58 protein-coding genes (2 of these 58 running past the window's edge) are annotated in these 55,499 nt (G+C 66.8%); 19 read left to right on the top strand and 39 right to left on the bottom strand.

From position 1 onward, the window contains the following. On the top strand, window positions 1–1,298 hold the 3' portion of the coding sequence (locus C8J43_RS06695; protein ID WP_133030253.1) for a S8 family peptidase. 1,024 nt of this gene lie to the left of the window's left edge; 1,298 of the gene's 2,322 nt are visible here — the last part of the coding sequence; its start codon lies off the left edge, out of view; it ends in the stop codon at window positions 1,296–1,298. Window positions 1,299–1,454: 156 nt separating this feature from the next. Then, the gene (locus C8J43_RS06690) at window positions 1,455–2,453 is read left to right on the top strand and encodes an LLM class flavin-dependent oxidoreductase (RefSeq protein WP_133030252.1); all 999 of its coding nucleotides are present in this window, start codon (window positions 1,455–1,457) and stop codon (window positions 2,451–2,453) included. Window positions 2,454–2,606: 153 nt separating this feature from the next. Here the strand turns inward: C8J43_RS06690 and nudC are convergent, their stop codons facing one another. Genes nudC through C8J43_RS06675 form a run of 3 tightly spaced genes read right to left on the bottom strand, consistent with a single transcriptional unit; the run spans window position 2,607 to window position 5,856 of the window. Continuing rightward, on the bottom strand, window positions 2,607–3,485 hold the full coding sequence (gene nudC / locus C8J43_RS06685) for an NAD(+) diphosphatase (protein ID WP_133030787.1): 879 nt from the start codon (window positions 3,483–3,485) through the stop codon (window positions 2,607–2,609). Window positions 3,486–3,490: 5 nt separating this feature from the next. Beyond that, window positions 3,491–4,843 (bottom strand): serine hydrolase domain-containing protein, encoded by a 1,353-nt coding sequence (locus C8J43_RS06680; RefSeq protein ID WP_133030251.1) that lies wholly within the window; start codon window positions 4,841–4,843, stop codon window positions 3,491–3,493. Next, window positions 4,840–5,856, bottom strand: a complete 1,017-nt coding sequence (locus C8J43_RS06675; RefSeq protein ID WP_133030786.1) for an A/G-specific adenine glycosylase — start codon at window positions 5,854–5,856, stop codon at window positions 4,840–4,842. Before C8J43_RS06675 ends, C8J43_RS06680 begins: the two co-directional genes overlap by 4 nt. A 59-nt stretch (window positions 5,857–5,915) precedes the next feature. On the opposite strand from C8J43_RS06675, the gene C8J43_RS06670 reads away from it, so the two are divergent. The 7 genes from C8J43_RS06670 (at window position 5,916) to C8J43_RS06645 (ending at window position 14,761) form a co-directional block, all read left to right on the top strand. Then, complete coding sequence (locus C8J43_RS06670; protein WP_133030250.1) at window positions 5,916–6,479, top strand: DciA family protein; 564 nt, start codon at window positions 5,916–5,918, stop codon at window positions 6,477–6,479. Further along, window positions 6,479–7,144, top strand: a complete 666-nt coding sequence (locus C8J43_RS06665; protein WP_133030249.1) for a thioredoxin domain-containing protein — start codon at window positions 6,479–6,481, stop codon at window positions 7,142–7,144. The genes C8J43_RS06670 and C8J43_RS06665 overlap by 1 nt, the downstream gene beginning before the upstream one ends. A 26-nt stretch (window positions 7,145–7,170) precedes the next feature. Next, window positions 7,171–7,911 carry a thioredoxin domain-containing protein gene (locus C8J43_RS06660; RefSeq protein WP_056051660.1) on the top strand — a complete coding sequence of 247 codons (741 nt, stop codon included), beginning with the start codon at window positions 7,171–7,173 and terminating at the stop codon, window positions 7,909–7,911. 260 nt (window positions 7,912–8,171) lie between these two features. Further along, window positions 8,172–11,558 carry an AAA family ATPase gene (locus C8J43_RS06655; protein WP_133030248.1) on the top strand — a complete coding sequence of 1,129 codons (3,387 nt, stop codon included), beginning with the start codon at window positions 8,172–8,174 and terminating at the stop codon, window positions 11,556–11,558. A gap of 33 nt (window positions 11,559–11,591) precedes the next feature. Next, entirely contained in the window at window positions 11,592–11,768 is a 177-nt protein-coding gene (locus tag C8J43_RS21830; RefSeq protein WP_165899560.1) for a hypothetical protein, read from the top strand. Between the two features lie 220 nt (window positions 11,769–11,988). Beyond that, the gene (locus C8J43_RS06650; RefSeq protein ID WP_133030247.1) at window positions 11,989–13,233 is read left to right on the top strand and encodes a putative DNA modification/repair radical SAM protein; all 1,245 of its coding nucleotides are present in this window, start codon (window positions 11,989–11,991) and stop codon (window positions 13,231–13,233) included. A gap of 142 nt (window positions 13,234–13,375) precedes the next feature. Continuing rightward, on the top strand, window positions 13,376–14,761 hold the full coding sequence (locus tag C8J43_RS06645; protein ID WP_133030246.1) for a UdgX family uracil-DNA binding protein: 1,386 nt from the start codon (window positions 13,376–13,378) through the stop codon (window positions 14,759–14,761). A gap of 124 nt (window positions 14,762–14,885) precedes the next feature. Here the strand turns inward: C8J43_RS06645 and C8J43_RS06640 are convergent, their stop codons facing one another. After that, window positions 14,886–15,683 (bottom strand): aldo/keto reductase, encoded by a 798-nt coding sequence (locus tag C8J43_RS06640; RefSeq protein ID WP_133030245.1) that lies wholly within the window; start codon window positions 15,681–15,683, stop codon window positions 14,886–14,888. A gap of 80 nt (window positions 15,684–15,763) precedes the next feature. Between C8J43_RS06640 and C8J43_RS06635 the strand changes: the two genes are divergently transcribed. Further along, window positions 15,764–16,396 (top strand): DedA family protein, encoded by a 633-nt coding sequence (locus C8J43_RS06635; protein ID WP_133030244.1) that lies wholly within the window; start codon window positions 15,764–15,766, stop codon window positions 16,394–16,396. Here C8J43_RS06635 and C8J43_RS06630 read toward each other — a convergent pair. From C8J43_RS06630 to C8J43_RS06515, 24 genes are all read right to left on the bottom strand, one after another. Further along, window positions 16,393–17,094: a DJ-1/PfpI family protein gene (locus C8J43_RS06630; RefSeq protein ID WP_133030243.1), complete on the bottom strand. Its 702-nt coding sequence runs from the start codon at window positions 17,092–17,094 to the stop codon at window positions 16,393–16,395. The two genes, C8J43_RS06635 and C8J43_RS06630, sit on opposite strands and share 4 nt — an antisense overlap. Window positions 17,095–17,375: 281 nt before the next feature. Next, complete coding sequence (locus tag C8J43_RS06625) at window positions 17,376–17,885, bottom strand: DUF2306 domain-containing protein (protein WP_133030242.1); 510 nt, start codon at window positions 17,883–17,885, stop codon at window positions 17,376–17,378. A gap of 235 nt (window positions 17,886–18,120) precedes the next feature. Next, on the bottom strand, window positions 18,121–18,636 hold the full coding sequence (locus tag C8J43_RS06620) for a hypothetical protein (RefSeq protein ID WP_060526525.1): 516 nt from the start codon (window positions 18,634–18,636) through the stop codon (window positions 18,121–18,123). A gap of 45 nt (window positions 18,637–18,681) precedes the next feature. After that, complete coding sequence (locus tag C8J43_RS06615) at window positions 18,682–19,218, bottom strand: demethoxyubiquinone hydroxylase family protein (protein ID WP_056051676.1); 537 nt, start codon at window positions 19,216–19,218, stop codon at window positions 18,682–18,684. Continuing rightward, window positions 19,215–19,697 carry a disulfide bond formation protein B gene (locus tag C8J43_RS06610; RefSeq protein WP_056051678.1) on the bottom strand — a complete coding sequence of 161 codons (483 nt, stop codon included), beginning with the start codon at window positions 19,695–19,697 and terminating at the stop codon, window positions 19,215–19,217. The genes C8J43_RS06615 and C8J43_RS06610 overlap by 4 nt, the downstream gene beginning before the upstream one ends. A 20-nt stretch (window positions 19,698–19,717) precedes the next feature. Next, complete coding sequence (locus C8J43_RS06605) at window positions 19,718–21,103, bottom strand: S41 family peptidase (protein WP_133030241.1); 1,386 nt, start codon at window positions 21,101–21,103, stop codon at window positions 19,718–19,720. A 304-nt stretch (window positions 21,104–21,407) separates the two neighbouring features. Beyond that, entirely contained in the window at window positions 21,408–22,580 is a 1,173-nt protein-coding gene (locus C8J43_RS06600) for a peptidoglycan DD-metalloendopeptidase family protein (RefSeq protein WP_133030240.1), read from the bottom strand. Window positions 22,581–22,583: 3 nt separating this feature from the next. Continuing rightward, the gene (locus C8J43_RS06595) at window positions 22,584–23,006 is read right to left on the bottom strand and encodes a 23S rRNA (pseudouridine(1915)-N(3))-methyltransferase RlmH (RefSeq protein ID WP_060526522.1); all 423 of its coding nucleotides are present in this window, start codon (window positions 23,004–23,006) and stop codon (window positions 22,584–22,586) included. Window positions 23,007–23,024: 18 nt separating this feature from the next. Continuing rightward, on the bottom strand, window positions 23,025–23,432 hold the full coding sequence (rsfS, locus tag C8J43_RS06590; protein ID WP_133030239.1) for a ribosome silencing factor: 408 nt from the start codon (window positions 23,430–23,432) through the stop codon (window positions 23,025–23,027). 1 nt (window position 23,433) lies between these two features. Continuing rightward, the gene (locus tag C8J43_RS06585) at window positions 23,434–24,048 is read right to left on the bottom strand and encodes a nicotinate-nucleotide adenylyltransferase (protein WP_133030238.1); all 615 of its coding nucleotides are present in this window, start codon (window positions 24,046–24,048) and stop codon (window positions 23,434–23,436) included. Between the two features lie 106 nt (window positions 24,049–24,154). Further along, window positions 24,155–24,541 (bottom strand): hypothetical protein, encoded by a 387-nt coding sequence (locus tag C8J43_RS06580; protein WP_243645453.1) that lies wholly within the window; start codon window positions 24,539–24,541, stop codon window positions 24,155–24,157. A gap of 77 nt (window positions 24,542–24,618) precedes the next feature. Beyond that, complete coding sequence (gene ftsH, locus C8J43_RS06575) at window positions 24,619–26,526, bottom strand: ATP-dependent zinc metalloprotease FtsH (RefSeq protein ID WP_243645500.1); 1,908 nt, start codon at window positions 26,524–26,526, stop codon at window positions 24,619–24,621. 237 nt (window positions 26,527–26,763) lie between these two features. Further along, window positions 26,764–27,732: a tRNA lysidine(34) synthetase TilS gene (gene tilS / locus C8J43_RS06570; RefSeq protein WP_133030236.1), complete on the bottom strand. Its 969-nt coding sequence runs from the start codon at window positions 27,730–27,732 to the stop codon at window positions 26,764–26,766. A 193-nt stretch (window positions 27,733–27,925) separates the two neighbouring features. Then, window positions 27,926–28,846, bottom strand: coding sequence for a tetratricopeptide repeat protein (locus C8J43_RS06565; protein ID WP_121884277.1), 921 nt, complete (start codon window positions 28,844–28,846; stop codon window positions 27,926–27,928). A gap of 96 nt (window positions 28,847–28,942) precedes the next feature. Further along, window positions 28,943–29,887 carry a helix-turn-helix domain-containing protein gene (locus C8J43_RS06560; protein WP_133030235.1) on the bottom strand — a complete coding sequence of 315 codons (945 nt, stop codon included), beginning with the start codon at window positions 29,885–29,887 and terminating at the stop codon, window positions 28,943–28,945. Between the two features lie 101 nt (window positions 29,888–29,988). Further along, a complete protein-coding gene (gene ptsP / locus C8J43_RS06555; RefSeq protein WP_121884275.1) occupies window positions 29,989–32,262 on the bottom strand; it encodes a phosphoenolpyruvate--protein phosphotransferase in 2,274 nt (757 codons plus the stop codon). A 144-nt stretch (window positions 32,263–32,406) separates the two neighbouring features. Beyond that, window positions 32,407–33,429, bottom strand: a complete 1,023-nt coding sequence (gene ruvB / locus C8J43_RS06550; protein ID WP_060526516.1) for a Holliday junction branch migration DNA helicase RuvB — start codon at window positions 33,427–33,429, stop codon at window positions 32,407–32,409. Then, window positions 33,426–33,731, bottom strand: a complete 306-nt coding sequence (locus C8J43_RS06545; RefSeq protein WP_133030234.1) for a hypothetical protein — start codon at window positions 33,729–33,731, stop codon at window positions 33,426–33,428. Before C8J43_RS06545 ends, ruvB begins: the two co-directional genes overlap by 4 nt. A gap of 122 nt (window positions 33,732–33,853) precedes the next feature. Further along, window positions 33,854–34,012 carry a type II toxin-antitoxin system HicB family antitoxin gene (locus tag C8J43_RS06540; protein ID WP_133030233.1) on the bottom strand — a complete coding sequence of 53 codons (159 nt, stop codon included), beginning with the start codon at window positions 34,010–34,012 and terminating at the stop codon, window positions 33,854–33,856. 28 nt (window positions 34,013–34,040) lie between these two features. Beyond that, window positions 34,041–34,637: a Holliday junction branch migration protein RuvA gene (ruvA, locus tag C8J43_RS06535; RefSeq protein WP_056051705.1), complete on the bottom strand. Its 597-nt coding sequence runs from the start codon at window positions 34,635–34,637 to the stop codon at window positions 34,041–34,043. A gap of 76 nt (window positions 34,638–34,713) precedes the next feature. After that, window positions 34,714–35,706, bottom strand: coding sequence for a hypothetical protein (locus C8J43_RS06530; RefSeq protein WP_133030232.1), 993 nt, complete (start codon window positions 35,704–35,706; stop codon window positions 34,714–34,716). Between the two features lie 249 nt (window positions 35,707–35,955). After that, window positions 35,956–36,462: a crossover junction endodeoxyribonuclease RuvC gene (gene ruvC / locus C8J43_RS06525; protein WP_060526511.1), complete on the bottom strand. Its 507-nt coding sequence runs from the start codon at window positions 36,460–36,462 to the stop codon at window positions 35,956–35,958. A 195-nt stretch (window positions 36,463–36,657) separates the two neighbouring features. After that, window positions 36,658–37,401 carry a YebC/PmpR family DNA-binding transcriptional regulator gene (locus tag C8J43_RS06520; RefSeq protein WP_056051712.1) on the bottom strand — a complete coding sequence of 248 codons (744 nt, stop codon included), beginning with the start codon at window positions 37,399–37,401 and terminating at the stop codon, window positions 36,658–36,660. Window positions 37,402–37,431: 30 nt separating this feature from the next. Beyond that, complete coding sequence (locus C8J43_RS06515) at window positions 37,432–37,977, bottom strand: DUF1003 domain-containing protein (RefSeq protein WP_133030231.1); 546 nt, start codon at window positions 37,975–37,977, stop codon at window positions 37,432–37,434. Between the two features lie 111 nt (window positions 37,978–38,088). Between C8J43_RS06515 and C8J43_RS06510 the strand changes: the two genes are divergently transcribed. Further along, window positions 38,089–39,552: an ATP-binding protein gene (locus C8J43_RS06510; protein WP_121904341.1), complete on the top strand. Its 1,464-nt coding sequence runs from the start codon at window positions 38,089–38,091 to the stop codon at window positions 39,550–39,552. On the opposite strand, the gene C8J43_RS06505 is transcribed toward C8J43_RS06510, so the two are convergent. The 4 genes from C8J43_RS06505 to C8J43_RS06490 all read right to left on the bottom strand — a co-directional run bounded on the left by C8J43_RS06505 (window position 39,549) and on the right by C8J43_RS06490 (window position 41,184). Further along, window positions 39,549–39,986 (bottom strand): nuclear transport factor 2 family protein, encoded by a 438-nt coding sequence (locus C8J43_RS06505; RefSeq protein ID WP_133030230.1) that lies wholly within the window; start codon window positions 39,984–39,986, stop codon window positions 39,549–39,551. The genes C8J43_RS06510 and C8J43_RS06505 overlap by 4 nt on opposite strands. A gap of 79 nt (window positions 39,987–40,065) precedes the next feature. Next, window positions 40,066–40,350, bottom strand: coding sequence for a DUF1294 domain-containing protein (locus C8J43_RS06500; protein WP_133030229.1), 285 nt, complete (start codon window positions 40,348–40,350; stop codon window positions 40,066–40,068). Window positions 40,351–40,439: 89 nt separating this feature from the next. Next, window positions 40,440–40,682 (bottom strand): DUF2312 domain-containing protein, encoded by a 243-nt coding sequence (locus C8J43_RS06495; RefSeq protein WP_197942503.1) that lies wholly within the window; start codon window positions 40,680–40,682, stop codon window positions 40,440–40,442. Between the two features lie 181 nt (window positions 40,683–40,863). Then, entirely contained in the window at window positions 40,864–41,184 is a 321-nt protein-coding gene (locus C8J43_RS06490; protein ID WP_133030228.1) for a DUF1244 domain-containing protein, read from the bottom strand. A gap of 92 nt (window positions 41,185–41,276) precedes the next feature. Here C8J43_RS06490 and pyk point away from each other — a divergent pair, with 92 nt between their 5' ends. From pyk to C8J43_RS06470, 4 genes are all read left to right on the top strand, one after another. After that, complete coding sequence (pyk, locus tag C8J43_RS06485) at window positions 41,277–42,740, top strand: pyruvate kinase (protein WP_133030227.1); 1,464 nt, start codon at window positions 41,277–41,279, stop codon at window positions 42,738–42,740. A 537-nt stretch (window positions 42,741–43,277) separates the two neighbouring features. Beyond that, on the top strand, window positions 43,278–45,332 hold the full coding sequence (locus C8J43_RS06480; protein WP_133030226.1) for a carbon starvation CstA family protein: 2,055 nt from the start codon (window positions 43,278–43,280) through the stop codon (window positions 45,330–45,332). Beyond that, entirely contained in the window at window positions 45,329–45,517 is a 189-nt protein-coding gene (locus C8J43_RS06475; RefSeq protein ID WP_207893343.1) for a YbdD/YjiX family protein, read from the top strand. Before C8J43_RS06480 ends, C8J43_RS06475 begins: the two co-directional genes overlap by 4 nt. Next, complete coding sequence (locus tag C8J43_RS06470; RefSeq protein ID WP_133030225.1) at window positions 45,514–46,032, top strand: biliverdin-producing heme oxygenase; 519 nt, start codon at window positions 45,514–45,516, stop codon at window positions 46,030–46,032. Before C8J43_RS06475 ends, C8J43_RS06470 begins: the two co-directional genes overlap by 4 nt. Before the next feature lie 11 nt (window positions 46,033–46,043). Here the strand turns inward: C8J43_RS06470 and C8J43_RS06465 are convergent, their stop codons facing one another. Beyond that, complete coding sequence (locus C8J43_RS06465; protein WP_056051730.1) at window positions 46,044–46,346, bottom strand: polyhydroxyalkanoic acid system family protein; 303 nt, start codon at window positions 46,344–46,346, stop codon at window positions 46,044–46,046. 9 nt (window positions 46,347–46,355) lie between these two features. Continuing rightward, on the bottom strand, window positions 46,356–46,775 hold the full coding sequence (locus C8J43_RS06460) for a VOC family protein (RefSeq protein ID WP_133030224.1): 420 nt from the start codon (window positions 46,773–46,775) through the stop codon (window positions 46,356–46,358). A 378-nt stretch (window positions 46,776–47,153) separates the two neighbouring features. On the opposite strand from C8J43_RS06460, the gene lnt reads away from it, so the two are divergent. Both lnt and metK read left to right on the top strand, forming a co-directional pair. Further along, a complete protein-coding gene (gene lnt, locus C8J43_RS06455) occupies window positions 47,154–48,686 on the top strand; it encodes an apolipoprotein N-acyltransferase (protein ID WP_133030223.1) in 1,533 nt (510 codons plus the stop codon). Window positions 48,687–48,757: 71 nt separating this feature from the next. Continuing rightward, the gene (metK, locus tag C8J43_RS06450; protein ID WP_133030222.1) at window positions 48,758–49,975 is read left to right on the top strand and encodes a methionine adenosyltransferase; all 1,218 of its coding nucleotides are present in this window, start codon (window positions 48,758–48,760) and stop codon (window positions 49,973–49,975) included. 390 nt (window positions 49,976–50,365) lie between these two features. Here metK and C8J43_RS06445 read toward each other — a convergent pair whose 3' ends face one another. The 4 genes from C8J43_RS06445 to C8J43_RS06430 form a co-directional block, all read right to left on the bottom strand. Continuing rightward, window positions 50,366–51,445 (bottom strand): AI-2E family transporter, encoded by a 1,080-nt coding sequence (locus C8J43_RS06445; RefSeq protein ID WP_133030221.1) that lies wholly within the window; start codon window positions 51,443–51,445, stop codon window positions 50,366–50,368. Between the two features lie 117 nt (window positions 51,446–51,562). Continuing rightward, window positions 51,563–51,847 (bottom strand): hypothetical protein, encoded by a 285-nt coding sequence (locus C8J43_RS06440; RefSeq protein ID WP_133030220.1) that lies wholly within the window; start codon window positions 51,845–51,847, stop codon window positions 51,563–51,565. A gap of 94 nt (window positions 51,848–51,941) precedes the next feature. Continuing rightward, entirely contained in the window at window positions 51,942–52,571 is a 630-nt protein-coding gene (locus C8J43_RS06435; protein WP_133030219.1) for a phosphatase PAP2 family protein, read from the bottom strand. Further along, on the bottom strand, window positions 52,571–53,395 hold the full coding sequence (locus C8J43_RS06430) for a formate/nitrite transporter family protein (protein WP_133030218.1): 825 nt from the start codon (window positions 53,393–53,395) through the stop codon (window positions 52,571–52,573). The genes C8J43_RS06435 and C8J43_RS06430 overlap by 1 nt, the downstream gene beginning before the upstream one ends. A gap of 65 nt (window positions 53,396–53,460) precedes the next feature. Here C8J43_RS06430 and C8J43_RS06425 point away from each other — a divergent pair, with 65 nt between their 5' ends. Next, window positions 53,461–54,141, top strand: coding sequence for a tRNA (guanine(46)-N(7))-methyltransferase TrmB (locus C8J43_RS06425; RefSeq protein WP_133030217.1), 681 nt, complete (start codon window positions 53,461–53,463; stop codon window positions 54,139–54,141). Here C8J43_RS06425 and C8J43_RS06420 read toward each other — a convergent pair. Next, window positions 54,126–55,223 (bottom strand): GNAT family N-acetyltransferase, encoded by a 1,098-nt coding sequence (locus C8J43_RS06420; protein ID WP_133030216.1) that lies wholly within the window; start codon window positions 55,221–55,223, stop codon window positions 54,126–54,128. The genes C8J43_RS06425 and C8J43_RS06420 overlap by 16 nt on opposite strands. A 91-nt stretch (window positions 55,224–55,314) precedes the next feature. Between C8J43_RS06420 and C8J43_RS06415 the strand changes: the two genes are divergently transcribed. Beyond that, a protein-coding gene (locus C8J43_RS06415; protein ID WP_093398747.1) for a DUF2721 domain-containing protein crosses the window boundary here: on the top strand, window positions 55,315–55,499 show its 5' portion. 274 nt of this gene lie beyond the right edge of the window; 185 of the gene's 459 nt are visible here — the first part of the coding sequence; it begins with the start codon at window positions 55,315–55,317; its stop codon lies beyond the right edge, outside the window.

The following is a 55,499-nucleotide window of genomic DNA, read 5'->3' as shown; positions in this document are numbered from 1 at the left end:
TCAAGAGCGCGCGCGATGCCGGCGCACCGGGCGTCGATGCGGTCTACGGCAATGGCGTCCTCGACCTGACGCGCGCGTTCCAGCCGCTCGGCGCGATGTCGGTCGCCGGCTCGAAGGCAGTCGTCTCGACGACCGGCAACGCCACCCTGTCCGCGCCGATGGGTGACGCCGCGCAGGGCGAACTCGGCGCGGTGATCCTCGACGGCTACAGCCGCGCGTTCGCAATCGACCTCGCCAAGACGATCGCCCGCCGCAGCCCCGACCGCTCGCTCGGCGGCGCACTCCAGTCGCGATTCCGCACCGTCGCGCTGGCGCAAGGCGGCATGACCGTCTCTATGACGCTCGCCCCGCGCGCCAACGGCGACGTCGCGCTCGATCGCACTTCGTTGTCGAGCGCCGACGCGACCAGCGCACGCGCGATCGCCGGAATGGTGACGCAGAAACTCGGCAGCACGCTGTCGTTCGGGTTCGGCTTCGCGCAAGGCTCGGGCGCGCTCAGCGCACAGCTTTCTGGCCAGTCCGAACCCGCCTTCCTGATCGCCAACACCGGCGGCCTGGGCTTCGACAGCAATACGCGAGCATCGAGCGCGGTTCGGCAAAGTTTCGGCGGATTCGGCTTCACCGCTGGAATCGAGAACGGCGATGTCCTGACGCAGCGCGACGGCGACCTTCGCCTGCGCGACCGCTGGCAGCGCTCGGGCTACAACCGCGCCTCGTTGACCGTCGACCGCCGCTTCGGCGCGCTGTCGACGATGGTGGCCGCGACGCGGATGGACGAGCGCGATACCGTCCTCGGCGCGCGCTTCGACGCGGCGCTCGGCGCGACCCGCGCGGCCACGTGGTTCGTGGATACCAAGGCGCGGTTCGATGCGGGGAGCGGCTGGAGCATCGGCGGATCTATGCGCCAGGGCTGGACCCGCGCGGCGGTGCGCGGCGGTCTCAGCGGCGACGGTCTCGTCCGCACCAACGCCTTCGCCGCCGACATCGGCAAGGACGGCGTGTTCGGCCACGACAGCCTCGGCCTCCGCATCGCGCAACCGTTGCGGGTGGCGCGCGGCGGGATCGACCTCGGACTCCCGACCTATTTCGACTACGCCAGCAACACCGTCACCGACTGGACCACGCAACGCCTCAACCTCGCCCCGCAAGGTCGCGAACTCGATGTCGAGATGCGCTACGGCGTGCCCGCGTTCGGCGGCGGCCTCGACACCAACCTGTTCTTCCGCCGCGACCCCGGCAACTTCGCGGCACTCCCGAACGACTATGGCATGGCGATGCGCTACAGTCTGGGCTTCTGAAACCCACGTCCCCCAATTCGTCATCCTGACGAAAGTCAGGATACAGAGTAACGGGCGCTGCCGTATTTGGCTCTGGATCCTGACTTTCGTCAGGATGACGGACGTGAGAGACCGGCGGGGCTGGATAAGCTACCGCTCGGTACCTATCTCTGCCGCATGACACGCTATTCCCTGCTCGATCTGGTCCCCGTCATCGAAGGCGGCACCGTCTCCCAATCGCTCGCCAACGCGGCCGACCTCGCGCGGCACGCCGAGAGCGTCGGGTTCCAGCGCTACTGGGTCGCCGAGCACCACGGCATGACCGGCATCGCGTCGGCCGCAACCGCCGTCGTGATCGCGCACATCGCCGCCGCCACCAAGACCATCCGCGTCGGCTCGGGCGGCATCATGCTTCCTAACCACGCGCCGCTGACGATCGCCGAGCAGTTCGGCACGCTCGACGCGCTGTTCCCCGGCCGCATCGATCTCGGTCTCGGCCGCGCCCCGGGCTCCGACCAGCGCGTCGCGCGCGCGATGCGCCGCACGCTGGAAACCGACGCCAACGCCTTCCCGCAGGACGTGATGGAGCTCCAGAGCTACTTCGCCAACGACGGCCAGACCGGCATCGTCGCGACCCCAGGCGCAGGCGCCGACGTAGAGATGTGGATCCTCGGCTCAAGCACGTTCGGCGCGCAATTAGCGGCGGCACTTGGGCTCCCCTACGCATTCGCCTCGCACTTCGCACCCGACGCGCTCGATGCCGCGCTCGCGATCTACCGCCGCGACTTCCGCCCCTCGGTACGCCTCGCCAAGCCGCACGTCATGGCCGGCTTCAACGTGTTCGCAGCCGAGACCGACGCGGAAGCCGAACTGCTCGCCACCTCGCAGCAACAGTCGTTCGTAGCGTTGCGCACCGGCAACCCAGGCCAGATGAAGCCGCCCCTCGCCGGCTATCGCGAGTCGCTCGGCGCGCAGGGCAACCAGATCCTCGACCACGTCCTGCAATGCTCGGCAGTCGGCAGCCCGGCCAAGGTCGCGCGCGGCATTGCCGCGTTCGTCGAGCGGACCGGCGTCGACGAGGTCATGGTGACCAGCGCGATCTACGATCACGAGGCCCGCAAGCGGAGCCTGTCGATCACCGCAGACGTGATGCAGGAATTGAAGATCGCTGCGTAGGTAGGCGCCACCGCTCCCGCTTAAGACACCACCCGGGCGGAGGCCGGGGCCCAATTGGGGGACGGTGGTAACGGAGGGCGGCGCATCGTTACTGCGACCTCTCCAATTGGACCCCGGCCTCCGCCGGGGTGGTGCACGCGGGAGGCTCGCGACCTATTCCCCCGCCCACTCCTTGAGCAGCGTATACGCAATCGCATAAGGCGGCGGCGCCACGAACGGCCCCTCCTCCCCGCGCAACACCGCCCGCACCATCTCGCGCGGCACCCACATCGCATCCTCGAGCTCATTCACATCGAGCGTGATCGCATCGTCCTCCGCCTCCGCGACGCATGCCATCATCAGCGAAGACGGAAACGGCCAGGGCTGGCTCGCGACATAGCGCACCTTGCCGACCCGAACGCCCGACTCCTCAAGGATCTCGCGCGCAACCGCTTCCTCGATCGATTCGGCTGGCTCGACGAAACCGGCGAGCGCGGAATACCGCCCCGGCGGCCATCCCTTGCCACGGCCGAGCAGCGCACGCCCGTCATGCTCGGCGATCATGATCACCACCGGATCGACCCGCGGGAAATGCTCGGTCCCGCAGTTCGGACATTTCCGCGCCCACCCCGCCCGGAACGGCTCGGTCGGCGATCCGCACTTCGCGCAGAAGCCATGACGCACATGCCAGTCGATGACACTGCGAGCCCCCGCATACGTCGCCGCCTCACCGGGCGCGAGCGCGGCCAGCACCGCCATCAGCGCAGGCGACCGCATCGCCGGCGCATTGTCGACGCGCATGCCCGCCAGCAGCGCCGCGAAATGCGGCCGCCCGCTCTCGTCGAGCCCAAGCAGGATAGGCTCGGCATCGTCCGGCATATCCGCCATCGACGTCCAGGCGAGATGCCCGTCGTCGGTCGTGCCCGGCAACAGCCCATCGAGCACCAGCAACCGTGCACGCCAGTCGCGCTGCGCCGCCGCCAGCCCTTCGGGATCGTGCCGCAAAGCATCCGACCGGTCGAGCATCCCGCCGGTAAACCCAGGTGCCTCCATCACGCTCATCGGCGCAACCTCGACGCATCCTGGAGCAACGCCGCGACCACCTGCTGGCGGAGCGGTATCCGGTCCGCCGGGAAGTAATTGACCATCACGTTGCCGCGCGAATGCTTCGACGGATCGACCCATGCGATCGTGCCCGCCGCACCACCCCAGGCATAGGTGCCCTTGCCCGGCCCGTTCGGCGTATCCGCGAGCACGACGGAACCGCCCGCGCCGAAGCCCATGTTGCTCCCCTGCGTTCCCCCGGTGCCGCCACCGACTCCGCCGAACACGACGCCCGCCGGCAACAGGTTCGACGTCGCCAGCGCGATCGTCTCGGGCTTCATCACGCGCACGCCATCGAGCATGCCGCCGTCCTGGATCATGTGCAGGAACCGGTCGTAGTCGCGCGCCGACATCACGAGGCCGGCACCGCCATACGGGAAGCTCGGCTTCTGCAAGAACACCGAGTTCGCTGCCGGATCGAGCGGCGTCCGCGTGTCGCCGACGAACGCATAGTTGGTCGCCAGCCGCCCGACCTCACTCTGCGGCACCTGCCAGAAGCTCGATTTCATCTTCAGCGGATCGAACAGCCGCGTCTGCACAAACCGCTCGAAGCTCATACCGCTCGCGACCTCGATCACGCGGCCCATCACGTCGAGCCCGATCGAATAGCTCCACTTGGTGCCGGGGTCCGCGATCAGCGGCAGCGTCGCGACGCGGTTCGCGAACTCCTCGAGCGACTTCGGCCGCACGGGCCGCATCTTCTCTTCCATCGCCGCGCTGACCGACAGCGGCAGGATCCCGAGCCGCTCATATTCCTTGAGCAGCGGCCCCTTGGTGACGATCGTGTAGCCGAGCCCGGCGGTGTGCGTCAGCAAATTGCGGATCGTGATCGGCCGCGTCGCCGGGCGCGTGGCGAGCGACGTGTCGGGGCTGGTTGCGACCTTCATGTCCTTGAACGCCGGGATATATTTGCTGACCGGATCGTCGAGGTTGAGCTTGCCGTCCTCGACCAGCATCATCGCCGACATGCCGGTGATCGGCTTTGACATCGAATACACGCGCCACAGCGAATCGGGGCCGGCGGCGGGTGCGTTCGGGTCGTCGCTGATCTTGCCCGCCGACGGGAACAGCGTGGGACCATCGCCAGCACCAAACGCGCCAACGATCCCCGGCATCTTGTTCTGCGCGACGAGGCTGTCGAACAACGCGGACGTGGCAGGCAGCAGCGCGTTGACCGGGATCGTCATCCGCGGCGTCGGCCGAGCCTGAGGGCTCATTTGCGGACGCGGTTGCGCCTGTTGGGCATAAGCCGTGGCGGCTGCCAGCGCGGCAAGTCCGCCCGTCGAAATCCAGTGCACCAATTTCATGCAGCTCTCCGTATGGTCTTGCCGGCCTTGGCGAAAACGGTCGGGAGGCCGGCGGTATCCAGCTCGTCGATCGGCCACCATTCGCTTGCCGTTGGAACGCGCGGTTGATGCGCCTCGACCGTCGCCACCGCAAGCGTCAGTTGCAGATCGAAATGCGTAAATCCGTGTGCGACGGTGTCGTCCAGCATCCGCCAATCCGCCTGCGCCGGCGCCTCCTCGAAACCGGGGGGAACATCACCCCAAGGCCCGGTCGGAAACGCGCGCATCCCGCCCAGCAAACCCTTGTCCGGCCGCCGCACCAGCAACACCTGCCCGTCGCGCTCCAGCCAGAAGATCGTCCCGTACCGCTGAGGCTTGGCCGCCTTCTTCGCCTTCAACGGCAACCGTTCGGGCGCGCCCTGCTTGAAGCCCTCGCAAAACGCGCGGATCGGACACAGCAGGCATTTCGGCGCGCGCGACGTGCAGATCCCCGACCCCAGATCCATCATCGCCTGCGCGAAATCGCCCGCCCGAGCGTCCGGCGTAATCGAATCCGCAGCGACCCGAATCGCCGGTCGCGCCGCCGGCGAAGGCGTCTGAATCGCGAACAGCCGCGCGACCACCCGCTCGACATTCGCATCGACCACCACCGCCCGCTCGCCGAACGCGATCGCCGCCACCGCCGCCGCGGTATACGCGCCCAGCCCCGGCAGCGCGCGCAGCTCCACCTCGGTCCCCGGAAACACACCGCCATGCTCGGCCACCACAGCCTTCGCCGCCTTCACCAGATTGCGCGCCCGAGCATAATAGCCAAGCCCCGCCCAAGCCGCCATCACATCGGCGTCATCCGCCGCCGCCAGACTCGCGAAATCCGGCCACCGCGCGGTCCACGCGAGAAACCGCGGCGTGACGGCGGCCACGGTCGTCTGCTGCAACATCACCTCGGACAGCCACACCCGGTACGGATCGACCGCCTCGCCCGGCTTCGCGCGCCACGGCAGGTCGCGACGATACGCGTCATACCAGTCGAGCAGGGCCCCGGAGACCGAAGAGCGCTTGGCGTTCACGCGTCGCCTATGGCATGGGTTCGCAGATGAGCAAGCCGCCCGTTTCTGTGCCTAAATCTGCGACGCCCAAGCCGGCGACGAAGCGCATTAAAGGCAGGACCGATCCCGACGCCCCGCGTGAGAACCGCTCGCGCGCGGTCGCCGAGCTGTTGCCCGCGATCGGCGGCGCGGCATTCCGGCGATTCGGCTTCGTCCAGTCGTCGATCGTCAGCCGCTGGCCCGAGATCGTCGGCGCCAAACTGGCCGGCGCGAGCATCCCCGAATCGATCCGCTTCCCGGTCGGCAAGAAGCAGGACGGCGTCCTGACCCTTACCGTCCGCGGCGCGCACGCACCAATGATGCAGCACATCGCGCCCGAGATCATCGAGCGCGTGAACCGTTTCTTCGGCTACGCCGCGATCGTGAAGGTCGCGATCCGCCAGGGTGAGGTCGCCGCCCCCGTGCCGCGGAAAGCCCCGCCTTCGATCCGCCCGGTCCCCGTCGATCTCGGTATGAGCCTGAAAGGCATCGCCGATCCGGAACTGCGCGCCGTCCTCGAATCCCTCGCCGCCGGCGTCGCCTCGACGCACGGCCTTCCCAGGATCACCTGATGCGCGTCCTCTTTGCCGTCTTCGCCCTTTTCCTGCTGACCGGCGCCGCGCCCAAGCGCGACTGGTCGCAAACCGCACGCGTCCTCCCCTCGGGCGCGTACCTGATCGGCAACCCCGCCGCGCGCGTGAAGCTGGTGGAGTATGCGAGCTACACCTGCTCGCACTGTGCCGACTTCTCGGTAAAGTCCGAACCCGTGCTCAAGCGCCAGATGATCGCGTCCGGCTCGACCAGCCTCGAAGTCCGCAGCTTCATCCGCGACCGGCTCGACCTTGCAGCAGCGATCCTCGCCCGCTGCACCGGCCCTAAAGGCTTCTCGGCCACCTCATCCGCAATCTTCGCCGCACAGCCGCAATGGCTCGAGCGCGGGATCGAATACCAGCAAGGCAACGCCGCGCGCCTCGCCATGTACCCCGCGGCGGCCCAGATCCGCGCCAACGCCGACGGCTCCGGCCTGACCGCGTTCGTCAAGGCACGCGGGCTTTCGGACGCGGCGATCAACGCGTGCTTCGCCAACCAGCCCGAGATCGACCGCATCGTCAAACTGACCGCCGACGCGCCGAAGGAGATCGACTCCACGCCGACCTTCTACCTCAACGGCAGACTCGTTCCGCATGTCGGCTGGGAACAGCTCGAACCCGCGCTTCGCAAGGCGGGCGCCCGTTAATTCACGTGATCCACTGGAGTAACCCGATGAAATTCCTGACCACGCTCGCCGTCCTGCCGCTCGCGCTCGCCGCCTGCTCGAAGAACGATTCGACCGGTAACGTCGACCAGCCCGCGGCCGCACCGGTAGCAGCCGCCGCAGCCCCCGCCGGCCAGAACTGGACCGAGACGGTCGTGAAGACCCCCGAGGGTTACCTGATGGGCAACCCCAACGCGCCGATCAAGCTCGTCGAATACGGCGCGCGCTCGTGCCCGACCTGCGGCGCGTTCGGTCGCGAGGCATACAAGCCGCTGACCGAGAAGTACGTTTCGACCGGGAAAGTCAGCTTCGAATTCCGCGACTTCCTCGTCCACGGCGCACCCGACGTGGCGCTGACTTTGCTCGGCCAGTGCGGCGGCGTCGCGCCGTTCTTCCCGATCCTCGAGCAGATGTACGGCAACCAGATCGCCTTCCTCGACAAGCTTCAGGCGATGACCCCCGACCAGCAGAAGGCGCTCGCCAACCAGCCGCCGACGGTCGTCGCGACCAAGCTCGCCGAGCAGATGGGCGCGATCGATTTCGTCAAGCAGCGCGGGATCCCGGAGGCGAAGGCGCGTGCGTGCCTCGCGGATCAGAAGCAGCTCGAAGTGATGGCCAAGCCGACCGAGAACGCGATGCAGGCTGGCACGGTCACGGGCACGCCGACGTTCCTGATCAACGACAAGAAGCTCGATCAGGTCGTGAGCTGGGATCAGATGGAGAAGGCGCTGAAGGCGGCTGGGGCGTAAGCTAAGCGCTCCACAAGTAACTACCACCCCGGCGAAGGCCGGGGCCCAATTGGAAAGGTCGCAGTAACGGCGCGCAACCTTAGTTAGCGCCGTCCCCCAATTGGGCCCCGGCCTCCGCCGGGGGGGAGTTTGGGCCAACGGCAGCTCTTTCTTGTTCTCCCGCGAAGGCGGGAGCCCAGTCTGGGTCCCCGCCTTCGCGGGGAAACAACAGCGCAACGGTCCGGGGTAAGATCCAACTTTAGTCGTCGGGGGGCGCAAGAATGCAGATCAAGCGCCTCCGCATCACCGGCTTCAAGAGCTTCGTCGACCCCGCCGATCTCCGCATCGAACCCGGCCTCACCGGCGTCGTCGGCCCGAACGGCTGCGGCAAGTCGAACCTGCTCGAAGCGCTCCGCTGGACGATGGGCGAGGCCAGCGCGAAATCCCTGCGCGGCGCCGGCATGGAAGACGTCATCTTCGCCGGCACCGCGACCCGCCCGCCGCGCGACTTCGCCGAAGTCTCGATCCTCGCCGAAATAGCAGGCGACGAACGCGAGATCGTCCGCCGCATCGAACGCGGCGCCGGCTCCGCCTACCGAATCGACGGCCGCGACGTCCGCGCGAAAGACGTTGGCCTGCTCTTCGCCGACGCCGCGACCGGCGCGCACTCCCCCGCACTCGTCAGCCAGGGCAAGATCGGCGCAGTCATCGCCGCCAAACCCGCCGACCGCCGCGCGATGCTCGAGGAAGCCGCCGGAATCGCCGGCCTCCACGTCCGGCGGAAGGACGCCGAGGGCAAACTCCGCGCTACCGAAGCCAATCTCGCCAAGCTCGACGAGATCATCTCCGACCAGGACGCACGCGCCGCCACGTTGAAACGCCAGGCCCGCGCCGCCGAACGCTACCGCCTCATCTCCGCGCAGATCCGCGTCGCCGAAGCACGCACACTCTTCGCCCGCTGGCGCGAAGCCGCCACCGCAGCCGATGCCGCCAAAGCCGAAGCCGTAGCCGCCGAAACCCGCGTCCACGCCACCACCGAAGCCGAACGCGCAGCCGCCGCAGACCAGCACCGCGCGATCGAAGCCGTCGCCACCGCCCGTACCGCAGCGCTCGCCGCGCGCGACCTGGTCGGCGATCTCGCCCACCGCCTCGCCGCGCTCAAAACCGAGAAGGCCAGCGTCGAGCGCAGGATCGCCGACCTCACCGACGCCCGCACCCGCATCGCCGACGACCGCGCCCGCGAAGGATCGCTCGCCAGCGACGCCGCCGCCGCGCTCGAACGCCTCGCCGACGAGGCCAAGGCGCTCGACACCGCGATCGCCGACGCCACCGCCGCGATCCCCGATCTCGACGCCGCACTCGCCGAAACCGAACGCAGCGCCCGCGACGCAGAAGTCGCGCTGGCCCAGGCGCTCGCCACGCAAGCCCGCGACGCCGCCGAAGTCCGCGTCGCCAGCGCTGCGCTCGCCGCCGCCCGCACCCGCGCCGACCGCGCCGATCGCGACGCCGCGCAGATCGCCGCCGCTCTCCGCGCCCTCGGCGACCCCGCGCCGCTGGCCGCAGAGCGCGAGACCGCCGCCGAAGCCCGACGCACCGCGACCGCCGCCGCAGAGTCCGCCCGCCAAGCCATCACCCAGGCAGACACCGACGAAACCGCCGCAACCAGCGCGCGAGACGCCGCCGAAACCCCCCGCGCCACCGCCCGCGCGGACCTCGCCGCGATCGACAGCGAAGTGACGGCGCTCACCAAGGCAACGCAGCGCAGCGGTCGCGACCGGCTGCTCGACCACGTTTCCGCCAACACCGGCTACGAACGCGCACTCGCCGCCGCGCTCGGCGACGATCTCGACACCGGCCTCGATGCATGGGCCGGCGCCAAGCCTGGCCAAGACGACCCAGCCGCGCCCGCCGACGCCGAACCGCTGGCAAAGCATGTCGACGCGCCCCCCGCTCTCGCCCGCAGGCTCGCGCAGGTCTTCGTCGTCGGCACCGATGGCCAGCAACACCTCGCCGTCGGCCAGCGCATCGTCACCCGAGACGGCCAACTCCGCCGCTGGGACGGCTTTACCGCGACCGGCACCGGCGCCGCGGCGGCCGAACGCCTCGTCCGCCGCAACCGCCTCGCCGCGCTCCAGGCCGCCCGCCCCGCCGCGGCCAAAGCGCTGGACGACGCCGAACGAACCCGCGCCGCGATCGACGAGCGCATCGCCCAGGCTAGAGGCCAGTCGCAAGCCGCCCGCGCCGCCCTGCAACGTGCCGAAACCGCCACGCGCGACGCAATCCGCCAGGAGGACCGCGCCGCCGCCGCGCTCGAACGCCTCGCCACCCAGCGCGCAGACCTCGACGTCCGCGCGCACCGTATCGCCGACGACGTCGCCGACGCGCACGCCGACCGCACCCGCGCCGAAGCCGCGATGGCCGCCGTCCCCGACGGCACCGCCAACGCGCGCCAGGTCGCGGCGCTCCAATACGATGCCGAACGTGCCCGCGCCGCCGTCGCGCAGGCCCGTGCCGATCGCACCACGCTCGACGGCAGCATTGCCACCCACCGCGAACGCCTTTCCGCTGCCCAAGCCGACACTCGAAGCTGGCGCGCGCGCGCCGGTGAAGCCGCCAAGCGCATCGCCGCCATGGACTCGCGCGAAGCGACGCTCGGCACCGACCTGGCCGCGATCGCCGCTCGCCCCGCCGCCCTCGACGCTGAAATCGAGACGCTCGACGCCGAACACCAGGAAGCGCGCACAACCGCCGACGCGCTCCTCGCCACCGAACGCACCGCTGAAACCGCTGCCCGCACCGCCGACGACGCCCACCGTGCCGCCACCGAAGCGCTCGCCGTCGCCCGCGAAGCCCGCGCCGGCGCGATCGCCCGCGTCGAAAACCACGAAGCGCGCCGCCTCGATCTCGGCCGCCTCTCGGGCGAACGCTTCCAATGCCCCGCGCCCGTCCTCCCCGAGCGCCTCGGCTTCGTGGTCGCCGACGTCCGCGCGCCAGCCGAAGAGTCCGCCACGCACGACCGCCTCGCCACCGATCGCGAGCGGATCGGCCCGGTCAACCTCGTCGCCGAAACCGAACTCGCCGAACTCGAAGAGGCCGCGCGCGGCAACGCGGTCGAGCGCGACGAACTCGGGCAAGCGGTCAACCGCCTGCGCGGCTCGATCGGCACGCTAAACCGCGAAGGTCGGCAACGCCTGCTCGCCGCGTTCGAAGCGGTGAATGGCCATTTCCAGCGCCTCTTCACCACGCTGTTCGACGGCGGCGCCGCGCACCTCGAACTGATCGACTCCGACGACCCGCTTGAAGCCGGCCTCGAAATCATGGCGCAACCCCCCGGCAAACGCCTCCAGTCGCTCACCCTCCTGTCGGGCGGCGAACAGGCGCTGACCGCGGTCGCGCTGATCTTCGGCCTGTTCCTCACCAACCCCGCGCCGATCTGCGTCCTCGACGAGGTCGACGCGCCGCTCGACGACGCCAATATCGAGCGCTTCTGCGACCTGCTCGACCGCATGTCGCGCGACACCGACACGCGCTACCTCGTCGTCACGCACAACGCCGTCACGATGAGCCGCATGCACCGCCTGTTCGGCGTGACGATGATCGAACGCGGTGTCAGCCGCCTCGTCTCGGTCGACCTGCAAGCCGCGACCGGATTCATTGCGACGGCGTAGGGAGACAATCCCCGTTCGCGACGTTGACTCTCGATGTTCCTCGACGAATCCAGCATCTGGCCACGCAAGGAGGATCTGCCTCCGCGCAAGCCCGTGTATCGGCACGAGAAGGCGCTCACTCGCCTGATCTTCGTCTATCTCTTCGTGTTGCTGCTCCTGCCCGTCAGCCTCGGCGGCATGGTCGACCTGATCCGCTACGTGTTCGACTGACTGATCGCTGTCCTACACGCCCTGATCCTGACAGCGTTCCAACGCCTAGATCGCGAGACTTTCCGACCCACGAAACTGCCCCGGCGAAAACGCTCCCAGCGTCTGCACTTTCTATACTTCACTCTGCCGTCACGACCGAGAACCGCCCCGCAGCAGCGACATAGCAACAAGTTGATCTCCATCACTCGACACCCCTTTTCGCGGAACGTAAGACGAACGAATGGCCCAGCTCGACACCCGTGAAAAGCTCGAGATCCTCGCCGATGCGGCCAAATACGACGCGTCCTGTGCGTCGTCGGGTACGACCAAGCGTAATTCGAAGGACGGCAAGGGGCTCGGTTCGACCGAAGGCATGGGCATCTGCCACGCCTATGCGCCCGACGGCCGCTGCATTTCGCTGCTGAAGATCCTGCTGACCAACAGTTGCATCTTCGACTGCCATTACTGCATCAACCGCAAGAGCTCGAACGTGCGCCGCGCCCGCTTCACGGCGAAGGAAGTCGTCGATCTCACCATCGCCTTCTACAAGCGCAATTATATCGAGGGTTTGTTCCTATCGTCGGGCATCATCGCCTCGTCGAACTACACGATGGAGCAGATGGTCGAGGTCGCGCGGAGTTTGCGCGAGGACCATCATTTCCGCGGCTACATCCACCTCAAGACGATTCCCGACGCCGATCCCGAACTCGTCCACCAAGCCGGGCTGTACGCCGACCGCGTCTCGATCAACGTCGAACTCCCGACCGCGAACGGCCTGAAGCGGCTCGCCCCCGAGAAAGACGGCGTCCGCATCGAGACCGCGATGGCGGAGGTGAAGGCCTCGATCATCGACGGCAAAGACGCCAAGGCCAAGTACAAGTCCGCGCCGAAGTTTGCCCCGGCCGGCCAGTCGACCCAGATGATCGTTGGTGCCGACGCCGCAACCGACGGCGACATCGTCCGAAAGGCGTCGACCTTGTACGACCGCTTCGGCCTGCGCCGCGTCTATTATTCCGCGTTCAGTCCGATCCCCGATGCGAGCGCCGTCCTCCCGCTGCAACGCCCACCCCTGATGCGCGAGCACCGTCTGTACCAATCCGACTGGCTGATGCGCTTCTACGAATTCCAACCGCACGAGGTGGTCGCCGCCGCCGACGACGCGACCGGCATGCTCCCGCTCGACATCGACCCCAAGCTCGCCTGGGCGCTCAAATTTCGCGGCTCTTTCCCGGTAGACGTCAACCGCGCCCCCCGCGAAATGCTCCTCCGCGTCCCCGGACTCGGCGTGAAGGCAGTCAACGGCATCCTAACCAGCCGCCGCTGGCGCCGCCTGCACCTCGCCGATATCGCAAGGTTGACGGTATCCGTAGCCAAGCTCCGCCCCTTCATCATCGCCGAGGATTGGCGCCCGGTGGTTCTGGCAGACAGAGCCGAACTCCGCCCCATCGTCGCCCCGAAACCCAAGCAGATGGAAATGTTCGCGTGACGCCGACGCATTCCTCCCCGGCACGGGGAGGGGGACCGCGACGAGCAGCGGCGGGGTGGAGGGGGCTCACCACCACCGACACGTTCGCGGAAGCCCCCCTCCACCAGCTTCGCTGGTCCCCCTCCCCGTGCCGGGGAGGATTATGCGCGTCGTAACCCTATCCGAACCAGACGACTTCGACGGCTGGCGCGACGCCGCGCGTGGCCTGATTGCCGAGGATGTTCCCCCCGACGACGTCGTCTGGCAAGTCGGCGACGAACCGGTCGACCTGTTCGCAACCGTAGCTGATCCGGCCCCCGCCCCACCCCCAGGCGCATTCTCCGTCCCACGCGCCTTCATTGACCTGGCCCGCAGCGCCATCCTCGGCAGCGACCCTGAACGGTTCGCCCTGCTCTACACGCTGCTTTTCCGCCTCCGCCGCGAACCCAAACTGATTGAAGACCGCGCCGACCCACTCGTCCGCAGGCTCGACCGAATCGCCAAGGACGTCCGCCGCGACATCCACAAAATGCGCGCGTTCCTGCGTTTCCGCGAGGTCGAGGAGGACGGCGGCACGCGCTTCGTCGCGTGGTTCGAGCCCGACCACCACATCGTCCGCGCCAACGCAGCCTTCTTCGTCAACCGCTTCGCCAGCATGCGCTGGTCGATCCTGACGCCCGAAGTCTCGATCCACTGGGATGGCAAGGCGCTCACCGAAGGCCCTGGTGCAAGCAAGTCCGACGCCCCCGAGGGCGACCCGACCGAGGAAGTCTGGAAGACCTATTACGCCAGCATCTTTAACCCAGCCCGCGTGAAGATCGGCGCGATGCTGAAGGAGATGCCGAAGAAATATTGGAAGAACATGCCCGAAACCGCGCTGGTCCCGGGCTTGCTTGCAGCGGCGCAAGCAAGGGAGAGCGGCATGATCCAGAAGGCGCGCGACAACGTCGGCGGCAACAGCCTGATCGCATGGGAAGCCCTGCGCGACGAAGCCGCCGGCTGCACCCGCTGCCCGCTCTACAAGCCGGCGACGCAAACCGTGTTCGGCGAAGGCCCAGTCGACGCCCCACTGATGTTCGTTGGCGAGCAACCTGGCGACCAGGAGGATATCGCCGGACGCCCATTCGTCGGCCCCGCCGGCCAGATGTTCGACAAGGCGATGGCGGAAGCGGGCGTCGACCGCTCGCGCGCCTACGTCACCAACGCAGTAAAGCATTTCAAGTTCGAACAACGCGGCAAACGACGCATCCACGCCAAGCCAGCGGCAGGCGAGATCGACGCCTGCCGCTGGTGGATCGAACAGGAGCAGATGCTAATCAAACCTAAGGTCACTGTGGCGCTAGGCGCCACCGCGGCCCGATCGCTGTTCGGCAAGGTGATGACCATTGGGCGTGAGCGCGGGCGGGCGTTGCAATTGCCCGATGGCGGGGAGGCGTGGATCACGGTGCATCCAAGCTATTTGCTTAGATTGCCCGATCCAGCGCAGGCGGCGGAGGAGTATGCGCGGTTCGTTGAAGATCTGCGAACGGTTGGCAGGCGGATCGGTTAGTCCCCCCCGCCACGGGAGGGGTACAGGCGCAACTGCCGGAGGGGGCTTACCGCAAGCATGACGCTCGTAGAGCCCCTCTCCACCCCATTACTTCACGTGGCGCCCCCCTCCGTGCCTGGGAGGGTTACATCGCGTTCGGTTCTGGTCCCAGCCGGCCCGCAGGATCGTCGAGCGTTTCGATCGCTGCCATGTCCTCATCATCCAGCGTCAGATCCAACGCCGCGAAGTTGTCCGCGAGGTGCTCGGCATCCGACGCCTTCGGGATGACCGAAAAGCCGTTCGCCAGATGCCACGCCAGGATGACCTGCGCCGCACTCCGACCATGCTTGTCCGCGATCCGGACGATCGCGCTGTCCTGCAACAATGTCTTGCCCTGCCCCAACGGGCTCCAGCTCTGCGTCACGATGCCATGCGCTTCATGATACGCACGCTGTTCGCGCTGCTGGAAATTCGGGTGAAGTTCGATCTGGTTGACCGCTGGCGTCACGCCGGTCGCAGCAACAATCGCGTCGATATGCTCGGGGAGGAAGTTCGAGACGCCGATCGACTTGGCCTTCCCGGCAACACGCAGCGCGATCATCGCCTTCCACGCTTCGACATACTTGTCCTGCTTCGGCACCGGCCAGTGCATCAGGTACAGGTCGACCGATTCGACACCGAGCAGCGCGAGGCTCTCGTCTATTGCTGCCTCGGCATCGCCCTGCCGGTCGTTCCAGAGCTTGGTTGTCAGGAAAGCTTTAGAGCCCTTGTAGCCGTCACCGACGCCGCGTTCGTTCTCGTAGATCGCGGCGGTGTCGACCAGCCGGAAACCTATATCGAGCCCGGAGCGGACGATCGCCGCGGCCTGGCTGTCGGGGATCTGCCACGTGCCCATGCCGAGCTGGGGCATCGTGCGGCCGTCGTTGAGTGTAAGATCTGTCATGTCGCAAACAGCGCACGACACGGCCGACGGTTCCGATTGGCTCTTCCCTTCCGCGCCAGGTTCGCGCAATCGACCGAGCCATGTTCGAAAAGATCCTGGCCGTGCTGGCCACCTTCACGATCGGCGTCATCTCTTCGGGTGGCTATGTCGGCATCGCGTTGCTCATGGCGATCGAAAGCGCGTGCATCCCGCTGCCGTCCGAGATCATCATGCCGTTCGCCGGCTACCTCGTCTCGACCGGGCGGTTCGACCTGTATCTCGCCGCCACCGCGGGCGCGATCGGGTGCAATCTCGGTTCGATCGTCGCGTACGAGATCGGCAAGCGTGGCGGCCGGCCGATGGCCGAACGCTGGGGTCGCTACCTGCTGATCGGCCCGGGTGAGCTTGACGCCGCCGACCGGTTCTTCGCCCGATGGGGCTCGATCGCGGTGCTGATCGGGCGTCTGCTGCCGGTGATCCGCTCGTTCATCGCCTTCCCCGCCGGCGTCGCGCGGATGAAGCTGGTGCCGTTCCACATCTACACCTTTGTCGGGTCATGGCCGTGGTGTTTCGGTCTGGCCTGGGTCGGCATGAAGCTCGGCGACAAGTGGGACAGCGATCCACGTGTGAAGGCCGCGTTCCACAGCGCCGACCTGCTGATCGGCGTGGTCCTGATCGCACTCGTCGGCTTCTACATCTGGCACCGCGTGCGCGGGCTGAAGCGCCACCCTTAAGTCTCTAAGGGGTAACCGCGGCGTTTCGCCAGCGCACGAAGATCGTCGTCGCGCGTTGGCACAAGCTGCGCCGTTCGCCGCTTCACCGCCTCGAGGATATCGGCGTCGGCCTTTGCGGGCGATCCGCTGTCGAACGGCGGTGCTGGATCATATTCGAGACCCAGCTGGACCGCCTTGGCATGCGCCTCGCCGCTGATCATCGCGGTCAGCGTCAGCGCGAAGTCGATCCCCGCGGTGACGCCGCCGCCGGTCACGCGGTTGCGATCGACCACGGTGCGCGCGTCGACCGGGATCGCGCCGAACAGTGGCAGCATGTCACGCTGCGCCCAGTGGCACCCGGCACGATAGCCGTCGAGCAAACCGGCCGCGCCGAGGATCAGCGATCCGGTGCAGACGCTCGTCACCCACGTCGCCTCGGCCCCGACCGACTGGACCCACGCCATAGCTTCGTCGTCGGCGATCACGTCGTTGGTTCCGAAGCCGCCTGGGACACACAGGATGTCGGCGCGCGGGACGTCAGCGAAGGTCGCGGTCGGCAGGATCGAAAAGCCGGCGTCGGTCGGCACCGGATCGAGCGTCTTCCAAACGAGATCGAGCCGGGCGTTGCCGAGTCGCGACAGGACTTGCGCGGGGCCGGTCAGATCGAGCTGGGTCACGTTCGGAAATAGCAGGAAGGCGATGCTCAGCGATTCGGTCATGCCGTTGCTCCTTGCGATGGGCTCTCACGATCGAAAACCGCGACATCGCTCCGGATTGGCTTAACTCGCTGACAAACAACGCGAGTCCGGCACCGAGCAAGGAGCGCGCTCAACCGAAGTGCAGAAAGTGCAGACGCTGGTGCAGCATTTTCGTCGGCACCCGACGCACCGTAGGGGGCGGTTTTAGCGAACGCGCTTCGGATGGTTGCCGACGTCATTCGCGCATCATGCCATCCCCTCTGCCTGTAGGACAGTTACCTCGGGAACAGCGCGCGCGGGTATCAGGCGAACAGCCATGTCCCGAGCATGCGCCCGAACGGGAAGGTGAACACGCCCGCGATGAGCAACGCGCCGGTGACCATCCCGCGCACGCTGGTGCGGTGCCGTGCAAGGTCGTGCGCGCGTGCCGACCACCAGATGATCGGGACCTGGACGAGCGTAAAGATCGACAGGAGGTGGATGATGCCAAAACCACCCGTGCTGGTCCGGATGCCGAACGAGGCGAGCGCAGTGGCGAGCATCGCGACGACCCAGATCGTACCGAGCGCGCGGTGCGGGCGGTCGCCGCGTTTGCGCAGCAGCATGATGGGGGTGAACGCGAGCGCGACGAGGATGGTGGCGAGGTGGAACCAGACGATCGTCGGGACCTGCGGCCAGTGCGGGCGGCCGCGGATCAGCGCGGTCATGACGGCGGCTAGGAGGAGGATTGCGGCGTAAGCGAGGAGTTTTTCGTAACCGTCGGCAGCGATCGGTCGCAGACGGGTTTTTCGTTTTCCGAGTGTTAGTGCCATTCGTGCCCCCTTGTATGTCCCAGGGGGACGGTACGGGGTGCGCAGCGCGGAAGCCAAGGGGCATTTGTGCCGCCGACCTCGCCATGGTCAAAACGTGCACCCCTCCCTGGAAGGGAGGGGTTGGGGGTGGGTCGGTTGGATTATGCCACTGGCATTGCCGCCTGTGGAAGCCGACCCACCCCCTGCCCCTCCCTTTCAGGGAGGGGGGAAGTAGGGCGCTATCGCTTGCGATGAGTTATGGAAGAACCGGGACTTCCGCGGCGCGCGTCTTGTTTTCCAGCCGCGATTCCCGGACCCGCTGGCCGAAGCAGCCGGTGGCGCCGCCTGCGCCGACTGCCGAGCAGCTGCCGATGGTGTTTACGCCTGACCCGGCGTCCATCGTGCCTTGGGCCTTGGTCGCCCAGCTGGCATTCTCGGGCGTGACGACGAACTCGCGCAATTCCTTGGGGACGCGGTATTGCTCCTGCGCGCTGCGGCGGACGCAGACGACGATCTCTTCGCCGTTCTGGTTGGTCGGGCAGCGTTCGTTGCCGAACAGGGTCAGCACGCCGTTGACGGGCGCGCTGCGCGAGACCTCGCCTGGCGCCGAGATCGTGTTCGGCTTGCCGGTAGCGCCCGGCAATGCCGGGGCCAGCGTCGGCGCTTTGGCGGGCAGCTGCGCGAGCGTCGGCGGCGCGCGGCGCGCGGGTTGGGACGTTTGCGCCACCGCAGGCCCGGCGACGAGCAACGCCGCCGCAAAAAGCATTTTCATACGCATCACTCCCACAATCCGTATTCTCATTTCGAAGGTCGCTTCTCAGATCCGCTTGGCGGTAGCGATCGCGACCTTGCAACCGAGCCGGATCGCCGCGCTCAGCACCGGATACCCAGGTGTCTCCTCGGCCCCGGCCGCAATCGCGGTCGCCTTGTGCTCGAGTTCCTCGGCCTGGAAATCGAGGATGGCCGCCGATAACTCGGGATCGCTGGCGCCAAGCTGAACGAGCTGTTCCTCGTAATGCTTGTCGATCTCGGTCTCGACCGCGGCGGTACACGCCATCGCAGCTCGCGGGCTGATCGCCGCGGTAACGGCGCCGAGCGCGAAGCCGGCGACCTTCCAGATCGGCTGAAGCACCGTCGGGCGCACGCGGCGATCGACGATCATCTTGTCGAAGAACGCGCGGTGGCGCTCTTCCTGCTGCGCCATGTGATGGATCGAGCGCGATGCCGGGTGACGATCGCCGAGCACGGCAAGCTGGCCTGCATAGATACGGATCGCACCGTATTCGCCGGCCTGGTCGACGCGAATCATCGAATCCGTCGCCCGCTTGGCGTCTCCTGGCTTCCAGCCGCTCATCTCGTCTTCCTCATGAGTGCGAATATGGTGAACGCACCGACGAGGGAAAAGATCGCGTTGAACCCGGCGAGCGAAATGCCGAGCAGCTTCCACTGCGGCGAATCGCAGCGCACCATCGGCGCGTTCATGATCGCGGCAAGACGCTCAGCGGCGGTGGTGCCGGCCATCGAGACGGTCGTCGTGCAGGCGGTGAAGCCGTTCCACCAATGATATTCGACACCGGCATGCGCGACGCCGATCAGTCCGCTGAGCCCGATCAGTACCCCGGCGATGATCACCAGCGATGCCCTGAGCGACCGTCCGGGAACGAAGAACGTCGCCCCCGCGATCAGCACGGCGGAATAATGCGGCCAGCGCTGCCAATGGCACATCTCGCACGGATACAGCCCGCCGAGATATTGCGAGCCGAGCGCACCGAGCAGCAGGAACGCTGGCAGCAGGAGCGCGATAGCGCGCGCGATCTCTTCGTTCTTGGTCATGCCCAACCCGCGACGCACGCTCACTTGGTGGCGGCCTTGGCAGCGTCGGCATCAGGCTTGATCGGGCGCGGCTTGGTCGCGGCGGCAACCTGGGTCGGGCCGCCGAGACGCGCGACGGTCTTCAGCGCGTAATAGAGCTGGAAATCGTCGATGCCCTGCTTCTTCAACTGCTCGGGCGTCTGCGAGAAGCGCGGGTCGGTCTTGGTATCCTCCTCCAGCACCGCGTTGTCGGCCTTCACCTCGTTGATCAGATGTTTCCGGAGGTCTGCCTCGCGGAACACCGGGCGCGACTTGTAGTCGGGATCGGTGAGCTGCGGCACCTTGATGTCGGGCTCGATCCCGCCCTCCTGCACCGATCGGCCGGACGGCGTGAAGTAGCGCGCGGTGGTCAGGCGGAGCGCGGTCTGGGGCCCGAGCGGGAGCACGGTCTGGACCGAGCCCTTGCCGAAGCTGCGCTCGCCCATGATCAGCGCGCGGTGATGATCCTGAAGCGCGCCCGCGACGATCTCCGACGCCGATGCGGTGCCGGGATCGGTGAGAACGACGACCGGCAGGCCGTGCGCGTCGTCGCCGGGCTTGGCGTAATAGCGCTCGATATCGGTCTTCTCGCGGCCGCGCTGCGAGACGATCTCGCCGTGATCAAGGAACGCGTCGCTGACTTCGATCGCCTGGGTCAGCAGCCCGCCGCCATTCTCGCGGAGGTCGACGACATAGCCGAGCGGGCGGTGGCCGAGCGACTTGTCGATCGCCATGATCGCCGCGCGGGTGTCGGCGCCGGTGTTCTCGCTGAAGGTGTTGATGTTGATATAGCCGACATCGCCGCGGACTTCCCACTTCACCGGCTTCTGGACGATGATCTCGCGCATCATGGTCACGTCGAGCGGCTTGTCGCGGCCGGGGCGGACGAGGCCGAGCGTGATCTTGCTGCCGGGCTTGCCGCGCATCTTGCCGACCGCCTCGTCGAGCGAATCGCCGTAGATCAGCTTGCCGTCGATATGCGTGATGTAGTCGCCGGACTTCACGCCCGCGCGGGCGGCGGGCGAGTCTTCCTGCGGGGCGACGACCTTGATCGCGCCGTCCTCCATCTGCACCGTCAGGCCCAGGCCGCCGTAATTGCCCTCGGTCATGATCCGGAGGTTTTCGTAGTCCAGCGCGTCGACGTACGAGCTGTGCGGATCGAGGCTGGCGAGCATGCCCTGGATCGCGCCCTTGATCAGCGTCTTGTCATCGACCTTGTCGACGTAATCCGCCTTCACGCGGTTGAACACATCGAGGAACTGGTCGAACTCGCGGTACGTGTCGGTGTCGACCGCCGCCATCGCCGAGGTGGCGAGCGGGATCAGCGTCAGCGCGCCGACGATCGCCGTCGCGGCAAGGAACGGGGTACGCAGTATAGGACGAGGCATCGATGGTCCTGCAACCTGAGAAAAGACGTGTCGTACGGTCGTGACGGCGTAGCGTAGCGGAACGCTGGCGGCAACGCGCGGAGCAAAGCGGGCCCGGGGTTAATGGCGGCTGACTGCGGGGGTGACGTTCGGGGCGGCACGTACACACGATGCTCCGTCATGCCGGGCTCGTTCCGGCATCCACGGCTCCGCACGATCGAGAGACTCGGGTTCGCGGAACGGTGGACCCGGAACCGGTCCGGGGTGACGGGGTAGTTTTGGCGAATTTCGACCACGAAGTCAGGCGCTGACCTAGCTTAGCCGATCAGCGCGGCCCTATCAGTGACGCCACATCGACCGGCCGCCCCCGGCGGCGGAGTTCGACGGTGATGCGCGGGTCTTCGCCGGGAGCGGCGCCGAGCGGCGCGCCCATGGCGATGCGGTCGCCGGGCTTGGCGGTGGTCGCGGCGAGGCCGGTGACGAGGCTGGTCCAGCCATCGGCGTGGTCGATGATGACGATCGTGCCGTAGTCGCGGAAACGACGCGCGTAGCGGACCGTGCCGGCCGCGGGTGCGACGACGCGGGCGCGGGGGGCGGTGGCGAAGGTCAGGCCGCGCGATCGGACGCCGGACTCCGAAACCTCGTCGAAGCCGGTGACGAGCCTGCCCGCTACCGGCGCACGGTACACGCCGCGCGGTGGCGACGGGGGCGTGGTGCCGGGCGCGACCGGGCGGGGGATCGGGCCGGCGAGCGCGATCAGGCTGGCTGCGGTCGCCTTGGCGTTGGTGGTGGCGGCCATCCCATCGACGAGATCGCGTGCGCGTTCGCCAAGCGCCAGCGCGCGATCGGACTCGCTGAGCGCACCGCGGCCGAGCGACTGGCTGCGCTGGCGGTGGCGTGCTTCCAAGGTGGCCAGCGCGATGCGATCGTTCTCCAGCCGTGCGCGGCCGTCGGCGAGCGCCTTGGCAGCGAGCGTGGCGCTGGCTTGCAAACGCCGCGTCTCGGCGAGTTCGGTGCGGACGGCTTCGGTGCGCTGGCGGACGACGGGGAGCGCGCTGCCGAGCACCGCGCGGACGTGGACGAGGTCGTCGACCGATCCCGGCTGCGCGACTGCGACGATCGTCGGGCGGCGGGCGAGGGATTCCAACGCTGCGAGGAGCCGGGCGACAGGGGCTTGCGCGCGGCCGAGCTTGGCGCGCTGATCGGATAGCAGGCGCTCGACCAGCGTTACGCGCGCACTTGCGGTGGCTAGGTTCGCTTCGGCGGCGGTCACGCGCGCAGCGAGCGCCTGTTCTTCACGGCGCGCCTTGTCGGCGGCGTTGCGCTCCTGCGTGGCGGCAGCGGCGAGCTTGGCAGCCCGCGCGGTGGCGATCACGGCGTCACGCTTGGCGGCGAGCAGGCGTTGCTGCTCGGTCGCCAACTCGGGCGCGTCAGTCTGTGCAGTTACGCCCGCCGCCGCGAACAGCGCCGCGATCGCGAGAACGCCCCCTACCCTCATGCATCACCCTTCGCGGTGATAGGGGTGGTTGGCAAGGATGCTGGTGGCGCGGAAGAGTTGTTCGGCGAGCATCGCGCGAGCGAGCAGATGCGGCCAGGTCGCGCGGCCGAACGAGAAGAGCAGGTCCGCCTCGTCGCGCGCTGCGTCGTCGAAGCCATCGGCGGCGCCGATCATGAACCGCGCCTCGCGCACGCCGTCATCGCGCCATCGCTCGAGCTTTTGCGCGAACTGCGTCGAAGAGAGCGTCTCGCCCTTCTCGTCGAGCAGGATGCGCTTGGTCTGTTCCCCGACCAGCGGAATCTTGCCGCCGGTGTCGGGGAGCTCGCTGACCTTGGTCGGCCAGACGATCCGCTTCAGATAGCGGTCTACGAGGTCGGCCTCGGGCGAGCGCCCGATCCGACCGCGGGCGACGATGTGGAGCAGCACCGCCGCCGTCTCGGAGGTCTAGTCTTCGTCGGTGAAGATCGGCACGGGCGGCGGCGCCGGTGCGTCGCCGAATGCCCACATCCGCTCGAGATTGTAGAAGCTGCGGACTTCGGGGCGGAACAGATGGACGATGACGTCGGTCGCGTCGATCAGCACCCAGTCGGCCGTGGGGAGCCCCTCGATCTTCACCGGACGCTTGAACTCGGCCTTGATCCGCTCGGCCAGCTTCTGCGCCATCGAGGCCACCTGGCGGGTCGAACGACCGCTGGCGATCACCATGTAATCGGCGATGCTGGTCTTGCCCGCGAGCGGGATCGAGATGGTCTCGACCGCCTGGTCGTCGTCGAGCGACGCGAGGATCAGGCGATGCAGCGCCTCAACCTCTTCGGGGTCGGTCGCGCGAGGGGCAGTAGGGGAAGTGGCCAAGTCAGCTCCTGGGTAAAACTACCGGACCAGCAACGTGCTGAACCCAGTCGGGATTTTTGGCACGCAGGCCGGTTGCGGAGGTCGGGTCGGGTCGGAAGCGCAACAGCACAAGGGCCGGCAATCTCCACGTCGTCCAGCTCTTCGCATGGTCTGTGCGCCGTTGGAAGCGCCGCAGCCAACCCATCGCGGGGGCCGCGAGGGCGCGCCCGTCATATCCCGGACGCGCGATTACCGCAATCGGAACCTCGCGGGCGATCTGGCGCCAGTTCTTCCAGCGATGGAAGTCGGCGAGATTGTCCGCCCCCATCAGCCAGATGAAGCGGATTTTCGGGTAGCGCCGCTTGAGCTTGCGGATCGTGTCGAGCGTGTAGCGGGTGTGCAGCCGCGCCTCGATATCGGTCGCGCGGATCGGCGCGCGGCGCGCCATCCATCGCGCCGAAGCAAGACGCGCGGAGAGCGGCGCCATGTCGTTCGCCGCGTCCTTCAGCGGGTTGCCGGGAGACACCAGCCACCACGCCTCGTCGAGCGCAAGCGAGTCGATCGTCGCAAGCGTGATGCCGCGGTGGCCGCGGTGGGCGGGGTTAAACGACCCGCCGAGAATGCCGACGTGGGTCAAACCTCGGCGGAGCAAAAGGAGATGCTGGAAAGCCAAGGCGAGCAAGACATAAACCGACGGTATGACCGGATTCGTCGGTTATCAACATGGCAGCGCGCCGGGCACCTCAGTTGCAGGGGAAACGCTTCGCCAGCACCCGCGCGTACCCGTCCTTGAGCGGGCGTTTCTGATCGGCGGCAGGCAATTGCGACAATCCGTCGAGCATATCCATGATGCCGACCGACTCGCCCTCTGGCACGCACGCGATCGGCGGCTTGCCCGCGGCAGCACGCGCGGCGCGATCCGCCTTCAATTGCGTGGTGGCCGCCTTGGCCTCCGCCTTCAGGACCGGAAGATCGGGCGACATCAACGCCATCGGGCCCTTATCACGCAACGCGTTGGCGCGCGCGAGGAAGGTCTGAACGGACATCGCCGCACTCGCCGGCACCGCGGCGCCGACGATCGTCACGGCCGCGACCAGAGCGACGCAGAATGGTTTGGGCAGATACGACATGGGCAGCCTTTCCGAGGAAAGACTGCCCATAAACTTCAACGGCTTACGCCTGGATGAACCGATCGGGTACGAACCGATCACGCGCCGAGCGGAGACGGCGTACCGAACGGGCCGTTGGGACGACGCGTCTTGGGGATCGACGTTCCCGCACGCGGCACGTTCGACGTCTTCGCACCCGGCTCAGGACGATCGAGATCTTCGCCGGCAATCAGCTTCTTGATCTCGTCGCCGGTCAGCGTCTCGAACTCGAGCAGCGCACCAGCCACCGTGTGGAGCTGATCGACGTGATCGCTCAGCACCTGCTTGGCACGGTCGAGACCGCCTTCGACGATCCGCTTGATCTCGTCATCGATCAGTTGCGCGGTCTGGTTGGACATACGCGACGGACGGCTCGACGAGTATCCTAGGAACGACTCGCCCTCGGGCTCGCCATATTCGAGCGGACCAACCTTGTCCGACATGCCCCAGCGCGTAACCATGTCGCGTGCCAGACCCGTGGCGTATTGAATGTCGCCCGAGGCTCCGCTCGACACCTTGTCGTAGCCGAAGATGACTTCCTCGGCGACGCGGCCGCCCATCGAGACCGCGAGGTTCGCGTACATCTTGTCGCGGTGATAGCTGTACGAATCGCGCTCGGGCAGACGCATGACCATGCCCAGCGCACGACCGCGCGGGATGATCGTCGCCTTGTGGATCGGATCCGATGCGGCCTCGTGCATCGCAACGACGGCGTGACCGGCCTCGTGGTACGCGGTCATCCGCTTCTCGTCGTCGGTCATGACCATGCTGCGACGCTCGGCGCCCATCATGACCTTGTCCTTGGCCTCCTCGAACTCGGCCATCGCCACCAGACGCTTGCCCTTGCGCGCCGCATGCAGCGCCGCCTCGTTGACGAGGTTGGCGAGATCGGCACCGGAGAAACCGGGCGTACCACGTGCAATGACTCGGGCATCGACGTCGGGTGCGAGCGGAACCTTCTTCATGTGGACTTCGAGGATCTTGATGCGACCTTCGATGTCCGGCCGTGGCACCGTGACCTGGCGATCGAAGCGACCCGGACGCAGCAGCGCTGGGTCGAGCACGTCGGGACGGTTGGTCGCGGCGATGATGATGATGCCCTCGTTCGCCTCGAAGCCGTCCATCTCGACCAGCAGCTGGTTCAACGTCTGCTCGCGCTCGTCGTTACCGTTGCCAAGGCCGGCACCACGATGACGACCCACAGCATCGATTTCGTCGATGAAGACGATGCACGGTGCGGACTTCTTGGCCTGCTCGAACATGTCACGGACACGGCTTGCGCCGACACCGACGAACATCTCGACGAAATCGGAGCCCGAGATCGTAAAGAACGGCACGCCAGCCTCACCCGCAATGGCACGGGCGAGCAGCGTCTTGCCGGTACCGGGCGAACCGACCAGCAACGCGCCCTTGGGGATCTTGCCGCCGAGGCGGGCGAACTTAGTAGGATCCTTCAGGAACTCGACGATCTCTTCCAGCTCTTCGCGTGCTTCGTCGATACCGGCGACATCCTGAAAGGTGACCTTACCCTCCTTCTGCGTCAGCATCTTCGCGCGGCTCTTGCCGAAGCCCATCGCGCCCGATCCCGAATTCTTCTGCATCTGCTTCAGCACGAAGAAAGCGATGCCGAGGAACAGCAGGAACGGCAGCGACTGATACAGCAGCAACGCCAGCATCGACGGACCCTCTTCGGGCTTCGCACTGATCGCAACACCCTTCTCGCGCAGCTTCGGCACGAGCGTCGAGTCCTGGATCGGGTACGACTTGAACTTCTCGCCCGACGACAACGTGCCCGAGATCATGTCGCGCGAGATGTTGACGTCCTTGACCGTGCCCTCGTCGACCTTGTCGAGGAACGCCGAATACGCGATCGTGTTGCCGCCCGACGTGGCCGTACGGCCGTCGAACATGGTCACGAACAGCGCCAGCGCGAGCAGGATGCCGACCCAGATCAACAGGCTCTTCATCCAAGGATTGCCGCCGCCATTCTCGGGGCCACCGTTTCCGGGGCCCTGGGGCTTCTGACCGCGGTTCTCGTTGTCGTTCATGGGTGCACGATACCTTTCAGCGCACAAGATAAGCGCGCGCAGGTTAATGGCAATGGAACAACGCGCGACTTGCGTTGATCGGTGTGAACGGGCGGTCACGTCACCCGACGCAGAGGCTCTGGCTTGGGCGGGAAAGCCGGCAGTCGGGAACGCGGGTCAGTCGATAACGCGGCGGGGCGGGGCTTCGCGGAACCGCCAGACGTCGCCGCGGACGCTGGCAATGATGCCGGCCTGAGTCGTGCGCTTGCCGGTCGTGAGCGAGTCGAGCAGCTTTTCGATGTTGGCGGCTTCGGTCCATTCGGGCGCGACGATGCCCGCCTCGGTGCGGACCGTGCCGATCGCGCAGCGGGCAAGACGGCGGAGAATTTCGCGGGGCAGATTCTCGACCGCGAGCTTGACCTCGCCGCCGCCGACCTTGGCGCGTTCGGTCCAGATCCAGTCGACCATCGCGCGGACGTCGGTGTCGGTCTCGGCCAGCGCGGCGGCGGCGCGTGCGAGATTCGGCGTGCCGAGCCATTCGTTCTCCCCGAGCAACCGGCGGAACCGCGTACGATCATGCCGGTCGTCATGGTTCGAGGGATCGTCGAGGAACGGCACCTCGGCACGACGGACGATCGCGCGGAGTTCGGCGCGGCGCCAGTCGAGCAACGGGCGAATCACGAGGACGCCGTTGACGTGCGTGCGTGCCCGCACGCCGGCCAGACCGGCCAGTCCCGAACCGCGCGCCGCCCGCATCAGGAAGGTCTCGGCCTGATCGTCGGCGTGATGCCCGGTGACGAGAGCCCCCGCGCCGATCGCACGGGCGTGCTCCGTCAGCAGCGCATAGCGCGTGGTACGGGCTTGCGCCTGGATGCTGGCACCGGTGATCGGTTCGCTCGGCGCGAGCGTGGCGTGAGAAATGCCGAGCGTGGCGCAATGCGCGGCGACCATCGCGGATTCCTCGACCGCTTCGGGGCGGAGGCGGTGGTCGATGCTGGCGACCGTGAAGCCGGGGGGAAGCGATTCATGCGCGAGGGTGAGCATCGCCATGCTGTCCGGACCGCCGGATACCGCGAACAGCGGGTTGGCGATGTCGCTGGCGAGCCGCGCGAAGTCGGCGGCGAAGCGACGTCCTTCTTCGGTCATGCGGTGCGCATCATCATCGTAAAAAGTCTACCACCCCGGCGGAGGCCGGGGCCCAAATGGGGGACAGCGATGACTAGGCGCAGCCCGCCGTTACGCTGGCCTTCCCAATTGGGCCCCGGCCTCCGCCGGGGTGGTGCTAATGTGCGACGTGAAGTCACGAACAGGGGATCACGCACACGCATCGAGGGATCGCTTACTTGCACTTCGCCGCGCTGCGTCCGGCAGCGACCTGCCCCTTCATCGCCGCGGCCATCTTGGCGCCGTAGACGTCGTTCAGTTCGTCATACACCTTGCACGCATCGGCGGGCTTGTTCAGCTTGGTCAGCGCCTGCCCCAGATACAGCAGGCTGTCGGGTGCGCGCTCGCCGTCGGGCATCTTCTTGTAATTGTCGTAGAACGCCATCGACGCGAGGCTCGGTTTGCCCTCGTCGAGATACGACCGACCGAGCAGATTCTGTGCATAGCTGGCGCGCTTGCTCTTGGGATAGTCCGCGACAACCTTCTTCAACTGCGCCTCGGCCTGCGGGTATTGCTTGGCCGCCCACAGTCGATAGCCATACATATAATCGTCTTCCGCAGCGTCGCCGGTGGACGGCTTCTCGACCGAGACCTTGGTCGGTGCCGGCGTAGCGGTCCCCGGCTTGGCCGCCGTATCGGGCCGCGGTGTCGGGCGCGAGGGGCCGCCATTCGACGCGTCGTCAGGCTCGATCGGACCGCCCGCCGCGATCGGCGCGGGGCCGGTTTCAAGTGCCTTCAGCCGCGCATCGTTGGTGCGCCGATAGCTGTCGAACGCATCCTGCAACTGGCGCACGCGGTTCTGGTTCTGCTCGATCTGCTCGGTGAGCGAGGTCATCTGCTGTTCGAGCGAGGTGACGCGCTGCGTCACGTCGATGATCGCGCTGTTCGCGGGTGAGCCCGGACCGGGGCCCTGTTCGCCTTGCGGCGCGCGGACCTCGGGCTGGAGCATCTGGCCTGCGCCACCGGGAAACACCTTGCGCTGCACCGCGCGCATCTCGCTCTCGAGCTTGCCGACGCGGCCTTCGACGTTCTGCGCCTGCGCGGTCGCCGGCAACAGAGCCGCGAGGCAGACGCCGACCAGAATTGACTTACGCATGGGCCACGCCCCCCGGTGAATTGGTTAATCGTCCGGGTATAGCTACACTACCCCTCCTGTCGCCAGCCTTAAGACCCTGGCGATGCCTGCCGTTGCTCACGGATTCGTGGTAGCCCGCGTGGGAGTCTCGGCCGAGTCGAGGTTCGCACGCTGCGTTTCGCTGAGCGGACGGCGGGGCGTATTCGGGCGACGCGGGCGCGACCGCTCGGTGGTCGCAGACGACCCGGCAGGCGTGGCCTGTGGCTCGGGTGTTCCCGCGATTCGCGCGGCGATCGCCGTCGCACCGACGGGGACATCCTTGATCGCACGCTCGCCGGTACCGAGCGCCGGCGCCGCGGCCCCATTGAGCGTCACCGCCAGCTTGTCGGCACGACCGATGTTGATCTTCGGGTCCTTCGCGTCGCGCGGCACATCGAACTTCTCGCCCGGCTTCATCGTCCCCAGGTACAGCGTCTTGTTATCGGCGTCGTAGACCCGCATCCAGACCTCGCCCGAAGCGGTCAGCGTCACCTGCCCGTTGGCTGGGGTCGGCGCCGAGGGGACGGACTGCGCGGTCTTCGCCGCGGGCGCGGCCGGCACCTGTGCGACGGATACGTCGGCGGGCGACGTCCGCGATCCGCGGAACATGTCGGTGCCGTACCAGAGGCCGACCAGCACGAGCACGGCGATCGCGATCCCGAGCGCGACGATCGTGATCCCGCGCGAGGGCACGCGCGACGGGTCGGTCATCTCGTACGGTTCGTATTCGGGCGTCCGGCGGCCGAGCTTGGCGACGTCTTCGCGGACCATCTGCGCAATCCGCACCTCGTCGACGCCGACCGCGCGCGCATAGGCCCGCGCGAAACCGATCGCATAGGTCGCGGACGGCAATACGCTATAGTCCGAAGCCTCGATCGCCTCGAGATGGCGGAGCGGTACGCGGGTCCGCGTCGCGATATCGGCAACGCTCAACCCCTGCGCCTCGCGTGCGGTACGAAGAATGTCGCCAGCACGCTCGGTCGGAGCGGGCACAGCGTTCTGGCCGGGTTCGACCTCGTCCATTCTTATCTCCGAAACCGGGCTCTCAAAGCGTCGCCCGCTATGGTTTCCGTTTCTACGACGGTCCGTGTCCTGTCAACGCGCAGCCGGCAGGCAAACGCGGTTCAGGTGAGTTCGACGCCGTTTTCCACCGCCCACGCGGTCAGCGCGGCGCGCATGTCGCGTGGCGGGTTGGCGAGCAGCGCTGTCATGACCGGCGCCAACGCCGACCGATCGAGCGACCGCGTCATCGCCTTGATCGGGCCGACCGCGGCCGGCGTGATCGACAGCCGCTCGATCCCGAGACCGATCAATGCCATCGCCTCGAGCGGCAACCCGCCCATCTCGCCGCAGACCGCCAGATCGACACCCGCCGCACGGACCGGCGCGACCAGCCGGGCGATGAAGCGCAGGATCGACGGGCTGAGCCAATCGTAGCGCTCGGCAAGCTTGGGGTTCGCGCGATCGGCGGCGAACAGGAACTGCGTCAGATCGTTGGTGCCGATCGACAGGAAATCGATGTTCGGCAGCAGAATGTCGAGCATCTCGGCAAGCGCCGGCACCTCGAGCATCGCACCATAGCGGATCGCGAGCGGCATCTTTCGGCCGCGGCCCTCCAGCCAGTGACGTTGCGCCTCGAACAGCGCGCGCGCCTCGTCGAACTCCCACGGCTCGCTGACCATCGGGAACATCACGTTGAGCGTGCGACCGGCGGCGGCTTCCAGCAGCGCGCGGGCCTGCACCTTCATCAACCCGTCACGCTCCAGGCCGAGGCGCAGCGCGCGCCAGCCCATCGCCGGATTTTCCTCGTCCGCGTCGTGCTTGTTGAGGTACGGCAACGCCTTGTCGCCGCCGATATCGACGGTGCGGAAGATCACGGGACGATCGCCCGCCGCGTCGAGCACTTCACGGTAGAGCCGCTGTTGGCGCTCGCGTTGCGGCAGCGTGGCGGAGACGAGGAACTGGAATTCGGTGCGGAACAGGCCGATGCCGTCGGCGCCGGTGATGTCGAGCGCGGCCACGTCGTCGCGCAGGCCCGCGTTGACCATCAGCGTCAGCCGGTGGCCGTCCTTGGTGATCGGGGGCACGTCGCGCAGCGCCGCGAACGCCGCCTTGCGCTTCTGCCGCATCGCGAGCCGCGCCTCGAACGCCTCCTCCATCGCCGCCGACGGCCGCGCGAAGACGTTGCTCTCGGCGCTGTCGAGCAACAGCATGTCGCCTTCTGCGACCAATCGACGGATGTCGCGGACGCGGCCGAGCACCGGCACGCCCATCGCGCGCGCGACGATCGTGACGTGCGCGGTGAGCGACCCTTCCTCCAGGATAACGCCCTTCAGCCTGCGCTTGTCGTATTCGAGCAGTTCGGCGGGGCCGAGGTTGCGCGCGATGAGGATGGTGTCCTGGCGAAGGCCCATCTGCGCCGCGGTGCCCATCTGGCCCGAGACGATGCGGAGCAGCCGGTTCGACAGGTCCTCCAGATCGTGCATCCGGTCGGCGAGCAGCGGATCGTCGATCTGCCGCATCCGCTGGCGGGTGCGTTGCTGGACGCGCTCGATCGCCGCCTCTGCGGTCAGGCCGGAGTCGATCGCCTCGTTGATGCGCCGCGCCCAACCCTCGTCATAGGCGAACATCTTGTAGGTCTGGAGCACTTCGACATGCTCGCCGCCGACGCCGAATTCGGCATCGCGCGTCATCCGGTCGATGCCTTCGCGCATCTTGTCGAACGCGGCGTAGACGCGGTGGCGCTCGGCGTCGGTGTCCTCGGCGACGGTATGTTCGATATGGATGCGCGGCTGGTGATAGACCGCGTAGCCCGCGCCCATGCCGTCGACCAGCTTCTGGCCGGGAATGCGCATCGCCGCGGTCGACTGCGGCCGGTCCGCGCCGCCGCCGGTGGTATCGATCAGCCCGGCGTTGGCGATCAGTTCGGACAGCACCATCGCGACCGTCTGCAATGCCTCGATCTCGACGTCCGCATATTTGCGACGATCGGTGTGCTGGACGGCCAGCACCCCCACCGAGCGCTCGCGGCGGATGATCGGCACGCCCGCAAAACTGTGGAAACGGTCCTCGCCGGTTTCGGGCTTGTAGGCGAAATCGGGGTGGCTGGCGGCTTCGTCGAGGTTGAGCACCTCGATGTCTTCGGCGATCGTCCCGACCAGCCCCTCGCCCATCGCCAGTTTGGTGACGTGGACCGCAGCCTGATCGAGGCCACGCGTGGCGAACAGTTCGAGCACGCCTTCACGCAGAAGGTAGATCGAGCACACCTCGCTATCGATCGCGGTGGCGATGATACCGACGACCGAATTGAGCTTGGCCTGCGCGGACGTGCGCGACGCCATCACGTCGTGAAGGCTGGTGAGGATTTCGCGGGCGGAGGCGGCGGCCGAAAGGGGCATTGGGGTTGGCTATCAGATGAAGCGCTTGGGTGCCACGCAACAAAAGCAGTGTTGTGGCCAAGTTCGATCGATCTCTGGGTGTGGATTCTTACAAGTGTTTGTGAATGGCGACTTCTCCCCTCCCTGAAAGGGAGGGGTGAGAAGTCAGGTGTCGAACAGCCCGTCCTGGCTGCCGGTTGGTGGGTTGAGGCCCAGGTGCTTCCAGCCGCCCGCGTTCAGGAACCGCCCGCGTGCCGTTCGCGCGATCAGGCCGAGCTGGATCAGATACGGCTCGATCACTTCCTCGATCGTGTCGCGCGGTTCGCTCAGCCCTGCGGCAAGTGTCTCCACGCCGACCGGGCCGCCGCGGTAGATGTCGGCGATCATCATCAGATAACGCCGGTCCATCGCGTCGAGACCCAGCGAATCGACCTCCAGCCGGTTCAGCGCCGCATCCGCCGCCCGCGCGTCGACCGTCTCGTGCCCCGCGACGTTGGCGAAATCGCGCACCCGACGCAGCAATCGCCCGGCGATGCGCGGCGTACCGCGGGCGCGGCGCGCGATCTCCATCGCACCGTCCTTGGCGATCCCCAGCCCGAGCAACCCGGCGGCACGCGTGACGACCCGCTCCAACTCCTCGACAGTGTAGAATTGCAGCCGCACCGGGATGCCGAAGCGATCGCGCAGCGGCGTCGTCAGCAAGCCCTGCCGCGTCGTCGCGCCGATCAGTGTGAACCGCGGCAGATCGATGCGCACCGAGCGCGCGCTCGGCCCCTCGCCGATCATCAGGTCGAGCGCACGGTCCTCCATTGCCGGATACAGCACTTCCTCGACCGCCGGCTGCAAGCGGTGGATCTCGTCGATGAACAGCACGTCACCATCCTCGAGATTGGTCAGCAGCGCGGCGAGATCGCCCGACTTGGCGATCACCGGGCCCGAGGTGGCGCGGAACCCCACCCCCATCTCGCGCGCGACGATCTGCGCGAGTGTGGTCTTGCCTAGCCCCGGCGGCCCGAAGAACAGCACGTGATCGAGCGCATCGCCACGCGATTTCGCCGCCTGGATGAAGATACGAAGATTCTCGCGCGCGGCCTTCTGCCCGACGAATTCGTCGAGAGTCTTCGGGCGCAGCGCGGCGTCGACGTCTTCGGGGCGCTTGGCTGCGGTCAGGATGCGGTCGTCTGTCACGCTGGCAAACTTACTTTTAGAGCCTGTTCCAATTGGCTTATCGAGTGCGTACCTGATTTTTCGACACCCTTGGCCGCAATCAATAGAAAAATTGCGTCAGGAGCAGTGCGAAAAGCTTCCCATTGACGCAGTCCGATTTTCAACGGCTCAACAAACGCCATGATGCGAGTTTCCAAAGGAACCTCCGCACGAAACGGTAAAAGTTGGAACTCGAGCCACTTCTGCGAAGCTACATCGATCGCGTGAGGCATCCATTCAATAGCCAGATCAGCAGGCGATTTGCGCCTCGAAAAAGGCCACATTCATTGAGCTCCCGCAAGACAGATCGATAGATGCCGCAATTGCAGTTGAGCCATTACGAAACCGACAAAGAATACAGAAATTGGGAGCATATTAGGCAACCGCATCACCAGCGGCGCTCCGACTATCGGCATGGAAATACGTCGAGATACAATTCGAACGCCTCGCGCAGATTGCCGATCGCCTCTTCCACCGTTTCGCCCTGGCTGGTCGTGCCGGTTTCCGGATTATAGGCGACGAACCCGCCTTCCTCCGCAACGGTAAGAACAGCAGTGACCTGCATGGCACATTCCTTCTTGGACGATCCGGCTCTACCGCGACGCCTTGCGCAGCGCCAGTCGGACCAACGCGTCGAGCGTGGCGTCCGTCCCCAGTTCCTCTTCCGCCGCGGCGACGGCGGTGGAGGCTTCGGCGGGGCGGAACCCGAGGTTGAGCAGTGCCGACACCGCATCCGCACCCGCGCCAACGACAGGCGCCGCGGTGGTACCGCCCGGACCGAGCACGATACCGCCGGTCTTGTCCTTCAGTTCCATGACGATGCGCTGCGCGAGCTTGGGCCCGACACCGTTGGCGCGCGCGACCATCGCCTTGTCGCCGCTGGCGATCGCCCGCGACAGGTCATTGGGTTCGAGCGCGGACAGGATCGCGAGCGCAACGCGTGCGCCGACGCCCTGCACGCCGGTCAGCAGCCGGAACCAGTCGCGTTCGGACCCGCTCGAGAATCCGACGAGGCGGATCGAATCCTCCGACACGAGCATCTCGGTAAAGACGGTAGCCGCCTCGCCGATCGGGCCGAGCGTCGACAGCGTGCGCGCCGAGGCGCCGACCAGATAACCGACGCCGCCGACATCGATCACCGCATGATCGATACCGGTCGAGTCCAGACGTCCTTTGAGATGCGCGATCATGATCGATGGCGGTAGAACAATGCCGCGGTCGCGTCATCCCGGCAAAATGGGACCGGCATGACCGGTTTCGGTCCCCTCACCCTCGCAATTGGCTCGCCGCGGGTTCGCTGGCCTGGGAACGCGATGCCGTGGACGGCGCGGGCTTGTGCACACCGTGGAGCGCCTGGGTAGGCGCGCCGATGACCGCGGCACGCGCGCGCAGGCTCGCCTTCAGGAACACCGTCTCCGATGCCACGAACCGCCGCGGCGTCGTGCCGAGAAAGGTGCCGGCATCGCGCAGGAAGTGCGAGGCATCGAAATAGCTGCTGTCGATCTTCGAATAATCGTTCAGCCCCGCATCGGTGATCAACCGGATGAACGACCGCAGGAACCGCGCTCGTCGCAGCAGGAGCTTCGGCGGCATCCCGAAATAGCGCGTCGCCATCCGCCGGAGTTCATGCGTCGGGATATCGAGCCGGTCGGCGACATCCTTCATCTCGATCACGCCGTCGGTCACGGTCAGCGCACCGAACGCGCGGATCAGGTCTTCGCGCGGGTGGGGTCGCCGGAACAGCGAGGGAAGGATGGAATCGAGCAGCGGCTTGATCTTGGCGTCGTCGTCCAGCAGGTCCAGCCCATCGGCCAATCTGGTCGATATGGCGGGCCCCGCCACGCCCGCGAGCGGCACGACGCGGTTATGGAAATCGCCCGCCGAGCGCACCGTCATACGTGCCCATCCAAGCGCGCTCAAGCCGATGCCGACGGCGATGCCACCGTGCGTCTCGGTGCGGAACGCCCTGCTGGTCGGACCATAGAGGCTCGCGCGATCGAGCGGCCCGAAGCGGTGGTTGCCGATCGACACGTCGAGAGGACCGGCGTCGACGAGCACCGAGATCATCGCCGGTGCAGGCAGATACCAGTTGATCATAGGCGCGCGGTCGACATTGGTGTAGATCGCGTAGCCGGTCACGAACTCCGCCAAGGCCGGATCCGGAAGGTCGTAGCGCATCCGCATGCCGGGTGGCATCGCAAAGGCCTCGATGGGCACGGCGGGGCTGTTGGTGCCCCCGCGCACGTGATCTACGAGCATCATTCCCCCTGAACGGCGTAGCAAAGTTTCTTTTCGGCACCGCAAAAACCACGGCGATTGAACCGCGGCAGCCGAACCCCGCACGATCCTTAGCCCATCGTTACGCGGCAGTGCGAGCTTTATTCAAGTTAAACCGGGCAGGCGATTCTGGCGGCGATCCATACAACACGCGCAGCCCCGCAAGGCAGCGGCCGGTCGAAGGGCAGTGATCGCGGATTCGAACTGCCATCTCGGGCAGGAACGAGCAGGTCAGATGCCGAAGCCGCTCCGTCGCGACATCGCCGCCGCGCTGGCGACATGATGCGCATGCGTGATCGCTACCGCCAGCGCGTCCGCCGCGTCGGGACCGGCGAGTTTAGCGCCCGGCAGCAGCACCGCCATCATCGCCTGAATCTGTTTCTTGTCTGCACCACCGGTGCCGACGACGCCCTTCTTGACGGTCGAGGGGTGATATTCGCCGATATGCAGCCCTGCGCCGGCGGCAGCCAGGAGCACTACGCCGCGCGCTTGCCCGAGCTTCAGCGTCGATTGCGCGTTGGTGTTGCCGAGCACTTCCTCGACCGCGGCGCCGTCGGGACGTTCGGTGCGGATGACGTCGATCAGCGCATTGTAGAGCGCGGTGAGGCGGCGGGGGAGCGCCATCGACGGATCGGTCTTGATCTGGCCGTTGGCGATATGGCTGAGGCGGTTGCCATCGGCGCGGATGACGCCCCAGCCTGTTGTGCCGAGGCCGGGGTCTAGTCCGAGGATGATCATGAGAAGAGAGAAGGTTGGTTCGCGCGGAGGCGCGGAGGCGCGGAGGGGGTGCGCTTTTGGCTATCGTCTCGCGTCAGCGGGACTTTCACACCGCTCGGCTGGCCTACCGATAGGAGGCCGCTGGCGCGGAGTACGTAACCATGAAGCGCTACTCTCCGCGCCTCCGCGCCTCCGCGCGAACCAACCTTCTTCATCTCAACCCAAGGTCTCCATGATCTCGTCGGAGATCTCGTAATTGCCCCACACCGTCTGCACGTCGTCGTCGTCGTCGAGCGCGTCGATCAGCTTGAACAGCGTCGCCGCATCGTCAGCACCGACCGCGACCATCACCTGCGGGCGCCAAGCGAGCTTTGCGCCTTCCGCTTCGCCGAGCTTGGCTTCCAACGCCTTGGCCACCTCGTGCAGGTCGCCCTGCGCGGTCCAGACCTCATGGCCGTCCTCGCTCGACGTGACGTCCTCGGCGCCAGCCTCCAGCGCCGCTTCGAACACCGTGTCGGCATCGCCCGCGCTCGCCGGATACGAGATCAGCCCGACGCGATCGAACGCGTGGCTGACCGAACCGCCCGCGCCCAGATTGCCGCCGTTCTTGCCGACCGCGACGCGCACGTTGGTTGCGGTGCGATTGCGGTTGTCGGTCAGCGCCTCGATGATCAGTGACACGCCGCCGGGACCGAAGCCCTCATAGCGGATCTCTTCGTAATTCTCGGCATCGCCGCGGCTCGCCTTGTCGATCGAGCGCTGGATGTTTTCCTTCGGCAACGACGCCGCCTTGGCCGCGTTGACCGCCGCGCGCAGGCGCGGGTTCATGTCGACGTCGGGCAGGCCCATCTTGGCCGCGACCGTGATTTCCCGGCTGAGCTTGCTGAACGCCGACGAGCGCTTCTTGTCCTGCGCGCCCTTGCGGTACATGATATTCTTGTATTTGGAATGGCCTGCCATCGGTGCCTCTAATAGCCTGATGCGGTGGCTTTAGGACGGTGAGGCCGTTTTCGCCAGAGCGTCGATCTTCTGCTCGATCGCATCGAGGCGCGCGAGCACCAGGTGATCGATCTTGTGGTGGACGCGCAGGATATCGAGTTCGGCGCGCAGATTGGTCTCGTAGTCGAGACTGGCCGCGAGGCGGTCCTTCGCCGATTGTCGGTTCTGGCTCATCATGATCACCGGCGCCTGGATCGCCGCGACCGTCGACAGCAGCAGGTTGAGGAAGATGTAGGGATACGGATCGAACGCGCGGCCGAAATGCGCGAGGATGTCCGAGTTCAGCAGCATCCAGCCGATCAGCACCGCGCTGAACGCGATGATGAACCCCCAAGACCCGCCTATCGCCGCGACGCGGTCCGACAGTCGCTCGCCGAAGGTCGATCGCTCGTCGGACACGTCGGCGGCATCGCGGCTGACGGTGGTCCCTGCCTCTATCCCGGCAAGGACGCGGCGCTCCTCGTCGTCGAGATCGCTCGGCGCCTTGCCGAGCAACCGTTGCGATAGATCGGCGAGCGGGGAGGATTTCGTGACCATGTTTGCGCCCTAGCCCGGAATGCGGATTATGCCAGCGCGCAAAGCCGGTGTTGCGACCGAACTCACAAAGACTCCTTGCTCCCACACGCCCGCACCTGCCAAACGCGCGGCATGACGGTTAGCGTGAATATGGGCACCGACGGCAATGGTACTGCCGTCGGCGTCGACCTGGAGGAACTACTCGCCACCCGCCTGCTGGTGCAGGGCAATTCGGGCTCGGGAAAATCGCATCTGCTGCGCCGGCTGCTCGAGCGATCGGCGGGGCATGTCCAGCAGATCGTGATCGATCCGGAAGGTGACTTCGTGACGCTCGCCGGACCGCACGGTCATGTCGTGATCGAAGCCGGCGACTATAGCGAACGCGAGATCGCGCGGATCGCGACGCGATTGCGCGAACATCGGACGTCGGCGGTGCTCAGCCTCGAAGGGCTGGAGGTCGAGGGCCAGATGCGCTGCGCCGCATCGTTCCTGTCGGCGCTGTTCGATGCACCGCGCGAGCATTGGTATCCGGTGCTGGTGGTGGTCGACGAAGCGCAGATGTTCGCACCCGTCACTGGCGGCGAAGTGTCGGAAGAGGTGCGTCGTGCGTCGCTGGCGGCGATGACGAACCTGATGTGCCGTGGGCGCAAACGCGGGCTCGCCGGCGTGATCGCGACTCAGCGGCTGGCGAAGCTTGCGAAGAACGTCGCGGCGGAAGCGTCGAACTTCCTGATGGGCCGTACCTTCCTCGACATCGACATGGCGCGCGCGGCCGATCTGCTGGGCATGGAGCGGCGTCAGGCCGAGGCGATTCGCGATCTCCAGCGCGGCACGTTCATGGCGCTTGGGCCGGCAGTGTCGCGCCGGCCGATCACGGTGAAGATCGGCGACGTCGCGACGTCTGCGCGGAGCGGCAGCCCGAAGCTCACCCCCCTCCCCAGCGCCGCGCCGATGGACCTGCAGGACCTGTTGTCCGAGCCGGTGGTCGATGCCCCCGAACTCGGCCTGATGTTCGATTCGCGCCCGCGTCGCGTTCCCGCGGAGGAACTGCTCGACGGTATCGCCCGTCCGCCCGAGCCGCGCACCGCCGCACCGCCACCGCCCGAGAAGACCGACGACGAGGTTGAGGCGGTCTACGCCGACGTCTTCCGTGCGATCGTCGAGGATCCGGAGTCGACACTGCGGCCGCCGTCGGTGCTGTTCCAGGATTTCCAGGTACGCTGCCGGATGGGCGGTCTCGCCAAGCCACCGCTCGATCTCCCCGGTTTCGTCCGGCGTCTGAGCTGCGCCCGTGCAGGGATCTTCGACATGACCGACGAAGCCTGGACGGCCGCCCTCGACGTTGCGAGCGGCCTCCCCGACGACATGCTCGGCGCGTTCCTTTTGGTGGCGCGCGCGGCACGTGAAGGCGAACCCTGCCCGTCCGACGCGCGCATCGCGGCCACGTACGGCACGAGTTCGATCGGCAGGGTGAAGCGGCTGATCGGCTACATCGAAAGCCGCGAACTGATCGTGTGCCGCACCGATCTCGCCGGCAAACGTTCGATCACGATACCGGGGCTGGGGTGGACAACGCTGCCGGCGGAAGCGGCCTAGCGGATCGGCGTGAACTGCGCCGACACGAAGCGCCACTCCTTGCCGATCCGCCGTGCGACGAAACCGGCGCGTAGCGCACGTGACTGTGGCTGGCCGTCCTTACCGGGCACCGCATAAGCGACCCGCATCGTGACGACACCGATAGCACCAGCGGGCCGCGCGACGGTCTCGGTGATCGTCATCTGCGGCGCGGGCTTTTTCTTTTCGAGCGCATAGAACCCGATCACGCGCTCGCGGGAATCGACCTCGCCGACGGGCGATACTTCCTGGTATTCGGGCGCCATCATCGCGATCATTGCCGCCTGATCGAACTGGTTGCGGACCTGAACGAACGCCTCCGCCCGCTGTGCGAGGCGATGCGCCTCGGTCTCGATCGATTGCGCCGCGACGGGCGCACTGACCAATGCCGCCGCCATTCCCAGAAATACCCGCATGCTTGCCCCCGGTGCAATGTTGCATAACGGCAATACACCTAAGCTTGAGGTGCGGCAATGAAGCTGCGAGTTGTCGAACCTAGAATGCGAAAGCGATGGCGAGACCTGCGACGACGCCGACTTGTACCATCGCGATCAGTTGAAGCCGGCCGACGAACGGTTGCTTCCGTGTCTTGTGCCGGTAGCGATTCCGCGCCCAGAACGCACCGGGGCTACCGCCGAGCGCCGCGAACCAAAGCAAGCGGGACTCCGGAATCCGCCATGCGCCGGTCGACGATCGCCGCTTGTCGATCGCGAACGCGGCGACGGTGATCGCGTTGATAATCAGGAACAGGACGGATGCCGCGACTATCGGGAGAAACATTCTCTACCGGTACATCGATCGGGTTAACGCGGTGCCCCCTCGCGACCCGACACCATGTCGGGGGAGGCACCGCGCGAGATCAGAAATCCTCAGATCATCCCCAACGCCTGGAGATACACTTCGAGGATCGCTTCCTCCTCCTGATACTCTTCCTTCTTCTTCTTCCGGATCGACAGGATTTTCCGGATCGCCTTGGGGTCGTAACCGCGGCCCTTGGCTTCGGCCATCACGTCCTTGATGTCGTCCGAGATACCCTTCTTCTCTTCTTCGAGACGCTCGGCGCGCTCGATCAGCAGGCGCAGTTCGTCCGCAGCGACCGCGCCGCCGCCCATGCCGTGTTGCCGTTCGTCAGACATCGAAAATTCCCCCAACGCCAGCGCCCACGCGCCGGTCAAAAGCCAATCAAGATACAAGCCCGCACCGGTGATCGCCGTCCGGAGACGTCCTGAATCATGCCGAGTTGGGTGCGGGCCCGCGTCTAGGCGTTTACCGTGTTCGGCTCAATCGCCTGAATCAGGCGGCCCCGTTTTTGGGCGCGTTCTTTGCGACGCTCGCCTTCATCCGTTCGAGCTGCTCAGGTGTCGCGTCGCCCTGATGATGCGCCTTCCACTCGGCATACGGCATTCCGTACACCGTCTCTCGCGCGGCATCCTTCGAGAGGCCGCCCGCTTCCTCGACCCAGTCGGACAGGCAGTTGCGACAGAAACCGGCCAAACCCATCAGGTCGACGTTCTGCGCGTCCTCGCGGTGTCGGAGATGGCGGATCAGCCGGCGGAAGGCTTTAGCCGCTACGGCATCGTCGAGCGTATCGAGCGAGTCGGTTTCGGGATTCATTACTGTGCTCCGTGGTTGATCCCGCGGAGATAGGGTTTAAGGCCCATCGCGGCAAAGATCTCCCCCAGGAAACGCCGAGGAAAACGCACCGCATGACCAAGGCCATCGCACCCCGTTCGCGGAAAGTCCGCATCCTCGCGACGCTAGGCCCTGCCAGCAGCACGCCCGAGATGATCGCGACGCTGTTCCGCACCGGCGCAGACGCGTTCCGAATCAACATGAGCCACGGCGACCAGCAGTCGAAGATCGCGGTGATCCAGGCGATTCGCGCGCTGGAGAAGGAATTTGGCCGCCCCTCGACGATCCTCGCCGATCTCCAGGGACCGAAGCTGCGCGTCGGCAAGTTCGACGGCGGCCGCACGGTACTCGAAACCGGCTCGGCTTTCCTGCTCGACCGCGACCCGACGCCGGGCGACGCGACGCGTGTCGAACTGCCGCACGACGAGATCTTCGCGGCGATCGAGCCGGGCGCGCGCCTGCTGCTCGACGACGGCAAGCTCGTCCTTCGCGTCGTGTCGCATAGCCCGCGCGAGATCACGACGCGGGTCGAGGTCGGCGGCGCCTTGTCGAACAGCAAGGGTCTGAACGTCCCCGACGTCGTGCTGCCGATGGCGGCGCTGACCGAGAAGGATCGCAGCGATCTCGACTTCGCGGTCGACCAGGGCGTCGACTGGATCGCGCTGTCGTTCGTCCAGCGCCCCGAGGATCTCTGGGAAGCGCGGAAACTGATCGGCGGCAAGGCGGCGCTGATGGCAAAGATCGAGAAGCCGGCGGCGATCGAGCGGCTCGAGGAGATCGTCGAGGCGTGTGACGGCGTGATGGTCGCGCGCGGCGATCTCGGCGTCGAGCTGCCGCCGCAGCAGGTGCCGCCCTTGCAGAAGCGCATCGTCGAGGTCTCACGCCGGATGGGCCGCCCGGTGGTGGTTGCGACGCAGATGCTCGAATCGATGATCACGTCGCCCTCCCCTACGCGGGCGGAAGTGTCGGACGTCGCGACGGCTGTATATGACGGTGCGGACGCGATCATGCTGTCGGCGGAGAGCGCGGCAGGCGCGTGGCCGGTCGAATCGGTGGCGATGATGGATGCGATCGGCGTGTCGGTCGAGTCCGATCCCGAGCACGGCGACCGCATGCACTTCACCGTGATGAAGCCCGATCCGACGACCGCGGATGCGCTCGCCGAGGCCGCGAAGACCATCGCCGCGACGGTGTCGGCGGTGGCGATCATCTGCTTCACCACGTCGGGCTCGACCGCCCGCCGGATCGCGCGCGAGCGGCCGTCGGTGCCGCTGCTGGTGCTGACGCCGAGCCAGGAGACCGCGCGGCGGCTTGGGCTGCTGTGGGGGACGCATGCGGTGCATACGCGCGACGTCGAGTCGTTCGAGGACATGGTGGCGAAGTCTAAGCGGATGGCAGTGCGGCATGGGATGGCGAAGGCGGGCGACCGGGTGATCGTGCTCGCGGGCGTGCCGTTCCGGACGCCTGGGTCGACGAATGTGCTGCACGTGGTGCGGATCGTAGGCGATGAGCTGAAGGGGCATCATTCGCAGGTTTGATTTTTGGGGGGGGAGCTGGCGAAGGGCGCTTGCTCGTTGCTGCCGCGCACTACGTCTGCCCTCAAGGCTGGGGAGAGCCCACCCAAGCTGTTCCCCCGCGAAGGCGGGGGGCCAGGATACCAAGCGCCACGGTATTCAACTGTTGCCCCGCGTCCGCGGGGGAACGGCCTCGTTGGAATGCGCGCTACGGCCGCGAGAATGTCCCGCGCAAACCGGAACAGCAACCAGCCCCCTTCCCCGTCATGCCGGGCTCGTTCCGGCATCCACCGTTCCGCATACTCGCAGCCCGTTGAGTATGCGGGCCGGTGGGCCCCGGCCTCCGCCGGGGTGACGGGATGGGGTTGAACTGCGTTTTGCATGCCGCCTGCTCAGATCGAGCCCCGTTGACCGGGGAGCGCCACCTTTATCCAACCAAGCCACCACCCCGGCGAAGGCCGGGGTGGAGCTGTGGGGCGGGTGTACGAGCTAATCTAGGCTAGCGCTCCGCGTCCGAATACGCGATGCCGCGGGGAACGGACCGCACGGGAGGGCGCACGGATGAAATTACGCGAGAAGATCGGTTGGGGTGCCCTTGCGCTCCTCGCAGCCTGCGCGCTCGCGGTCGTCGCGTTCGAGCGCGGCGAGCATGTCAACGCGCTGTGGATCGTGACCGCCGCCGTGTCGGTCCAGCTAATCGCGTACCGCTTCTACGCGCGCTATATCGCGCGGCATGTGATGCAGCTCGACCCGAGCCGGCCCACGCCAGCGCTCCGCCGCGCCGATGGCCTCGATTACGTCGCGACCGACCGCAATGTCCTGTTCGGCCACCATTTCGCCGCGATCGCCGGCGCTGGTCCACTCGTCGGCCCGGTGCTGGCCGCGCAGATGGGCTATCTCCCCGGCACGCTCTGGATCCTCGCCGGCGTCGTGCTCGCCGGCGCGGTGCAGGATTTCATGATCCTGTTCATCTCGATGCGGCGCGACGGACGATCGCTCGGCGAGTTGATCCGCATGGAGATGGGCGCGATCCCCGGCGTGATCGCGCTGATCGGTGCGTTCGCGATCATGGTCATCATCCTCGCCGTGCTCGCGCTGATCGTGGTGCGCGCACTCGCAGGCAGCCCGTGGGGGCTGTTCACCGTCGCCGCGACCATCCCGCTCGCCTTCCTGATGGGCATCTATACGCGCTGGATCCGGCCAGGGAAGGTCGGCGAAGTCTCCGTTCTCGGCGTCATCGGGCTCCTCGCCGCGATCGTCTACGGCGGCACGGTTGCCGCCTCGCCGACGCTCGCGCCGCTATTTACGCTCACCCCGGTGCAGCTCTGCGTGCTGATGGTCGGCTACGGCGCAGTCGCCTCCGTCCTCCCGGTGTGGCTGCTGCTGGCCCCCCGCGACTACCTCTCCACCTTCCTCAAGATCGGCGCGATCGTCGCACTGGCGATCGGCATCGCGGTCGTCGCGCCGCCGCTACGGATGCCGGCGCTGACCCCGTTCATCGACGGCTCCGGCCCGGTCTGGTCGGGCGGGCTCTTCCCGTTCCTGTTCATCACGATCGCGTGCGGCGCGGTGTCGGGCTTCCACGCGCTGATCGCGAGCGGTACCACGCCCAAGCTGATCGCCAGCGAAGGCGATGCGCAGTTCATCGGTTACGGCGCGATGCTGATGGAGAGCTTCGTCGCGATCATGGCGCTGGTCGGGGCGTCGATCCTCGATCCCGGCGTGTATTTCGCGATGAACAGCCCGGCGGCGGTGGTCGGCACCGACTTCGCCTCGGCCGCGACCGCGGTCACCGCGATGGGCTTCCCGATCACGCCCGAACTGCTCGCGCAGACTGCGAAGGACGTCGGCGAGACCACGATCGTCAGCCGCACAGGCGGCGCGCCGACGCTGGCGGTGGCGATGTCTGAGATCTTCAGCCACCTCGTCGGCGGGCAGGCGATGAAGGCGTTCTGGTACCACTTCGCGATCCTGTTCGAGGCGCTGTTCATCCTCACCGCGGTCGATGCGGGGACGCGCGCCGGGCGGTTCATGCTGCAGGATTTGATCGGGCTCGCAGTGCCGTCGTTCCGCAACGCCTCGGCGATCGTGCCGGGGCTGATCGCGACCGCGCTATGCGTCGTTGCCTGGGGCTTCTTCCTGTACCAGGGCGTTACCGATCCGCTCGGCGGCGTGAACACGTTGTGGCCGTTGTTCGGGATCTCGAACCAGATGCTCGCGGCAGTCGCGCTGGTGCTGGCGACGGTGGTGCTGTTCCGGATGAAGCGTCAGCGTTACGCATGGGTGACGATCCTGCCCGCCGCGTGGCTGTGCCTGTGCACGATCACCGCCGGGCTGATGAAGCTGTTCGCGAGCGATCCGAAAGTGGGCTTCCTCGCGCACGCCTCGAAGTTCGCGGATGCGGCGGCGCGGGGCGAGTTGCTCGCGCCGGCCAAGACGATGGCGGAGATGCAACGGATCGTGCTCAACGACCGGATCGATGCCGGGCTGTGCGCGCTGTTCCTGGCGGTGGTGCTGTCGATCGTCTTCTTCGGCATCCGCACGTGTCTGGCGGCGTTGAAGATCGACCGGCCGACGGTGACCGAAGTCCCGCCGCAGCTGGTGGCCGCGGAATGATCCGCGCGCTCTACGCAAAGGCGCGCGAGACTGCGCTGCTGATGGTCGGCGTGCCATCCTATGCTGCGTATTGTCAGCACATGGCCGAGCGGCATCCCGACCACGCGCCGATGGACGAGCGTGCGTTCTTCCGCGATCGGCAGGAGGCGCGATACGGCAGCAAGGGCGGGGGACGCTGCTGTTGACCGATGGGGTTTCCACCGTTGCGCGATTGCGGAGCGCGACGGCAGCGGATCACGACGCGGTCGATGCAAAGTTCGGACGCTACGACCTGACCGATGCGGATGACTACCGGGCGTTCCTGATCGCGCATGCCAAGGCATTGCCCGCGGTCGAGGCTTGGCTGACCGCTATTCCGGGGCTCGCGACGGTTCGGTCGCGCGGGACAGAGCTTGCCGCGGACCTCGCCGCGCTGGGCGAAGACATGCCCGCGCCGATGGCGTTCGATGTCCCGGCGAGCCCGGCCGCCGGGTGGGGTGCAATGTATGTGGTCGAAGGGTCGCGGCTCGGTGGTGTCATGCTGTCGCGGTCGGTCCCCGAAGGGATGCCGTCCGCGTATCTCGGCGCGAAACATCTGTCGGGCGAGTGGCGCGCATTGCTGACCGCGATCGACGGCGAAACCGCCGACGAGGCCTGGGTCGAGCAGGCGATCGTCGGCGCCAAGGCAGCGTTCGACCTGTATCGGCGCGCGCCGGCCTGATCTTGCTGGTCTCAGCGCAGGAGCTTCGGTGCTTCCTTGCGGATCATGTCCTGCACCTTGCTCGCGAACAGGCCGAGAATGCCGGGCAGATCGACGACCGCGTGGACGTTGGTCTCGAACACCGTGACCGCGCTGGCGATCGTCTGCCCCATGGCCTTGACGGTGAAGTGCAGCGTGTCGCCGTCCCAGCGGTGATCGGTCACCGAGCCGCCGGGAATGTTCGCGCCGATCTTGTCGATGCTGCCGTCGAGCCGCGCGCGAACCGCCGCCTTGCCGAGCTGATGGGGTACGTCGACGGTGATGGGAGTGCCCATGTCTATTCCTTAAGTCGCGAAAATCATGTCGTCGTTGGCGAACGCCTTGAACTCCAGCGCGTTGCCCGACGGGTCGAGAAAGAACATCGTCGCCTGCTCGCCGGGCTCGCCCTTGAAGCGGATGTACGGCGCGATCCCGAACTGGACGCCGGCGGCGGTGACGCGTTCGGACAGCGCGGTCCAGTCGTCCATCGTCAGCACGACGCCGAAATGCGGGACCGGGACGGCGTGGCCATCGACCGCGTTCTCGACCGCGACGGGTTTGGCCGAGGGGTCGAGGTGCGCGACGATCTGGTGGCCGAACAGGTCGAAATCGATCCATTGCTCGCTGGAACGCCCTTCGCGGCAGCCGAGGGTCGCGCCGTAGAAGGTGCGCGCGGCGGTGAGGTCGTGGACCGGGAAGGCGAGGTGGAAGGGGCGTAGGGTCATAGAGGGAAGATAGATTGGGATGGTTGGTTCGTCGACCCGGAGGATTGCGTGGGTGCTTTTACCCACCCGCAATATTGTCAGCCCGCCCTACCGTGTTCTCCCGCGAAGGCGGGAGCCCAGACTGGGTCCCCGCCTTCGCGGGGAAACAAAGTTGGGAAGGGCACCCCTCACCCAACCATACCGCACCACCCCGGCGAAGGCCGGGGCCCAATTAGGAGACGTTGCTAATGCAGGGGAGCGCTTCGTTACGACCACCTTTCCAATTGGGCCCCGGCCTTCGCCGGGGTGGTGCTAGAGGTCGGGGGGGCGCTCTTCATCCCCCCGCCCCATCACACCGAAAACATTGCCCCCCCTTCCCCGCCACGGCATAGCGCAAGCGTGAACCGTTACCCTGCCCTCGCCTGCCTTGTCCTCGGTGCGCTTGCCGCGACCGGGTTCGCCCCGCTCGATCTCTGGCCGCTGACGCTCGTCGCGTTCGCGCTGTGGATGAAGCTCGTCCACGACGCGCCGACCTTGCGCAGCGCGCTGTGGCGCGGATGGGTGTTCGGGCTTGGGCATTTCACGATCAACAGCAACTGGGTCCAGCACGCGTTCGACTTCCAGGATGCGATGCCGCCGGTGCTGGGCTATTTCGCTGCGGTCGGCCTCGCGCTGTACCTCGCAGTGTTCCCGATGCTCGCAGGCGCGCTCGCCTGGCGGATCGCACGGCGGCCCGGCACGCCCGATGCGACGTTCGTGCTGGTCTTCGGCGCTGCCTGGATCGCGACCGAGTGGCTCCGCGCGACGCTGTTCACCGGTTACGCATGGGATCCGCTGGGCGTCGTCTGGCTGCCCGCGATCGGCGTCGCGCGACTGTCCGCGTGGATCGGCACCTACGCGTTGTCCGGCGTGACCCTATTGGCGGCTGGGGCGCTGCTGATGCTCGCGGTACGCCGCTGGACCCTCCCCGCCATCGCCATTCCCGCCCTCAGCCTCGCCGCACTGTCCGCGCTCTGGACCAATGCGCCGCCGCCCGCTCCCGGCACACCGCTGGTCCGCGTGGTCCAACCGGATATCGGCCAGGAGGACCGCAATGAATCCGACGGCGAGCGCGTGCTCTCCGCGCTCGAAAAGCTCAGTGGCCAAGGTGGCACCACCCCGCGTCTGGTGGTCTGGCCTGAGGGCGTGGTCCGCGATTACGTCGAGGACGGTTACCCCTTCTACGCTTACGGCTGGTCGAGCCCGCTCTATCTCCGCCGCCGGATGGCGCGGCTGCTCGGCCCGGACGATATCCTGCTGATCGGCGGCACCGCGCTCGAGTTCGATGGCAAGGACCGCATTTCGGGCGCGGCCAATTCGGTGTTCGCGCTCGACGCACAGGCGCGCCTGCGCGGTCGCTACGACAAGGCGCACCTCGTGCCGTACGGCGAGTACCTCCCGATGCCGTGGCTGCTGAAGCCGCTCGGTCTTGCGCGGCTCGTCCCCGGCGACTTCGACTTCACCTCGGGCAAGGGTCCTGCGAACCTGACGTTGCCGGGCTTCGGCGCGATCGGCATGCAAATCTGCTACGAGATCATTTTCTCGGGCGACGTGGTCGATCGCGCGCACCGCCCGCGGATCCTGTTCAACCCGTCGAACGACGCCTGGTTCGGCAAATGGGGTCCGCCGCAGCATCTCGCGCAAGCCCGGATGCGCGCGATCGAGGAGGGGTTGCCGATCCTCCGCGCCACCCCGACGGGTATCTCGGCGATCATCGCCGCCGATGGCCGCCTCGTCGCGACCGTTCCGCACGAGACCGCCGGCGCGATCGAGCAACCGATGCCGTCCGCGCTGCCCCCCACATTGTTCTCGCGTGTCGGCAACGCGATGGCGGCGATCGTCGCGGCGCTAATGCTTGCAAGCGCGGTTGCCGTGCGCCGTCGGCGTCGCTAGAAGGTCATATAAAGCTTTCCTTATATGTCGCTCCCCGACCCTCTGTTGGCGAGCCTTTGCGAAGAGGTTTCATGCGCAAGTCCTTTCTCTTCACCTCCGAATCGGTCTCCGAAGGCCATCCCGACAAGGTCGCCGACCAGATCAGCGATACCGTCGTCGACCTGTTCCTCGCCAAGGACCCGCAGGCGCGGATCGCCTGCGAGACGCTGACCACGACGCAGCTCGTCGTCCTGGCCGGTGAAATCCGCGGCAAGGGCATCTACGAGAATGGCGAGTGGGCCCCGGGCGTGCTTGAGGAGATCGAGGCGGCGGTGCGCAACACCGTCAAGGAAATCGGCTACGAGCAGACCGGCTTCCACTGGAAGACCTTCCGCTTCGAGAACAACCTCCACGCGCAGTCCGCGGAAATCGCGATGGGCGTCGACGAGAGCGGCAACAAGGACGAGGGCGCCGGCGACCAGGGCATCATGTTCGGCTACGCGACCGACGAGACCCCCGGCCTGATGCCCGCGACGCTGTATTACAGCCACAAGATCCTCGAGCGGATGGCCGCCGATCGCCATTCGGGCGTGGCGCCGTTCCTGCAGCCCGACGCCAAGAGCCAGGTCACGCTGTCGTACGAGAACGAAGCGCCGGTCGCCGCGACCGCGCTCGTCGTCTCGACGCAGCATGCGCCGGGCTATTCGGAGAAGGGCACGAACCCCGATCCCGCCAAGTACGCCGAACTGCGCGACTACGTGATGGGCGTGTTCAAGGACGTGCTGCCCGACGGCTTCATTTCCGACGCGACCAAGATCTACATCAACCCGACCGGCGCGTTCGAGATCGGTGGCCCCGACGGCGACGCCGGCGTCACGGGGCGCAAGATCATCGTCGACACCTACGGCGGCGCGGCTCCGCACGGCGGCGGCGCGTTCAGTGGCAAGGATCCGACCAAGGTCGATCGTTCGGCTGCGTATGTCTCGCGGTATCTGGCGAAGAACGTCGTCGCGGCCGGCCTCGCGCGCCGTTGCACGATCCAGCTCAGCTACGCGATCGGCATCGCCGAGCCGCTGTCGGTGTATGTCGACCTGCACGGCACCGGCACGGTCGACGAGGCCAAGCTCGAGGCGATCCTGCCGCAGCTCGTGCGCCTGACGCCGAAGGGCATCCGCGAGCACCTCAAGCTCAACGCGCCGATCTACAAGAAGACCGCGGCGTATGGTCACTTCGGTCGCGAGCCCGTGGGCGACACCTTCACTTGGGAAAAGACCGATCTGGTCGGCGCGCTGAAGGCTGCCGTCGCCTGATAGCGATGCCTTTGGTGATATGAAAAAGCCTCCCGCGGACCAGTCCGCGGGAGGCTTTTTTGTTCACTCGGTCATCCTGACGAAAGTCAGGATCCAGGGTAACAGGCGGCGTCCATCATGGCTCTGGATCCTGACTTTCGTCAGGATGACGGGAGGGGTTGGTTCGCACCGCGGAAATTGAGCCTTACTAGTCCCTCTCCCCGCCGGGGAGAGGGAGGGAGGAGCCGCTTGGCGACGGAAGGGTGAGGGGCTTTGGGGAGAGGGTCGGAGCCTCACTCCCCCTCACCCTCCCACCCGGCTTCGCCGTGCGGGCCCCTCCCTCTCCCCTTGGAGAGAGGGGGCATCAAGGGCGAGTTGCGTACCGATACGCCGCTTCGACAAGCTCAGCCGCTACTCGGAACGAACGGCGTCGGTAACCTGAGCATGCCGCTGCTCGGTCAAAATCTGCCACGCGGTCAGGAACAGCGCCGCGACCAACGGACCGACGACGATGCCGCTGATCCCGACCGCCTCGATCCCGCCGAGCGTCGACACCAGCACGATGTAATCCGGGATGCCGGTATCCCGCCCGACCAGTATCGGGCGCAGGATGTTGTCGGCCAGACCGATCACCACGACGCCCGAGACAACGACCACCACGCCCTGCCAGATCGCGCCGGTCGCCAGCAGATAAACCGCGACCGGGACCCAGACGAGCGCGGGCCCCAGTGCCGGCAGCAGCGACGTCAGCGCCATCAGCAGGCCCCACAGCAAGGCGGCCGGCACCCCGACGATCCAGAACGTCACCGCGCCGAGTGCACCCTGGGCGAGACCGACGATCACCGATCCCTTGATCGTCGCACGGACCACCGCAACGAACTTGTCGACCAGCGTCATCGCCACCGAATGCTCTAGCGGCAGAGCGCGACGGATCGCCGGCCCCACCTTGTCGCCGTCGCGCAGCAGGAAGAACGTCACGTACAGCCCGATGCCGAACGACAGCACGAACGCGGCCGCGTTGCGCCCGATCGACAGCGCCTGCCCGGCGATCGAGCGGACGCTGTTGCCGAGGATGGTAGACACGCGCGACTGCGCCTGTTCGAAGCTGTTGAGCCCGGCCTTGTCGAGCGCACCCTGGATCCGGCGCGGCAATGCGTCGTGAATCTGCTGGAAATACGCGCCGAAGTTGATCTGGCCGCTTTGCAGCTTGGCGTAGACCGAGGCGGACTGGTCGATCATCAGGCTGCCGATGATCAGCGTCGGCACGATCACCGCGACGAAGATGATCAGCAGCGTCATCGCCGCCGCGAGATTGCGCCGACCCGGCCAGCGCTTGAGCAACCACTGGTAGAGCGACTGGAACAGGATCGCCGCCAGCCCGCTCCACAGCAACGCCACCGCGAAGGTCGAGACGACGACGCACAACGCTACCGTGATCGCCACCAGGAAGACGATGAAGCCCCCCGTTTCCAGTCGACGCCTGTCGATCATGTCGTACCCCTTTTCTAGCGCCGCACCGCGATCCGCCGACACCCTATAATAAAAGCCGCCCCCCGGTCTTCACCAGGGGACGGCCCATCTTTCGGCGCAGCTATGCGCCGGGCGCTATCAGCGAAGCTTCTCGCTGCCGTTGACCAGCGCATCCTTCTGCGACTGCGGCATCGCCTGCGCGTTCACATCGGCATCGTCGATCGCGTCGGACTGGCGCTCGCCGTCCTTGCGAACAGCCTTGGCCTGGTCCTCAAGGTTGTCGGCGGCCGCGTCGAGCGAATCAGCGCGGTTGTCCGCGGCCTTCTCGACCTGGCTGCCGAGCTTGTCGTCGCCCTTGCCGCCGCAGGCTGCGAGCGGAAGTGCGATGGCGGCGATCATCGTGGCGATGGCGAGTTTCTTCATGATGCGGATTTCCCTGTTATGACGAGGTCGCAAACCGTCACGGGCTCGTAACGGTTCCACGCAACACCGCCATCCGCGAAAAAAGTATGGCTAATCAAGCGTTAGCTGGCGCGCCGAGAGAAGGCAGCTTTTCCGCGGCGACGTTTTCGATCACCGGTGCGACCCGGTCGAACACCGCGCTGACCATCGCCTCGGCGATCCAGCCGACCGCCGCGCCGACGACGAGGTCGGACAGATAGTGCTTCCCATTGATCGGCTGCGCGACGGCGACCACGCCGGTGATCAACGCGGCGGGTGTCCCGGCTCCGTCGATGTCGCGCGACGCGGCACGCGCGACCGCCACCGCGCCCGCGGTGTGGCCCGATGGGAACGAGGTCTGTTCGTGCTCGTCGCTCTTGCCCGGTTCGAACCGCGCCTTGCCGTCCTCGATCGCCTTTTCGGGGCGTGTGCGATCGACCGACGCCTTGATCGCCGACTTGACGAAGGTCGCCGCCGCATGCGCCGCCAGCATCCGCACACCCCCGCGGATCACGTCCGGCCTGCGCGCGATCAGGCCGATCACCACCGTGCCGATCGAGGTCGCCACGAGTTGCGGCTGGTCGCCGATCTCGGCGAGGAACCCGGTCGCCTTGACCATCGGTTCGTCGCGGTGCTCGGCGGCCTTGTGCGTCGCCTCGCGGTCCGCGGTCTCGACGGCTTTCGCGGCTTTCTTGGTCTTGCCCATCACTTTTCGCCTTGTCCGTCCATCTCACCGCGCACCTGTGCATGCGCGAGCAAGGCGAACAACCCCGCACCGCCCAGCAAGTTGCCGAGCACCGCCGGCAGTATCAATTCGACCAACGCCTGCCAGACGCCGACATGGCCGGAGAACAGCAGCAGGAACGCCTCGTCCGAGCCGACGATCGAATGGCTGAACCCGCCGAGTGCGACGACATAGGTGATCGCGAAGATCACCAGGAACGCCTGCTGCCGCGCGTTGGGCAGCGACCAGGCGAGGATCGCGATCATGAATCCGGCGGGGATCGCGTTGACGAACGTCGCCCAGGCCGACAGCTCGGTGATCCGCATCGACACCTCGATCATCGCGCCGCGCAACTCGCTGCTGCCAAGCACCCCTGCCGCGATCGCGCCGCCGGTAATCGCCGTCCCGATCAGATTTGCCGCGAGCACGACGCCCCACAGTCGCATCGTCCGCTTCAGCGCCCAGCTCGACGGCTTCGTCACCAGCGGCAGCATCGCGCTGATCGTACTCTCGGTGAACAGCTGCATCCGCCCGAGGATGACGACCAGGAAGCCGATCGGATAGCCGAGCGACACGACGATCGTCCGCCATGGCGTGTCGGGCAGCGCCTGATGCAGCGCGCCTTCGGTAATCAGCGAACTCGATATCGCCATGCCCGCGGCAAGCCCCGAGAAGAACAGCGACGATAGCGGACGGTCGAGCTCTTCCTCGCCCGCCTCGCGCACGGCCTTGTGCAGGTCCTGCGCATCGGCGGCCTTGAGGTCCTCGACGTCTTCGCCGGGCGGTTTGGATGCATCGTCGACCATTACGAGCGTGTAACGGTTCGCGTCATGCTTTGCTCCGGCGCAATCGCCCGCTAGAGCGCGCGGCGATGAACGATCCTTCTGTTATCCGCCGCCTCTATGGCCGTCGCCAGGGCCACAAGCTGCGTCTCGGCCAGGCCGCACTCGTCGAGGAAACGCTCGCCGACCTGTCGGTGCCCGAGGAAGGGCCGATCGATGCGATGACGTTGTTCGGCGACAATCGCCCGCTGCACGTCGAGATCGGCTTCGGCGCGGGCGAGCATCTGGCGGGACAGGCCGCGATGAACCCGGACGTCGGCTTCATCGGCTGCGAGCCGTTTCTCAACGGCGTCGTCGGCGCGCTGGCACACATCCGCGACGGCGAACTGACCAACGTCCGGCTGCACATGGGCGATGCGCTCGAAGTGATCGAACGCCTGCCCGACGCGAGCCTGGACCGGCTGTACCTGCTGCATCCCGATCCCTGGCGGAAGGCGCGCCATGCCAAGCGCCGCATGGTCAACCACGGCCCGCTCGACACGATCGCCGCCAAGCTCAAGCCCGGCGCGGAATTCCGCCTCGGCACCGACGACCCGACCTATTGCCGCTGGTCGATGATGATCATGAACGCGCGTCGCGATTTCGCATGGCAGGCGAAAACCCCGCACGACTTCCTGACCCGCCCCGACGACTGGCCCGAGACGCGGTACGAACGCAAGGCACGCCGGCAGGGCCACGAGGTCTGGTATTTCCGCTACCTGCGGGTGTGAGTTCCGCTTCGCCGCCACAGTGAGCCGAGCAGACGCCCGGCCAGTGCCGGCACGCCCGGCCTGAGCAGGATCCAGTCGCGGATCGGCGCGTCGACCTTCGCGCCGATCACCTTCTTGTAGCCGCTGTCGCCCGAACCCCAGTCGATGCGGCGCGTGCCGCGCGCGAGCGCCGCTGCCATGTTGCGCCAGTAGAGCAGCTTGCCGGGGGAATGCTTGGCAAAGCGCGGGTCGTAGCTGTTGGCGATCGCGTACAGGAGGTCGCCGGTGTCGATGTCGAACGAGAAGGCGGCAGGCACGCCGTCGATCGTCAGCAGCGCGGCACGGAACATCGCGGCAAGCACCGGATCGGCGACCGCGGCCTGCCAGAAGGCGAGATGGCCGTCGGCGGTGAACTTCATGCCCGTGCGATCGGTGGCGTGCGCGATCCAGCTCGTCTGCTCGACCGTACCGAGATCCGCGAACGCAGCGGGCCACGCCGTCTCGGACAGGAAGCGCCAGTCGGGCGTGCCGTGTTCGGCGAGATGCTTTTCGTGGAAGCGATTTTTCCGCAAGGTCGACTTGCGTGGCCAGGGTTGCTCTGCGGTGGCCGCCGCCAGATCGAGTGACCAGCTGTCGCCGATCGCGCGGTCGATCACGCCCCAGCCATTCGCACGGGCGGCGGCGATCAGCGCGGCGGCGGCGGGATCGGTATCGTAGACCGGACCGATCCTCAGACCGTTGACGTGACCCGCCAGCGTCGACAACGCGATCTTCAACGCCGCGTCGCCCATTTCGAGCGCAACGCCGAAGCTGCGGAACGGCCAGTAACAGCCGGGAATAGCCGCCATATCGAGCGCACGGGGACCGAGCGGAACGAACGGCAGCGTCAGGACAGGTGCGTCGTCCTGGGTCACGACCAGCGTTCTCGCCTGTCCGCCATACGCGGCGAGCGCGGCGGCGTACCAGCCGAAGCGGAGGAAACGGTGGCTCTGCGCGCCTCGCTCCGCGACGATGTCGATCGCGGCAGCAAGACCCTCGACCACGTCGCCGCGGACGTTGGAGGGAAGCCGGACGAAGTCGGCCAGGAGCATCGGCTTGGACATTGCCCGTCTGATACCGCGCAGAAGGTTACGATTGCATGCGCTTTTGCAATCGCCCCTTTTGCAATCGGGCATTCCCCATCATGATGGCGGCATGCCGATTATTCCCGCCATCTCCACGATCGCCCAGACGATCCAGCTCTCGCTCGCCCCGGTCTTCATGCTGGCGGGCATCGGCCAGTTGCTCAACGTCCTCGCCGGCCGTCTGTCGCGCGTGATCGATCGCGCGCGAAAACTGGAACAGTTGCACCCCAATTTCTCGGCCGCCGATCGGACGCG

The sequence above is a fragment of the Sphingomonas sp. PP-CE-1G-424 genome, assembly GCF_004341085.1.
Classification (GTDB): Bacteria; Pseudomonadota; Alphaproteobacteria; order Sphingomonadales; family Sphingomonadaceae; genus Sphingomonas.
Note: the sequence above shows the minus strand (reverse complement) of the source record. Positions and strands in the feature narration are given on the sequence as shown.

Bases quoted from the DNA above. Each gene is read 5' to 3' on its own strand.
- C8J43_RS06530 (WP_133030232.1), bottom strand. From the start codon at position 35,706: ATGCTCGTAGATCACGTGCGCGGGGGCACCAACAGCCCCGCCGTGCCC.
- C8J43_RS06660 (WP_056051660.1), top strand. From the start codon at position 7,171: ATGAAATTCCTGACCACGCTCGCCGTCCTGCCGCTCGCGCTCGCCGCC.
- C8J43_RS06605 (WP_133030241.1), bottom strand. From the start codon at position 21,103: ATGCCTCGTCCTATACTGCGTACCCCGTTCCTTGCCGCGACGGCGATC.
- C8J43_RS06620 (WP_060526525.1), bottom strand. From the start codon at position 18,636: ATGAAAATGCTTTTTGCGGCGGCGTTGCTCGTCGCCGGGCCTGCGGTG.
- C8J43_RS06430 (WP_133030218.1), bottom strand. From the start codon at position 53,395: ATGGTCGACGATGCATCCAAACCGCCCGGCGAAGACGTCGAGGACCTC.
- C8J43_RS06420 (WP_133030216.1), bottom strand. From the start codon at position 55,223: ATGTCCAAGCCGATGCTCCTGGCCGACTTCGTCCGGCTTCCCTCCAAC.
- C8J43_RS06475 (WP_207893343.1), top strand. From the start codon at position 45,329: ATGATCCGCGCGCTCTACGCAAAGGCGCGCGAGACTGCGCTGCTGATG.
- C8J43_RS06580 (WP_243645453.1), bottom strand. From the start codon at position 24,541: ATGTCGTATCTGCCCAAACCATTCTGCGTCGCTCTGGTCGCGGCCGTG.
- C8J43_RS06600 (WP_133030240.1), bottom strand. From the start codon at position 22,580: ATGAGGGTAGGGGGCGTTCTCGCGATCGCGGCGCTGTTCGCGGCGGCG.
- C8J43_RS06690 (WP_133030252.1), top strand. From the start codon at position 1,455: ATGACACGCTATTCCCTGCTCGATCTGGTCCCCGTCATCGAAGGCGGC.
- C8J43_RS06505 (WP_133030230.1), bottom strand. From the start codon at position 39,986: ATGCGGGTATTTCTGGGAATGGCGGCGGCATTGGTCAGTGCGCCCGTC.
- C8J43_RS06425 (WP_133030217.1), top strand. From the start codon at position 53,461: ATGAACGATCCTTCTGTTATCCGCCGCCTCTATGGCCGTCGCCAGGGC.
- C8J43_RS06500 (WP_133030229.1), bottom strand. From the start codon at position 40,350: ATGTTTCTCCCGATAGTCGCGGCATCCGTCCTGTTCCTGATTATCAAC.
- C8J43_RS06670 (WP_133030250.1), top strand. From the start codon at position 5,916: ATGAGCAAGCCGCCCGTTTCTGTGCCTAAATCTGCGACGCCCAAGCCG.
- tilS (WP_133030236.1), bottom strand. From the start codon at position 27,732: ATGACCGAAGAAGGACGTCGCTTCGCCGCCGACTTCGCGCGGCTCGCC.
- C8J43_RS06610 (WP_056051678.1), bottom strand. From the start codon at position 19,697: ATGACCAAGAACGAAGAGATCGCGCGCGCTATCGCGCTCCTGCTGCCA.
- metK (WP_133030222.1), top strand. From the start codon at position 48,758: ATGCGCAAGTCCTTTCTCTTCACCTCCGAATCGGTCTCCGAAGGCCAT.
- C8J43_RS06510 (WP_121904341.1), top strand. From the start codon at position 38,089: ATGACGGTTAGCGTGAATATGGGCACCGACGGCAATGGTACTGCCGTC.
- ptsP (WP_121884275.1), bottom strand. From the start codon at position 32,262: ATGCCCCTTTCGGCCGCCGCCTCCGCCCGCGAAATCCTCACCAGCCTT.
- C8J43_RS06520 (WP_056051712.1), bottom strand. From the start codon at position 37,401: ATGGCAGGCCATTCCAAATACAAGAATATCATGTACCGCAAGGGCGCG.
- C8J43_RS06560 (WP_133030235.1), bottom strand. From the start codon at position 29,887: ATGGACGAGGTCGAACCCGGCCAGAACGCTGTGCCCGCTCCGACCGAG.
- C8J43_RS06480 (WP_133030226.1), top strand. From the start codon at position 43,278: ATGAAATTACGCGAGAAGATCGGTTGGGGTGCCCTTGCGCTCCTCGCA.
- C8J43_RS06440 (WP_133030220.1), bottom strand. From the start codon at position 51,847: ATGAAGAAACTCGCCATCGCCACGATGATCGCCGCCATCGCACTTCCG.
- C8J43_RS06465 (WP_056051730.1), bottom strand. From the start codon at position 46,346: ATGGGCACTCCCATCACCGTCGACGTACCCCATCAGCTCGGCAAGGCG.
- C8J43_RS06460 (WP_133030224.1), bottom strand. From the start codon at position 46,775: ATGACCCTACGCCCCTTCCACCTCGCCTTCCCGGTCCACGACCTCACC.
- C8J43_RS06645 (WP_133030246.1), top strand. From the start codon at position 13,376: ATGCGCGTCGTAACCCTATCCGAACCAGACGACTTCGACGGCTGGCGC.
- C8J43_RS06435 (WP_133030219.1), bottom strand. From the start codon at position 52,571: ATGGGCAAGACCAAGAAAGCCGCGAAAGCCGTCGAGACCGCGGACCGC.
- C8J43_RS06635 (WP_133030244.1), top strand. From the start codon at position 15,764: ATGTTCGAAAAGATCCTGGCCGTGCTGGCCACCTTCACGATCGGCGTC.
- C8J43_RS06540 (WP_133030233.1), bottom strand. From the start codon at position 34,012: ATGCAGGTCACTGCTGTTCTTACCGTTGCGGAGGAAGGCGGGTTCGTC.
- ruvA (WP_056051705.1), bottom strand. From the start codon at position 34,637: ATGATCGCGCATCTCAAAGGACGTCTGGACTCGACCGGTATCGATCAT.
- ftsH (WP_243645500.1), bottom strand. From the start codon at position 26,526: ATGAAGAGCCTGTTGATCTGGGTCGGCATCCTGCTCGCGCTGGCGCTG.
- C8J43_RS06655 (WP_133030248.1), top strand. From the start codon at position 8,172: ATGCAGATCAAGCGCCTCCGCATCACCGGCTTCAAGAGCTTCGTCGAC.
- C8J43_RS21830 (WP_165899560.1), top strand. From the start codon at position 11,592: ATGTTCCTCGACGAATCCAGCATCTGGCCACGCAAGGAGGATCTGCCT.
- C8J43_RS06495 (WP_197942503.1), bottom strand. From the start codon at position 40,682: ATGGGCGGCGGCGCGGTCGCTGCGGACGAACTGCGCCTGCTGATCGAG.
- C8J43_RS06490 (WP_133030228.1), bottom strand. From the start codon at position 41,184: ATGAATCCCGAAACCGACTCGCTCGATACGCTCGACGATGCCGTAGCG.
- C8J43_RS06445 (WP_133030221.1), bottom strand. From the start codon at position 51,445: ATGATCGACAGGCGTCGACTGGAAACGGGGGGCTTCATCGTCTTCCTG.
- C8J43_RS06625 (WP_133030242.1), bottom strand. From the start codon at position 17,885: ATGGCACTAACACTCGGAAAACGAAAAACCCGTCTGCGACCGATCGCT.
- C8J43_RS06680 (WP_133030251.1), bottom strand. From the start codon at position 4,843: ATGAAATTGGTGCACTGGATTTCGACGGGCGGACTTGCCGCGCTGGCA.
- C8J43_RS06640 (WP_133030245.1), bottom strand. From the start codon at position 15,683: ATGACAGATCTTACACTCAACGACGGCCGCACGATGCCCCAGCTCGGC.
- ruvC (WP_060526511.1), bottom strand. From the start codon at position 36,462: ATGATCATCCTCGGACTAGACCCCGGCCTCGGCACAACAGGCTGGGGC.
- C8J43_RS06545 (WP_133030234.1), bottom strand. From the start codon at position 33,731: ATGTGGCCTTTTTCGAGGCGCAAATCGCCTGCTGATCTGGCTATTGAA.
- pyk (WP_133030227.1), top strand. From the start codon at position 41,277: ATGACCAAGGCCATCGCACCCCGTTCGCGGAAAGTCCGCATCCTCGCG.
- C8J43_RS06515 (WP_133030231.1), bottom strand. From the start codon at position 37,977: ATGGTCACGAAATCCTCCCCGCTCGCCGATCTATCGCAACGGTTGCTC.
- C8J43_RS06565 (WP_121884277.1), bottom strand. From the start codon at position 28,846: ATGCGTAAGTCAATTCTGGTCGGCGTCTGCCTCGCGGCTCTGTTGCCG.
- C8J43_RS06615 (WP_056051676.1), bottom strand. From the start codon at position 19,218: ATGAGCGGCTGGAAGCCAGGAGACGCCAAGCGGGCGACGGATTCGATG.
- nudC (WP_133030787.1), bottom strand. From the start codon at position 3,485: ATGGAGGCACCTGGGTTTACCGGCGGGATGCTCGACCGGTCGGATGCT.
- C8J43_RS06665 (WP_133030249.1), top strand. From the start codon at position 6,479: ATGCGCGTCCTCTTTGCCGTCTTCGCCCTTTTCCTGCTGACCGGCGCC.
- C8J43_RS06630 (WP_133030243.1), bottom strand. From the start codon at position 17,094: ATGACCGAATCGCTGAGCATCGCCTTCCTGCTATTTCCGAACGTGACC.
- C8J43_RS06650 (WP_133030247.1), top strand. From the start codon at position 11,989: ATGGCCCAGCTCGACACCCGTGAAAAGCTCGAGATCCTCGCCGATGCG.